Annotated in this window: 57 protein-coding genes and 1 riboswitch (2 of these 58 only partly in view); of the genes, 36 read left to right on the top strand and 21 right to left on the bottom strand. The window is 61.7% G+C overall.

Translation table 11 applies throughout. The annotated features are described in order from the left end of the window. The 9 genes from AC6I99_RS15310 to AC6I99_RS15270 form a co-directional block, all read left to right on the top strand. A protein-coding gene (locus tag AC6I99_RS15310) for a glycoside hydrolase family 35 protein (protein ID WP_497961219.1) crosses the window boundary here: on the top strand, nt 1-644 show its end. The gene continues 1153 nt to the left of window position 1, outside the view; the window shows 644 of its 1797 coding nt (coding positions 1154-1797); the start codon falls outside the window, past its left edge; its stop codon occupies nt 642-644. Between the two features lie 41 nt (nt 645-685). Next, nucleotides 686-1138, top strand: a complete 453-nt coding sequence (locus tag AC6I99_RS15305; protein WP_497961218.1) for an NUDIX hydrolase — start codon at nt 686-688, stop codon at nt 1136-1138. A 224-nt stretch (nt 1139-1362) separates the two neighbouring features. Then, nucleotides 1363-2550, top strand: a complete 1188-nt coding sequence (rsgA, locus tag AC6I99_RS15300; RefSeq protein WP_497961217.1) for a ribosome small subunit-dependent GTPase A — start codon at nt 1363-1365, stop codon at nt 2548-2550. Between the two features lie 97 nt (nt 2551-2647). Next, entirely contained in the window at nt 2648-3742 is a 1095-nt protein-coding gene (locus tag AC6I99_RS15295; RefSeq protein WP_497961982.1) for an ABC transporter ATP-binding protein, read from the top strand. Continuing rightward, nucleotides 3742-4485, top strand: a complete 744-nt coding sequence (locus AC6I99_RS15290; RefSeq protein ID WP_497961216.1) for an ABC transporter permease — start codon at nt 3742-3744, stop codon at nt 4483-4485. Before AC6I99_RS15295 ends, AC6I99_RS15290 begins: the two co-directional genes overlap by 1 nt. Next, nucleotides 4482-5228 (top strand): ABC transporter permease, encoded by a 747-nt coding sequence (locus AC6I99_RS15285; RefSeq protein WP_224088222.1) that lies wholly within the window; start codon nt 4482-4484, stop codon nt 5226-5228. Before AC6I99_RS15290 ends, AC6I99_RS15285 begins: the two co-directional genes overlap by 4 nt. Then, nucleotides 5225-6184, top strand: a complete 960-nt coding sequence (locus AC6I99_RS15280) for an ABC transporter substrate-binding protein (RefSeq protein WP_309925948.1) — start codon at nt 5225-5227, stop codon at nt 6182-6184. Before AC6I99_RS15285 ends, AC6I99_RS15280 begins: the two co-directional genes overlap by 4 nt. Before the next feature lie 120 nt (nt 6185-6304). Next, nucleotides 6305-7525: a pyridoxal phosphate-dependent aminotransferase gene (locus tag AC6I99_RS15275; RefSeq protein WP_224088221.1), complete on the top strand. Its 1221-nt coding sequence runs from the start codon at nt 6305-6307 to the stop codon at nt 7523-7525. Between the two features lie 51 nt (nt 7526-7576). Continuing rightward, entirely contained in the window at nt 7577-8431 is an 855-nt protein-coding gene (locus AC6I99_RS15270; RefSeq protein ID WP_224164899.1) for a polyphosphate kinase 2 family protein, read from the top strand. A 14-nt stretch (nt 8432-8445) separates the two neighbouring features. Here AC6I99_RS15270 and AC6I99_RS15265 read toward each other — a convergent pair whose 3' ends face one another. After that, a complete protein-coding gene (locus tag AC6I99_RS15265; RefSeq protein ID WP_497944739.1) occupies nt 8446-8712 on the bottom strand; it encodes an exodeoxyribonuclease VII small subunit in 267 nt (88 codons plus the stop codon). Between the two features lie 53 nt (nt 8713-8765). After that, the gene (xseA, locus tag AC6I99_RS15260; protein WP_497944740.1) at nt 8766-10043 is read right to left on the bottom strand and encodes an exodeoxyribonuclease VII large subunit; all 1278 of its coding nucleotides are present in this window, start codon (nt 10041-10043) and stop codon (nt 8766-8768) included. Between the two features lie 202 nt (nt 10044-10245). Between xseA and AC6I99_RS15255 the strand changes: the two genes are divergently transcribed. Further along, on the top strand, nt 10246-11118 hold the full coding sequence (locus AC6I99_RS15255; protein WP_497961215.1) for a hypothetical protein: 873 nt from the start codon (nt 10246-10248) through the stop codon (nt 11116-11118). Between the two features lie 9 nt (nt 11119-11127). Continuing rightward, a complete protein-coding gene (locus AC6I99_RS15250) occupies nt 11128-12213 on the top strand; it encodes a 4-hydroxy-3-methylbut-2-enyl diphosphate reductase (RefSeq protein WP_497944742.1) in 1086 nt (361 codons plus the stop codon). 94 nt (nt 12214-12307) lie between these two features. Here the strand turns inward: AC6I99_RS15250 and AC6I99_RS15245 are convergent, their stop codons facing one another. Further along, nucleotides 12308-13555: a DNA recombination protein RmuC gene (locus tag AC6I99_RS15245; protein ID WP_497944743.1), complete on the bottom strand. Its 1248-nt coding sequence runs from the start codon at nt 13553-13555 to the stop codon at nt 12308-12310. A 110-nt stretch (nt 13556-13665) separates the two neighbouring features. Here AC6I99_RS15245 and ychF point away from each other — a divergent pair, with 110 nt between their 5' ends. The 5 genes from ychF (at nt 13666) to AC6I99_RS15220 (ending at nt 20552) form a co-directional block, all read left to right on the top strand. Then, the gene (gene ychF / locus AC6I99_RS15240) at nt 13666-14751 is read left to right on the top strand and encodes a redox-regulated ATPase YchF (protein ID WP_497944744.1); all 1086 of its coding nucleotides are present in this window, start codon (nt 13666-13668) and stop codon (nt 14749-14751) included. A 326-nt stretch (nt 14752-15077) separates the two neighbouring features. Next, nucleotides 15078-16712 (top strand): peptide ABC transporter substrate-binding protein, encoded by a 1635-nt coding sequence (locus tag AC6I99_RS15235; RefSeq protein WP_497961214.1) that lies wholly within the window; start codon nt 15078-15080, stop codon nt 16710-16712. Nucleotides 16713-16922: 210 nt separating this feature from the next. After that, a complete protein-coding gene (locus tag AC6I99_RS15230) occupies nt 16923-17852 on the top strand; it encodes an ABC transporter permease (protein WP_497944746.1) in 930 nt (309 codons plus the stop codon). Then, nucleotides 17842-18825 (top strand): ABC transporter permease, encoded by a 984-nt coding sequence (locus tag AC6I99_RS15225; RefSeq protein WP_497944747.1) that lies wholly within the window; start codon nt 17842-17844, stop codon nt 18823-18825. The genes AC6I99_RS15230 and AC6I99_RS15225 overlap by 11 nt, the downstream gene beginning before the upstream one ends. A gap of 11 nt (nt 18826-18836) precedes the next feature. Then, nucleotides 18837-20552, top strand: coding sequence for an ABC transporter ATP-binding protein (locus AC6I99_RS15220; RefSeq protein ID WP_497944748.1), 1716 nt, complete (start codon nt 18837-18839; stop codon nt 20550-20552). Between the two features lie 105 nt (nt 20553-20657). Here AC6I99_RS15220 and AC6I99_RS15215 read toward each other — a convergent pair whose 3' ends face one another. Further along, the gene (locus tag AC6I99_RS15215) at nt 20658-21509 is read right to left on the bottom strand and encodes an SGNH/GDSL hydrolase family protein (protein ID WP_497944749.1); all 852 of its coding nucleotides are present in this window, start codon (nt 21507-21509) and stop codon (nt 20658-20660) included. Between the two features lie 281 nt (nt 21510-21790). Here AC6I99_RS15215 and typA point away from each other — a divergent pair, with 281 nt between their 5' ends. Beyond that, a complete protein-coding gene (gene typA, locus AC6I99_RS15210) occupies nt 21791-23707 on the top strand; it encodes a translational GTPase TypA (protein WP_223933779.1) in 1917 nt (638 codons plus the stop codon). A 30-nt stretch (nt 23708-23737) separates the two neighbouring features. Next, complete coding sequence (locus tag AC6I99_RS15205) at nt 23738-24151, top strand: hypothetical protein (protein ID WP_497944750.1); 414 nt, start codon at nt 23738-23740, stop codon at nt 24149-24151. Here the strand turns inward: AC6I99_RS15205 and AC6I99_RS15200 are convergent. Continuing rightward, nucleotides 24148-24384 carry a putative acetyltransferase gene (locus AC6I99_RS15200; protein WP_224088207.1) on the bottom strand — a complete coding sequence of 79 codons (237 nt, stop codon included), beginning with the start codon at nt 24382-24384 and terminating at the stop codon, nt 24148-24150. The genes AC6I99_RS15205 and AC6I99_RS15200 overlap by 4 nt on opposite strands. A gap of 135 nt (nt 24385-24519) precedes the next feature. On the opposite strand from AC6I99_RS15200, the gene fdxA reads away from it, so the two are divergent. The 3 genes from fdxA to AC6I99_RS15185 all read left to right on the top strand — a co-directional run bounded on the left by fdxA (nt 24520) and on the right by AC6I99_RS15185 (nt 27525). After that, on the top strand, nt 24520-24846 hold the full coding sequence (fdxA, locus tag AC6I99_RS15195) for a ferredoxin (RefSeq protein ID WP_018776555.1): 327 nt from the start codon (nt 24520-24522) through the stop codon (nt 24844-24846). Nucleotides 24847-24860: 14 nt separating this feature from the next. Then, nucleotides 24861-26009, top strand: coding sequence for a succinyldiaminopimelate transaminase (dapC, locus tag AC6I99_RS15190; protein WP_497944751.1), 1149 nt, complete (start codon nt 24861-24863; stop codon nt 26007-26009). 232 nt (nt 26010-26241) lie between these two features. Then, a complete protein-coding gene (locus AC6I99_RS15185) occupies nt 26242-27525 on the top strand; it encodes a citrate synthase (RefSeq protein WP_224088206.1) in 1284 nt (427 codons plus the stop codon). Nucleotides 27526-27676: 151 nt separating this feature from the next. Here the strand turns inward: AC6I99_RS15185 and galE are convergent, their stop codons facing one another. Beyond that, a complete protein-coding gene (gene galE / locus AC6I99_RS15180) occupies nt 27677-28693 on the bottom strand; it encodes a UDP-glucose 4-epimerase GalE (RefSeq protein ID WP_224164864.1) in 1017 nt (338 codons plus the stop codon). Nucleotides 28694-28773: 80 nt separating this feature from the next. Between galE and AC6I99_RS15175 the strand changes: the two genes are divergently transcribed. Both AC6I99_RS15175 and AC6I99_RS15170 read left to right on the top strand, forming a co-directional pair. Then, the gene (locus AC6I99_RS15175) at nt 28774-29400 is read left to right on the top strand and encodes a TetR/AcrR family transcriptional regulator (protein ID WP_497944752.1); all 627 of its coding nucleotides are present in this window, start codon (nt 28774-28776) and stop codon (nt 29398-29400) included. A 178-nt stretch (nt 29401-29578) separates the two neighbouring features. Next, nucleotides 29579-30190: a hypothetical protein gene (locus AC6I99_RS15170; RefSeq protein WP_224088204.1), complete on the top strand. Its 612-nt coding sequence runs from the start codon at nt 29579-29581 to the stop codon at nt 30188-30190. Nucleotides 30191-30219: 29 nt separating this feature from the next. On the opposite strand, the gene AC6I99_RS15165 is transcribed toward AC6I99_RS15170, so the two are convergent. Beyond that, on the bottom strand, nt 30220-31062 hold the full coding sequence (locus AC6I99_RS15165) for a transglycosylase SLT domain-containing protein (protein WP_497944753.1): 843 nt from the start codon (nt 31060-31062) through the stop codon (nt 30220-30222). A 13-nt stretch (nt 31063-31075) separates the two neighbouring features. Beyond that, nucleotides 31076-32089 carry a 2,3,4,5-tetrahydropyridine-2,6-dicarboxylate N-succinyltransferase gene (gene dapD, locus AC6I99_RS15160; RefSeq protein WP_224088202.1) on the bottom strand — a complete coding sequence of 338 codons (1014 nt, stop codon included), beginning with the start codon at nt 32087-32089 and terminating at the stop codon, nt 31076-31078. Nucleotides 32090-32196: 107 nt separating this feature from the next. Here dapD and dapE point away from each other — a divergent pair, with 107 nt between their 5' ends. After that, complete coding sequence (gene dapE, locus AC6I99_RS15155) at nt 32197-33321, top strand: succinyl-diaminopimelate desuccinylase (RefSeq protein WP_497944754.1); 1125 nt, start codon at nt 32197-32199, stop codon at nt 33319-33321. Nucleotides 33322-33418: 97 nt separating this feature from the next. Here the strand turns inward: dapE and AC6I99_RS15150 are convergent, their stop codons facing one another. From AC6I99_RS15150 to AC6I99_RS15135, 4 genes are all read right to left on the bottom strand, one after another. Further along, on the bottom strand, nt 33419-34282 hold the full coding sequence (locus AC6I99_RS15150; protein WP_497944755.1) for an amino acid ABC transporter permease: 864 nt from the start codon (nt 34280-34282) through the stop codon (nt 33419-33421). Beyond that, nucleotides 34279-34929, bottom strand: coding sequence for an amino acid ABC transporter permease (locus tag AC6I99_RS15145; protein WP_497944756.1), 651 nt, complete (start codon nt 34927-34929; stop codon nt 34279-34281). The genes AC6I99_RS15150 and AC6I99_RS15145 overlap by 4 nt, the downstream gene beginning before the upstream one ends. Before the next feature lie 97 nt (nt 34930-35026). Further along, nucleotides 35027-35908 carry a glutamate ABC transporter substrate-binding protein gene (locus AC6I99_RS15140; protein WP_497944757.1) on the bottom strand — a complete coding sequence of 294 codons (882 nt, stop codon included), beginning with the start codon at nt 35906-35908 and terminating at the stop codon, nt 35027-35029. 76 nt (nt 35909-35984) lie between these two features. Then, a complete protein-coding gene (locus tag AC6I99_RS15135) occupies nt 35985-36740 on the bottom strand; it encodes an amino acid ABC transporter ATP-binding protein (RefSeq protein WP_216924118.1) in 756 nt (251 codons plus the stop codon). A 163-nt stretch (nt 36741-36903) separates the two neighbouring features. On the opposite strand from AC6I99_RS15135, the gene AC6I99_RS15130 reads away from it, so the two are divergent. The 4 genes from AC6I99_RS15130 to AC6I99_RS15115 all read left to right on the top strand — a co-directional run bounded on the left by AC6I99_RS15130 (nt 36904) and on the right by AC6I99_RS15115 (nt 39771). Continuing rightward, nucleotides 36904-37743: an LOG family protein gene (locus AC6I99_RS15130; protein WP_309928682.1), complete on the top strand. Its 840-nt coding sequence runs from the start codon at nt 36904-36906 to the stop codon at nt 37741-37743. Nucleotides 37744-37761: 18 nt separating this feature from the next. Next, entirely contained in the window at nt 37762-38103 is a 342-nt protein-coding gene (locus tag AC6I99_RS15125; RefSeq protein WP_224088198.1) for a DivIVA domain-containing protein, read from the top strand. 80 nt (nt 38104-38183) lie between these two features. Continuing rightward, the gene (locus AC6I99_RS15120) at nt 38184-39374 is read left to right on the top strand and encodes a putative hexosyltransferase (protein WP_497947008.1); all 1191 of its coding nucleotides are present in this window, start codon (nt 38184-38186) and stop codon (nt 39372-39374) included. A 229-nt stretch (nt 39375-39603) separates the two neighbouring features. Continuing rightward, nucleotides 39604-39771 (top strand): DUF3117 domain-containing protein, encoded by a 168-nt coding sequence (locus AC6I99_RS15115; RefSeq protein WP_064721643.1) that lies wholly within the window; start codon nt 39604-39606, stop codon nt 39769-39771. A gap of 123 nt (nt 39772-39894) precedes the next feature. Here AC6I99_RS15115 and AC6I99_RS15110 read toward each other — a convergent pair whose 3' ends face one another. Next, entirely contained in the window at nt 39895-40527 is a 633-nt protein-coding gene (locus AC6I99_RS15110; RefSeq protein WP_224088197.1) for an O-methyltransferase, read from the bottom strand. A 236-nt stretch (nt 40528-40763) separates the two neighbouring features. Here AC6I99_RS15110 and sigE point away from each other — a divergent pair, with 236 nt between their 5' ends. The 3 genes from sigE to AC6I99_RS15095 are packed head-to-tail and all read left to right on the top strand — an operon-like array spanning nt 40764 to nt 42781. Further along, nucleotides 40764-41387 (top strand): RNA polymerase sigma factor SigE, encoded by a 624-nt coding sequence (sigE, locus tag AC6I99_RS15105; RefSeq protein WP_309928685.1) that lies wholly within the window; start codon nt 40764-40766, stop codon nt 41385-41387. A gap of 7 nt (nt 41388-41394) precedes the next feature. Further along, the gene (locus tag AC6I99_RS15100) at nt 41395-42351 is read left to right on the top strand and encodes a hypothetical protein (RefSeq protein ID WP_497944759.1); all 957 of its coding nucleotides are present in this window, start codon (nt 41395-41397) and stop codon (nt 42349-42351) included. A gap of 31 nt (nt 42352-42382) precedes the next feature. Beyond that, nucleotides 42383-42781, top strand: coding sequence for a twin-arginine translocase TatA/TatE family subunit (locus AC6I99_RS15095; protein ID WP_224088194.1), 399 nt, complete (start codon nt 42383-42385; stop codon nt 42779-42781). A gap of 32 nt (nt 42782-42813) precedes the next feature. Here AC6I99_RS15095 and AC6I99_RS15090 read toward each other — a convergent pair whose 3' ends face one another. From AC6I99_RS15090 to AC6I99_RS15080, 3 genes are read right to left on the bottom strand one after another with little or no spacing between them, the layout of a single operon-like run. Continuing rightward, nucleotides 42814-43941: an Mrp/NBP35 family ATP-binding protein gene (locus tag AC6I99_RS15090; protein WP_497944760.1), complete on the bottom strand. Its 1128-nt coding sequence runs from the start codon at nt 43939-43941 to the stop codon at nt 42814-42816. 3 nt (nt 43942-43944) lie between these two features. Next, a complete protein-coding gene (locus AC6I99_RS15085) occupies nt 43945-44670 on the bottom strand; it encodes a DUF1003 domain-containing protein (RefSeq protein ID WP_224088193.1) in 726 nt (241 codons plus the stop codon). Continuing rightward, nucleotides 44663-45943: a magnesium transporter MgtE N-terminal domain-containing protein gene (locus tag AC6I99_RS15080; RefSeq protein WP_224164857.1), complete on the bottom strand. Its 1281-nt coding sequence runs from the start codon at nt 45941-45943 to the stop codon at nt 44663-44665. The genes AC6I99_RS15085 and AC6I99_RS15080 overlap by 8 nt, the downstream gene beginning before the upstream one ends. Before the next feature lie 76 nt (nt 45944-46019). On the opposite strand from AC6I99_RS15080, the gene AC6I99_RS15075 reads away from it, so the two are divergent. After that, on the top strand, nt 46020-46856 hold the full coding sequence (locus AC6I99_RS15075) for a YflT domain-containing protein (protein WP_497944761.1): 837 nt from the start codon (nt 46020-46022) through the stop codon (nt 46854-46856). A 112-nt stretch (nt 46857-46968) separates the two neighbouring features. Here the strand turns inward: AC6I99_RS15075 and AC6I99_RS15070 are convergent, their stop codons facing one another. Then, the gene (locus AC6I99_RS15070; protein WP_497944762.1) at nt 46969-48552 is read right to left on the bottom strand and encodes an aminopeptidase P family protein; all 1584 of its coding nucleotides are present in this window, start codon (nt 48550-48552) and stop codon (nt 46969-46971) included. An 81-nt stretch (nt 48553-48633) separates the two neighbouring features. Between AC6I99_RS15070 and AC6I99_RS15065 the strand changes: the two genes are divergently transcribed. Continuing rightward, complete coding sequence (locus tag AC6I99_RS15065) at nt 48634-49482, top strand: PHP domain-containing protein (protein ID WP_224088190.1); 849 nt, start codon at nt 48634-48636, stop codon at nt 49480-49482. Between the two features lie 153 nt (nt 49483-49635). Continuing rightward, complete coding sequence (locus AC6I99_RS15060) at nt 49636-49998, top strand: hypothetical protein (RefSeq protein WP_224088188.1); 363 nt, start codon at nt 49636-49638, stop codon at nt 49996-49998. A gap of 13 nt (nt 49999-50011) precedes the next feature. Here AC6I99_RS15060 and AC6I99_RS15055 read toward each other — a convergent pair whose 3' ends face one another. From AC6I99_RS15055 to AC6I99_RS15045, 3 genes are all read right to left on the bottom strand, one after another. Continuing rightward, nucleotides 50012-50875 (bottom strand): DNA-methyltransferase, encoded by an 864-nt coding sequence (locus AC6I99_RS15055; protein WP_224088186.1) that lies wholly within the window; start codon nt 50873-50875, stop codon nt 50012-50014. 8 nt (nt 50876-50883) lie between these two features. Beyond that, entirely contained in the window at nt 50884-52593 is a 1710-nt protein-coding gene (locus AC6I99_RS15050; RefSeq protein WP_224088184.1) for a DEAD/DEAH box helicase, read from the bottom strand. A 286-nt stretch (nt 52594-52879) separates the two neighbouring features. Then, nucleotides 52880-54364, bottom strand: coding sequence for an RNB domain-containing ribonuclease (locus AC6I99_RS15045; protein ID WP_497961213.1), 1485 nt, complete (start codon nt 54362-54364; stop codon nt 52880-52882). 41 nt (nt 54365-54405) lie between these two features. Here AC6I99_RS15045 and AC6I99_RS15040 point away from each other — a divergent pair, with 41 nt between their 5' ends. Continuing rightward, entirely contained in the window at nt 54406-55074 is a 669-nt protein-coding gene (locus AC6I99_RS15040) for a ferritin-like fold-containing protein (RefSeq protein WP_224164847.1), read from the top strand. Between the two features lie 41 nt (nt 55075-55115). On the opposite strand, the gene thiE is transcribed toward AC6I99_RS15040, so the two are convergent. Then, nucleotides 55116-55799, bottom strand: a complete 684-nt coding sequence (thiE, locus tag AC6I99_RS15035) for a thiamine phosphate synthase (RefSeq protein ID WP_224088180.1) — start codon at nt 55797-55799, stop codon at nt 55116-55118. A 27-nt stretch (nt 55800-55826) separates the two neighbouring features. Continuing rightward, a riboswitch (TPP riboswitch) is annotated at nt 55827-55944 on the top strand. Between thiE and thiO the strand changes: the two genes are divergently transcribed. After that, nucleotides 55937-56195, top strand: the 5' end (the start) of a protein-coding gene (gene thiO / locus AC6I99_RS15030; RefSeq protein WP_497961212.1) for a glycine oxidase ThiO. The gene runs 998 nt beyond the window's last position; 259 of the gene's 1257 nt are visible here — the first part of the coding sequence; its start codon is at nt 55937-55939; the stop codon falls past the right edge of the window. (Overlaps the previous riboswitch by 8 nt.)

Below are 56195 nucleotides of genomic sequence, written 5' to 3'. Positions count from 1 at the left end.
GACTCGACGCCGGCATGGTCCTTTATGCGGCCGAGGCGACACTCCCGGGACGCCCCGGGGCCCCAGTGGAGAGCCGCCTCAAAATCACAGGGTTGAATGACCGTGCCTACATCTGGGTGGATGGTCAGTTTGCCGGGGTCCTGGACGATGTGAACGGGGCCCAAGGGTTGGCTGTCACCGGAACCGGCGTCCCGGCCAAGCTGGAGATCCTCGTGGAGAACCTGGGCCGCATCAACTATGGTCCCCTGACCGGGCATGGCAAAGGAATCCAGGGCGGTGTCCTGATCAACCAGCGCTACACCTTCCACTGGACGCAAACGCCAGTCGCGTTGGCTGAATGGGCGGCAGAGGACCTCGAGGGACTATCCGGAGCGGAGTTCGAGGTTGCGGAACCGGCGGATACATATATTGCGCTCCCTGGTTCCGGGAAGGGCTTCGTCTGGCTCAACAGCTTCCTGTTGGGCCGGTACTGGGACAAAGGGCCGCAGGGAACCCTATATGCCCCGGCGCCTCTGGTGAAGCGTGGCCTCAACAGCATCAAGGTGCTGGAGCTCGCCGAAGCGGGGACCGTCGTCGAGCTCCGCGAAGGACCGGACCTCGGCCCGGAAGAGTCGGGGCCGATCATGGCGGCCGAATTGCCTTAGTGCAGACCGGCTAGGAAGTGGCTGCCTACTAAGCTGGCACCATGACCCTGGAGTTCGACACCCGCCCCGCCGCTTACGCCATCATCATTCAGGAGGACCGGATTCTTCTCGCCTACTGGAAGCAGGACGGCAAAGAAGGCTGGACGCTGCCGGGTGGCGGACTGGACCTTGCGGAGCATCCCGTGGACGGATGCCGCCGTGAGGTCTATGAAGAAACCGGTTATGAGGCCCGCATCGATCGCATGCTCGGCATCGACGTCGGACACTGGCCCGCGGAAGCCGGGCAGGACGGTACGCCACGGGACTTCCAGGCGCTCCGGCTGGTCTACGAAGCCACGATCGTCGGTGGCGAGCTGACGCACGAGGTGGATGGCAGCACTACCCATGCGGCGTGGATTCCCCTGGACGATATCGGCAAACTCAACCGGGTCTCCCTGGTGGACGTGGCACTACGTCTGCACAATGAGCGGCCAGCCGACGGGAAGCTCGACTAAAGGCCTCCCAAAAGACCTAGCCAAAGGCCCAGTGGCTTGGCTACGCTGTAGAACGTTGCCGGCCCTCCAGCTGCCGGCCCGGATGCTGAGGAGGTGGAACTGATGATTGCCATAATCCTGCGCGCCCCGCACTCACGCGCGGCGCACCGTCATCACACCGCCATTCCTGTCCCGGCATCAGCCAGCCAAGGCTAGGCGGCCGGGCCTCAGCAGAGGTACCAAACGTGAATACTTACGCTTCTTCAAGCGACCCAAAAAACAGTTTCAGCGACGCAGTCGACGGCCACCGTCTCCAAGGCCCAACAGACTACGGCTATACCGAAAGCACCGCTGAACTCTTCCGCGCCAACCCGGCTAGGGACGGCCACACCAGCCACAACACTCCGGCACGGGTAGTCCGCCTCGACAGGAACCGTGTGCTCGTAGCCTCGAGCAGCGGCCTGCTCCATCTTCCCTATCCCGGGCATGGTTTGGTTCCCGCCACTGGTGACTGGGTATGGCTGGGGCATAACGGCGCCGGTGAGCCATCCGTCGTCGAGGTTCTTCCCCGGCATTCGGCCCTGAGCCGAAAGCGCGCTTTCGAGGCATCCTCCGAAGAACAAATCCTGGGCAGCAACATCGACATCGTGGCGGTAGTGGTTCCCGTGGACCGGCCTCTTACCCATAACCGGCTGGAGCGGACGCTCGTGGCCGCATGGGATTCCGGCGCAACTCCGCTGGTCGTCATTACCAAAGCCGACCTGGCGGACCTGGCAGACGACGTCGTAGGTGAAGTCATCCTCCAGGCTGCCGGCGTGGAGGTGGTCACCACGTCAGCAGAGCAGGGCGACGGCATCGAGGACCTCAGGCTGCACATCCCGGATGGGGCCACGCTGGTGCTGCTCGGCCCTTCGGGTGCCGGCAAATCCACGCTCATCAATGCCCTCGCCGGACGCGATCTCCAGGCAACGGGTGAGGTGCGTGCCGGTGACGGCAAGGGGCGGCATACCACTACCTCCCGGGAACTGGTCCCCTTGGCAGGCGGTGCCGTGCTCATGGACACTCCAGGTGTCCGTGGCTTTGGGCTGTTCGACGCCGAAGACGGAATGGAGGAGATGTTCGGCGACCTTGAGGGGCTGTTCGCCGGATGCCGCTTCGCCGATTGCTCCCACCAAGCCGAGCCGGGGTGCGCCGTGTTGGAGGCGCTCGCCGACGGAACCCTGGACGAGCGCCGGTGGGGCAGCTACCTCAAACTGCAACGCGAACTGGCGGCCTTGAACCGGAAACACGATGCCGCAGCCAGGCGGGCCTATCAGCGCGAATGGCATCAAAAGGTGATGTCGGCGGACAGGGGACAGCGTGCCGCGGAAAGACACCGGCACGATCAAGCCCAGGAACGCGCAGCAAAGGGCGGCAAACGTCGCAAACGCTGAACATTGCCGATTCATTACGGAATACGTGGCGTCGCTGACATCGTCGGTGGTGCTGGCTACGCTGGGTGAAGATCGTCCGCCGAAGATAGGCCCGGGTATGGCAGAAGCCATGATTGAGTTCCAGAGCGTGACCAAGCAATACCAAGGCGGCCAGCCGGCCGTCGACAACCTGACCATGTCCATCGACAAGGGGGCCATCACCGTCCTCGTCGGTCCGTCGGGCTGTGGCAAAACGACGTCCCTGCGCATGATCAACCGCATGGTGGAGCCAAGTTCGGGCACCATCACGGTGGCCGGCAAGGATGTCTCCACAGTGCCCGCAGCACAGCTTCGCCGCTCCATGGGCTATGTCATGCAGTCCTCCGGGCTGCTTCCGCACCGGTCCGTTTTGGATAACATCGCTACGGTTCCGCGGCTCAACGGCGTATCCAAAGCGGATGCGCGCAAACGTGCTGCAGAACTTCTCGACGTCGTTGGGCTGGCTTCGGTGCTTGGCAAGCGGTATCCCTCGCAACTGTCGGGCGGTCAGCAGCAGCGCGTGGGAGTGGCACGCGCGCTCGCAGCCGACCCGCCGGTGCTTCTGATGGACGAGCCCTTCAGCGCCGTTGACCCGGTGGTCCGCGATGAACTCCAGCAGGAACTCCTGCGCCTGCAGCGCGAGCTGGCTAAAACCATCGTGTTTGTCACGCATGATATTGACGAGGCCACGGTGTTGGGCGACAAAGTGGCAGTCTTTGCTGTTGGCGGCAAGCTTGCCCAGTATGCCGCCCCGGAAGAAATCCTGCGGGCACCGGCCAACGATTTCGTGGCCTCCTTCGTGGGCAGGGACCGTGGTTTCCGCCACCTTGCCTTCGACGTCGCCGACTCCGTGAGACTCCACCCCGTCACCATGGTGGGACAAACCGAGGGCCAAAACGCCGGACGCCGTTCGGGGGAGTGGGCGCTGGTGGTGGACGACGAATCACGTCCCCTCGGGTGGTCTTCACCCCGGGACGGTGCCGGGCTGGTCCCCGGAGGTTCCCTCTTCCATAAGGGAGACACTTTGCGCCGGGCGCTGGATTCGGCGTTGTCCTCGCCATCGGGATTGGGCGTTGCCGTGGACGACGACGGCAGGGTGGCCGGGGTCTTGAAGGCGCCGGAAGTCCTTGCCCTGATCGAGGAAGTCCGCCGCCACAGGGAGGACGCCTCCTGATGGAGTGGTTCCTGGCGAACATTGGCCTGGTTCTCGGCTTGGCCGGCCAGCACCTTGTGCTCGCACTCATTCCGATGCTGCTTGGGCTGCTGATCTCAATTCCCCTGGCGCAGCTCGCCCGGCGGAACAATACCCTGAGGTCCGTGGTGGCCACGGCTACGTCCTTGCTCTACACCATCCCGTCCCTGGCGCTTTTCATCATCCTGCCAACCATCCTGGGAACACGGATCCTGGATCCCCTCAACGTGGTCGTCGCCCTGACGATCTATGCGGTGGCCTTGCTGGTCCGTGCCGCCATGGATGCGTTCGACTCCGTTGACGACGATCTCCGCAACGCTGCCGTGGCCATGGGCTTCAAGCCCTCGGCCCGTTTCTTCCAGGTGGACCTCCCGCTGTCACTGCCGGTTCTTTTCGCCGGGCTCCGCGTAGTGTCAGTCAGCAACATCTCGCTGGTCAGCGTTGCTGCCCTGCTGGGAGTCGGCAATCTCGGAATCCTTTTCACTGATGGCTTGCAGAGGACCTTCGTTACCGAAGTAGTGGTTGGCATCATCGCCATCCTTATCCTGGCCTTGCTGATGGATGCAGTCCTTGTTGTGCTGGAGCGTCTCCTGACTCCGTGGACACGGGCGGCAGGCGGCGGCAGGGGCGAACGCAAGAACGGCACCGCATTGCTTACTGAACCGAAAACCGGGCCACACCTGCCCCACACCCCAGTACGGCCGGATCCGGGTGCATCGGCATGAGCAACGTTTTTACGGACACCATTGCGTGGTTGACGGATCCTATTCATTGGACGGGAAGCGGAGGCATCCCCACGCGGTTGTCCGAGCATCTGCAGTACAGCGGGCTGGTGCTCCTCATCGCTGCGGCCATTGCAGTACCTGTGGGTCTTTACATTGGCCACACGGGACGCGGCAGGGTGGTTGCCGTGGCCATTGCGGGTGCCCTGCGGGCCCTGCCCACTCTGGGTCTGCTGGTCCTCTTTGCCTTGTTGGCCGGCAGCGGTTTGATGCCGCCGGTGTGGGCCCTGGTTATCCTCACGGTTCCACCATTGCTTGCGGGGACGTATGCGGGTATCTCCAGCGTGGATGCCACGGTGGTGGACGGAGCCCGGGCCATGGGCATGACGGAGCTTCAGATCCTGTTCCGTGTTGAGCTCCCCAATGGGCTCCTGGTGATGTTCGGTGGCATCCGGACAGCTGTTTTGCAAGTGATTGCAACCGTTTCGGTAGTTGCGTACTTGCCGCTGGGTGGCCTGGGACGGTATTTATTCGATGGGCTTGTCCTGCAGGACTTTCCGCGGATGCTTGGTGGATCGCTGCTGATCGCTGCCCTTGCCATTGCGGTGGACCTCGTTCTGGCCGCCTTGCAGAGGCTGGTCCTCCCGCCCGGCCTCACCCTCGACTCAAGCGGACGCCACACGGCGGCCGACGATCTCACAGCCGCAGCTCCCGCCGCGGCTGCCGTTCAAGGAGGTACACCATGAAAAATCCCGTTCCCATGACCCTTACGCGCCGTGGACTCGGCGGCCTCGCGGCCGGCGTCGGTGTGGCCCTCGCCTTGAGCGCGTGCGGCGGCAGCCCTTTGGCCACCCCGTCCACTTCTGCTCCCGGTGGATCCAGCGGATCCAGTGGGCCCCTTGTGGTTGGATCGGCCGACTTTCCAGAGAGCCAGGTGATTGGCGAGGTCTATGCGGGCGCCCTGAACGCGGCCGGTGTTACGGCCACTACCAAGCCGAACATCGGTTCGCGCGAAATCTACTTCAAGGCTGTCCAGGACGGGTCCGTGGACCTCGTCCCGGACTACTCCGGCAACCTGCTCTCCTACGTTGATCCAGAGGCCACGGAGGTCTCGGCTGAGGACGTGTACAAGGCGCTTCCTGGCAAGCTTCCGGAGGGACTGGCGGTGCTTGATCCGGCAAAGGCGGAGTCCAAGGACGCCATGGTGGTCACCAAGGCCACTGCCGAAAAGTACCAGCTCAAGTCCATCGAGGACCTCGCCAAGGTCTGCAAGGACTTCACGATGGCGGCCCCGGCAACGTTCGAGACCCGTGCTTACGGCTTCCCCGGGCTGAAGAAGAACTACAACTGCGAGCTCAAGGGCCTGCAGCCGTTCAACGACGGCGGCGGGAACCTGACGCTCCAGGCACTGTTGGAGGACAAGGTCCAGGTGGCCGACATCTACACCACCACACCGTCAATCGCTGACAACGACCTCGTGGTCCTGGAAGACCCCAAGAACAACTTCAAGGCCCAGCAGGTATTGCCGCTCTACAACAAGGCCAAAATGACGGACAAGGCCAAGGACGCGCTCAACAATGTGTCCAGGATCCTGACAACCGATGACCTTGTGGACCTGAACCGGGCAGTCAGCGGGGACCAGAAGCAAAGCCCCAAGGATGCCGCGGCCGCATGGCTGAAAGACAAGGGCATCGTTAAGTAGCGCCTGACGTAAACCGCGTACGACGGCGGTGGCGGACCCGTGCGGGTCTGTCACCGCCGTCGTCGTATCTGTGAGTTAAGTCTCAACTGAAGTCCATCACCGGTGTGGCATATTTGATGAATGGCGAATTTCAAGCAGTCCACCAAGCTTCATAATGTCCTTTACGACATCCGTGGACCGATTCTTCAGGCCGCCCAGCAGATGGAGGCAGAGGGTCACCGGATCCTCAAACTGAACATCGGAAACCCGGCTCCCTTCGGCTTTGAAGCGCCTGACGCCATTTTGGTGGACATGATCCGCCACCTGCCCAATGCCCAGGGCTACAGCGACTCACGCGGCATATTCTCGGCCCGGACGGCCGTCTCGCAGTACTACCAGACCCGCGGAATCCAGAACATCCACGTTGATGACATCTACCTCGGCAATGGGGTCAGCGAACTCATCACCATGTCCCTCATGGCCCTTCTCGAAGATGGCGATGAAGTGCTGATTCCCACGCCGGACTACCCCCTGTGGACGGCTTCCGTTGCCCTGGCCGGCGGCCGGCCCGTCCACTACCTCTGTGACGAGGAGTCGGGATGGCAACCTGATCTGGAGGACCTGGAGTCCAAGATCACGCCGCGGACCAAGGGCATCGTGGTCATCAATCCGAACAACCCCACGGGCGCCGTCTACCCCGAGGACACGCTCAAGCAGATCGTTGCTTTGGCCGAGAAGCATGGCCTGGTCCTGTTTGCCGATGAAATCTACGAGAAAATCCTCTACGAAGACGCTGTCCACGTGAACCTTGCCGGACTGACCGGCGACGACGTCCTGTGCCTGACGTTCAGTGGCTTGTCCAAGGCCTACCGCGTTTGTGGCTACCGCGCCGGATGGATGGCCATTTCCGGTCCCAAGAAGGATGCTGCCGATTACCTTGAAGGCATCAACCTGCTGGCCAATATGCGGTTGTGCGCCAACGTCCCGGCACAGCACGCCATACAAACAGCGCTTGGCGGCTACCAGAGCATCAACGATCTCATCCTTCCCGGTGGCAGGCTCCTGGAGCAGCGCAACAAAGCGTATGACCTCCTGAACGCGATCCCGGGTGTCAGCACGCAGCAGGCCAGGGGTGCCCTCTACCTGTTCCCCAGGCTGGATCCAGAGGTTTACCACATCCGGGATGACGAGAAGTTCGTCCTGGACCTGCTGAAGGAGCAGAAGATCCTGGTTTCCCACGGACGTGCCTTCAACTGGGTGCGGCCGGACCACTTCCGGATGGTGACATTGCCCAACGTCAAGGACATTGAAGAGGCAATTGGCCGCATGGCGGACTTCCTGTCGAGGTACCCCGGGAACTAGCCTGTGGTGCATGGCCGCGTCACGAGGTCGCGTCAGGCAGAAAGGCAAGCCATGCCCGTGGCAGTGGAGTTCGCCGAGAGTCCAGCCAAGGTGCTGAAGGTTGGGCCGGGTTTTTCGTTGGCCGGCGTGGATCCCCAGGCCACGCCTGGCTACGCCGGAACAAAGGCCGACGGCAAGTCCTTGTTGGCTGCACAGGACGCCAGGCTTGCAGAACTTCAGGAAAAGCTCTTCGCAGAGGGGAAGTTCGGGAGCAACAAGCGGCTCCTGCTGATACTTCAGGCCATGGACACTGCCGGCAAGGGAGGCATCGTCAGCCACGTCGTGGGCGCAATGGATCCCCAGGGTGTCCAGCTGAAGGCATTCAAGGCACCCACTGATGAGGAAAAGTCGCACGACTTTCTGTGGCGGATCGAGAAAGAGTCACCCGCTGCTGGGATGGTGGGAGTCTTTGACCGCTCACATTATGAGGACGTCCTGATCCACCGCGTCCACGCATGGGCGGACTCCGCGGAATTGGAACGGCGCTACGCCGCTATCAACGATTTCGAGTCCAGGCTGGCCCAACAGGGAACCACCATCGTTAAGGTCATGCTCAACATCAGCGAGGATGAGCAGAAGAAGCGCCTGCTGGCGCGGCTCGATGATCCCGGCAAGCACTGGAAATACAGCCGGGGCGATCTCGCGGAGCGGGCGTTCTGGGATGACTACATGGATGCCTACAACATGGCCTTTGCGAAGACGTCCACTGACGTCGCCCCATGGCACGTTGTTCCGGCGAACAAGAAGTGGTACGCCCGGATCGCCGTCCAGCAGTTGCTTTTGGACGCCTTGGAGGGCTTGTCCCTGGAATGGCCAAAGGCGGACTTCGACGTCGCGACGGAACGTGCCCTTGTTGAGGAATCCTGAGCTTCAGGGAACCGTCATCGCGGCTGGTCTGTGCCGGCGGCAGCCCCGGCGTCGTTGGTAGCGTCCCTGGCTGTTGCCAGCCGTTTGCGGGCGCCCTCAAGCCAGTCCTCGCAACGCTTTGCCAACGCCTCGCCCCGCTCCCAGAGCGCCAGCGATTCCTCAAGGCTGGCTCCGCCTGCTTCCAACCGGCTGACCACTGCCATAAGTTGTTCGCGGGCTTCCTCGTAGCTGAGGGAATCCAGGGAATCCGTTGAAGGTGCTGTGGGATTGTTCTCTGTCATGGTGGTCCTTCGCATTCGATGGTGAGTGTTTGTGCCGTGCAGCTGCCGCGAAATCAGCGCTCGGCGAGTTGTGCTTGGCCGCTGGAGACAGCCCTGAACCGGCCTTCTGCCACTCTGATGGCCAGGGGCGTGCCTTCGGGAGTCTGTGCCGGGCTGCTGACCACTGTGTGTCCGGCTTGGTCTTCACCGACGATCTGGACAACGGCGTAGCCGCGGTCCAGGGTCTTCTGCGGAGATAATGCCCGCACCTGGGCACGCAGGTGGTGGACCTGGTCAAGCGCCCGGACCACCGCTGTGCTGACGGCTGCATGCGACCTTCGCTGAAGCCGGGTGATCTCCTCTGATCTTGCTGCGACCATGGTGTCCGGCGTTGCCAGGACGGGCCGCGACCTCAAGGCGTGAAGCCGGTCCGTCTCCCTGTCCACCATTCTGCCAATGCTCCGGCGAAGATGGTCCCGGGCCTGGCGGACCATGGCGAGTTCCTCACTGACATCAGGAACGATGCGTTTCGCGGCGTCGGTGGGTGTCGATGCCCTCAGATCAGCCACGTCGTCCAGGATGGGACGATCCGCTTCGTGGCCAATGGCGCTGACCACCGGCGTTGTTGCCGCTGCCACTGCCCTGATCAGGTCCTCATTGCTGAACGGCAGAAGATCTTCCAAGGCGCCCCCACCTCTGGCGAGGACGATGACGTCGATGTGTGGATCGGCATCCAACGAACGGAGCGCGGCAAGGATCTGTGCAACGGCCGTATTGCCTTGGACAGCTACCTCGCGAACGTCGAATTCAACGGCCGGCCAGCGGAGTGCCGCATTACGGAGGACGTCCTTCTTGGCATCCGAATCCCGCCCTGTAATGAGCCCGATGCGGTGGGGGAGGAGGGGCAACTTCCGTTTGCGGGAGTCGGCGAACAGGCCTTCTGCGGCAAGGGCCTGGCGCAGCCGCTCGATCCTGGCAAGGAGATCACCCAGGCCCACGGGCCGGATGTCCTTGACGGACATGTTCAGGCGCCCGGTCTTGACCCAGAAGTCGGCCTTGACCAGGGCGACCACCCGGGAACCACGTTCAAGGGGTATCTTCTGGCGATCCAGGACCGTGGACCATACGGATGCCGGCAGTGAAATCTCAGCATCGACGTCACGGAGTGTCAGGAAGGCGTTCCCGCCACGCCGGTTGAGTTCGATGACCTGGCCTTCGATCCACGCCGCGGGCGCACGCTCGATGTGGGCCTTTAGCTTCCTGGATAGCAACTGCAGGGGCCAGGGGTTGTCGGGGCTGGTCTCCGCAGCGGTACCGGGCAGCGTTGATTCCGGGCTCGCGTCAGCTGCCATGGGTGATCCGTGCGTTTACCTGCATGTGTATATCCTCGCTAGCTGTGCGGCCGTGGTCGCGGCCAATCGGTCCCGCACGCAATCAGTACCGGGCCGGCCTTCCAACTCTATCCATAGCTTTAGCAGTGGACCCCGACATTTTTCCTATCCTGTGGACAGACCTAGGATGGTGGCACTGGCCCCTTACCCCCGAGGATGACTTTTGCGCAGTTTCATTTCCGCGGTGGCAGTGGTCCTCGCCTTGTTGCTCACGGCCGTCGCAGTTCCGGCCGCTTGGGCGGACGTCAACGTGGTCCAGGAGGACGGCTTCGTCCACCTGGCCAGCGCGCTGGGCAGGGATCCCGAGTTCCAAAGCCGGCTTGCTACAGCCGCAGCGGGGAACTTCGAATCCTCCGTAAATCTTCCGGAACCACTGAAATCGGTGGCGGCGGATGCCCTCGGGGAAGCTGCATCCGGAATGCAGTCATGGCCTGAGTACCCCAAAGCATGGGAAGAAACGGCCAGGAACAGTCATCGGTTGAACTTCGGAGGAGGGAAGCAGCCGGAGGAGACGGTGTCCCATACAGCACTGCTCCTGGACATTGGCCCACTCATCAGGCTTATCCGCGACCGTCTATCCTCCGCCAGCGGACTACAGATTGAGGTCCCGGCGGAAAGTTTGGTGACCATGGGTGAACCATCCCAAAAGCAATTGGTTGATCGGGTGGCGGCCTTTGCCCCGCTCTGGTGGCTTGCCGCCGTCGGTGCTGTTGTTTCGGTCCTGTTGGCCCTCGCTGCTGCGCGTCGCCGCTCCCTGGTGATGGTCTCCCTCGGACTTGGCGGGTTGGTGCTTGCTGCGCTGTGGTCGGCGACGGTGGATCTGGCTGGCGGACTGATGGGAAGCCTCTCCAGTGGCAACGGTGTTGCAGAACTGTTCGAGCAGGAGTTCTTTTCGGCCGTGCGGACGGGCTTCGGTGAATGGATTGTCATCGCTGCTGTGGTGTCAGGTGCATTCCTGGCACTGGGCGTCATCGCCTGGATTCTGTCCGCGAGACGGAGATCACCTTCTGCGAGCGGCCAGGGGCCGGGCCGGTAGCATGGAGGGATGACCAGCACAGCAGTTTCCATTCCGATGCCCACGGTGCCCCGCAGACGGCGATCACCGGAAGAGATTCAGGCGGCGGCCCCGGTTACTGGACCCAAGAAGGTTCTACTGGCGGCTCCGCGTGGCTATTGTGCCGGCGTGGACAGGGCTGTCATTGCTGTTGAGAAAGCCCTGGAACACTACGGACCACCCGTATATGTCCGCAAGCAGATTGTCCACAATGTGCATGTAGTGAGCTCCCTCGAAGAGCAAGGCGCCATTTTCGTCGAAGAAACGGATGAGGTTCCTGAAGGCGCCTTGGTGATTTTCTCGGCACATGGCGTTTCCCCTGCTGTAGTCCAGTCCGCCGAAGACCGCGGTCTTCGCACCATCGACGCGACGTGCCCGCTGGTCACCAAGGTTCACCGTGAAGCCGTGCGCTTCGCCAAGGAGGACTACGACATCCTGCTGATTGGCCACGAAGGCCACGAGGAAGTCGAAGGAACAGCCGGCGAGGCCCCCGAGCACATCCAGATCATCAACGGCCCCCACGAGGTAGACAGAGTCACCGTGCGGAATCCGGAGAAGACCATCTGGCTCTCGCAGACCACCCTGAGTGTGGACGAGACCATGGAGACCGTCCGCCTGCTCAAGGACCGGTTCCCCACGTTGCAGGATCCGCCCAGCGACGATATCTGCTATGCCACCACCAACCGCCAGGTGGCCATCAAGAAGATCGCTCCCCAGGCTGACCTGGTCATTGTGGTGGGTTCGGCCAACTCGTCCAACTCGGTGCGCCTCGTTGAAGTGGCACTTGAGTATGGGGCACGGACCTCCTACCGCGTGGACTTCGCGAACGAGGTGGATGAAAGCTGGTTCGAGGGCGTCGCCACGGTAGGTGTTACCTCCGGGGCTTCCGTCCCGGAAGTGCTCGTTCAGGACGTCCTCCGGCTTTTGGCGGACTACGGCTATGGCGAAGTCCAGGAAGTCGTCACGGCCGAGGAGGACCTTCTCTTCTCTTTGCCGAAGGAATTGCGGGCTACCCTCAAGGAGGCTGGCGACGTGACCCGGGCCCTCGGTGGCCGCGGGAACCGCCCTACGTCCTGAACGTACTTATCCTGAATGTACGTATCCTGAATGTACTTAGCAGGCCCGTTGTGGCAGCCACCCTTTCGGAAGCTGCCACAGCGGGCCTGTCCCTTTAAGCTGCAGACTCCTCTTGGGCTGCAGCATCCAGGGAGTCCACCGCGAGCAGTTCGGGCGCAGCCAAGGCCCGGGGCACTGCTTCGACGGACAGGGGAGTGGCCAGTCCGGCGTCGTCCATAGTGTTGAGTTTGCGGGCAGTAGGGAGTACACGTGCCTCCAGTGTGCCGACCATCGCGTTATAGCGGTCCACCGATGTCTTCAAGGAACTTCCGAGTTTCCCGACATTCTCGCCCAGCGTGCCCATGCGTTCGTAGAGCTGTTTGGCCAGTTCCAAGAGTTCGTGGGCGCTGTCCGTCAAGACATCCTGCCGCCATGTGAATGCCACCGACTTGAGAACCGCCAGCAGTGTCCCCGGCGAGGCCAGGACGACGTTCCGGGAAAGGGCATGCTCCAACAACGCCGGATCAGCCTCAAGGGCTGAAGCCAAAATCGACTCCGCGGGGAGGAAACAGATGACGAGCTCCGGGGAGTTGCCCGGAATGTCCCAGTACTTCTTGGCTGCGAGGGCATCGATGTGGGCTTTGAGTGCCTTGGCGTGCTGTGCCAGGAGCGTCTTGGAATCATGATTGGCCGCTGGCCCGACTGACTCACCCATGGAGCCTTCGCCGTGCACTTGTTCCTGCGCCGCCAGGTAGGAAGCCAGCGGGACCTTGGCATCCACCACGAGTTGCTTGCCGCCTGGCAACTGCACCACCAGGTCCGGGCGCAGCGTGTTCTCGCTCCGGCCGGAGTGCACTTGCTCGTGGAAGTCCACGTGACGGAGCATTCCAGAGGCTTCGACAACCCTGCGCAACTGAACCTCGCCCCATTGTCCGCGGGCACTGTTGGACCGGAGTGCGGACGCAAGGGCATGCGTGGACCGTAAAAGCTGTTCGTCGGAGAGCCTGGCGTCTTGGAGTTGCTGTGCGAGTTGGCCATATTGCTCCACTCGGTCGCGTTCCAGGAGCGAGACCTGCTGCTGTACGGCAGTGAGCTTTTCGGCCACGGGCCCCAGGGCGCGCAACACGCTGCCGTCTGAGGTCCTTGATTCGCTCAGCTCCCGGTTCTGTGCGAACAGAAGCCGGCGTTCGGCGTCGGCGGCTGCAAGCTGGGCCGTCACGTCCGAAAGGCGCGATGAAACGGCGTCGAAGTCCTCCTCCAAGCCGGCCGTCCGGCGTCGAAAGACTACATACGCACTGCTGAGTCCCACTGCGGCCCCGATGAGCAGCATGAGCAATGCCAAAACAAATCCAAATCCATCCATGAGGCAACCCTGTCATAGGGGTCCGACAGTTTTAGCGAAGGTCAGTTGACGGTGTTGTCTTCAGGAGCGAACAAGCATGGTTATCGCGGCAACGGGTAGAATAAATGCTCGTGGCTCTTACTATTGGCATCGTCGGACTGCCCAACGTCGGCAAATCAACTCTTTTCAACGCACTGACCCGCAACCAGGTGCTTGCTGCGAACTATCCGTTCGCAACGATCGAACCGAACGTCGGTGTGGTTAACCTGCCGGATCCCCGTCTGGCCAAGCTGGCGGAGATCTTTGGTTCCCAGAAGTTGCTTCCCGCTCCTGTGTCCTTTGTGGACATCGCCGGCATCGTGAAGGGCGCATCCGAGGGCGAGGGCCTGGGCAACAAGTTCCTCGCCAATATCCGCGAAGCCCAGGCAATCGCGCAGGTTGTGCGTGTCTTCGACGACCCCGATGTCATCCACGTAGACGGCAAGGTTGATCCGCGCTCCGACATGGAGACCATCAACACCGAGCTGATCCTGGCAGACCTTCAGACCATCGAAAACGCGATCCCGCGTATCGAAAAAGAAGTCAAGATCAAGAAGCGCGAAGCAGCCGAACTGGCCGTCATCAAGGCTGCCCAGGCAGTTCTGGAGCGCGGCGACACAATTTTTAGCTCAATCAAGAGCGACAAGCTGGAGATGGGGCACCTCAAGGAGCTCGGACTTCTCACTGCAAAGCCCTTCATCTACGTCTTCAATGCCGATGAAGGCATCCTTGGTGACCAGGAAAAGCAGGATGAATTGCGTGCCCTGGTTGCTCCCGCAGATGCTGTATTCCTCGATGCCAAGCTCGAATCCGACCTCGTTGAACTGGACGAGGAAGAAGCCCGCGAAATGCTGGAAATGAACGGCCAGAGCGAATCCGGCCTGGACCAGCTGGCACGCGTTGGTTTCCACACCCTTGGCCTGCAGACCTACCTCACGGCCGGCCCCAAGGAAACCCGTGCATGGACCATTCGCCAAGGTGACACCGCGCCCCAGGCCGCGGGCGTGATCCACTCTGACTTCCAGCGTGGCTTCATCAAAGCCGAGGTTGTCTCCTTCGACGACCTCATTGACGCCGGCTCCATGGCCGAGGCAAAGTCCCGCGGCAAGGTCCGCATCGAAGGCAAAGAGTACGTTATGGCCGACGGCGACGTGGTGGAGTTCCGCTTCAACGTCTAAACCAGGATGCTGCCCTGGGCAGCGATGTTGTAAAGGGTCTCGGTTCAGAACATGAACCGAGGCCCTTTTTTGTGCCGAAAAACAGCTTGTCCTGCTGTCAGACAGCGAATATTACCACCCAGTAGCTTTTGACTTGAAATCCCTGTCGATTTAGGCATGTAGAGGTTGCGGAACGGTTACAGTTTGGCCAGCGAGTCCCAACATCCGGACACAATGTGGGTAGGCTTACACACACATGTAGGCAACGTCACAGTAGGAAACTGTGTCTGCGCCTGGGGGTCATCACGAATTTCCCCTGATCAACTCCACGACTCATAGGAGGCGGAATGCGTTTCTCGCGCACTTCCAAAGCTCTAGGCGTAGCGGCGGTAATCGCCCTCGCAATGACCGGTTGCGGCGGCGGCGGCAACAATGACTCCGGTGCATCCGGAAACCCCAACAAGGTCATCATCGCTGACGGTTCAGAGCCGCAGCGGCCGCTGATGCCTGCGGACATCAACGAGGTTGGCGGCGGAAAGGTCGCCACGCTGATCTTCTCCGGCCTTGTCAGCTACGACCCCTCCGGCAAGCCGGTCAACGAATTGGCTGAGTCAATCGAGGCGCCTGACGCCAAGAACTTCACCATCAAGATCAAGAAGGACCAGAAGTTCACCAACGGGGAAGCCATCACGGCCAAGACCTTTGTTGACTCCTGGAACTACGGTGCAGCAGCAAAGAACGCTCAGTTGAGCGCAACATTCTTTGAGAGCATCAAGGGCTACGACGAGACCAGCGCCAAGGGTTCGACGGTCGACACCATGTCCGGCCTGAAGGTTGTGGACGACACCACGTTCACCGTTGAGCTCAAGCAGCCCGAGTCCGACTGGCCGCTGCGACTTGGCTACACCGCCTTCATGCCGGTCCCTGCCGCAGCACTTGCAGACCCGAAGACCTACGGCGAAAAGCCGGTAGGCAACGGCCCGTACAAGATGGCAGAGAATGGCTGGCAGCACAACGTACAGATCCAGCTTGTTCCGAACGCGGACTACAACGGTCCGCGCAAGGCCAAGAACGGTGGTGTGACGTTCAAGATCTTCCAGAACGATGATGCCGCTTACCAGGACCTCCTGGGCAACAACCTGGACATCCTCCAGACGATCCCAACCAGTGCCCTCGCGAACTTCAAGACGGACCTCGGCGATCGCTTCATCGAAAAGCCGTACGCCGGCAACCAGACCATCGCCATCCCGGAGTACCTCCCGGAGTGGAGTGGTGAAGCGGGCAAGCTGCGCCGTCAGGCCATCTCCATGGCCATGAACCGTGAAGAGATCACCAAGGTGATCTTCAGCGGTGGCCGTCAGCCGGCGAAGGACTTCACGGCTCCCGTCCTGGATGGTTACAGCGACAGCATCCCGGGTTCGGACAACCTCAAGTTCGACGCCGCCAAGGCCAAGGACCTCTGGGCCAAGGCTGACGCCATCCAGAAGTGGGATCCCAACACTGTCTTCACCATCGCGTACAACGCTGACAAGGGTGGTCACAAGGCATGGGTGGAGGCCGTTACCAACCAGCTGAAGAACAACCTCGGCATCAAGACAGAGGGACTTCCGTTCGCTACCTTCAAGGAAGCCCGCGACCTCGCCACTTCCGGTAAGTTGACCGGCGCGATCCGTGCAGGTTGGCAGGCAGACTACCCGTCGCTGTACAACTTCCTGGGCCCGATCTACAAGACCGGTGCTGGCTCGAACGATGCCCGTTATGAGAACCCGACCTTCGACAAGGCAATCTCTGACGGTCTCTCCGCTCCTTCGGTTGCTGAGGGTAACAAGGCCATGAACAAGGCGCAGGAAATCCTCCTCCAGGACCTGCCGGCCATCCCGCTGTGGTACCAGGTGTCGCAGGGCGGCTGGAGCACAGGCGTCACGAATGTTGACTACGGCTGGGACGGCGTCCCGCTTTACTACAACATCACTGGCAAGTAAATGACGATCGGCGGCGGGGGCGCTCATTGAGCGCTGCCGCCGCCTCATCGCGTTTCACATCAACGACGCCCAACTCCGGTTGGGCGTCCTTGTGCAGACATTCTCGGACCTTGACCGGGAAAGCCTGCACATCGATCGAAAAGGTTCTTCGATGAACAACTCCGCTGCACCCCTGGATCGGGTGCCCGCTGTTAGGGAGGTATCGCGCTAATGGCCACATACATCCTGAAACGATTCCTCCAGCTGATTCCCGTGTTCCTTGGAGCAACCCTCCTTGTGTACTTCCTGGTGTTCAGCCTCCCGGGTGACCCTATTGCTGCGCTCTTTGGGGACAAACCCGTCAATGAAGCAGTAGCGGCAAAACTCCGGGCCCAATACAACCTGGACCAGCCGTTTATTGTGCAATACCTGCTATACCTCAAGAGCATCTTTACTTTTGATCTCGGCCAGGACTTCTCCGGCCGGCCCATTGCCGCGGTCCTTGGCGAGGTGTTCCCCGTAACGGCCCGCCTGGCCATCATGGCGCTCATCTTTGAAGGCGTCTTCGGTATCGCTTTCGGTCTAGTTGCCGGACTCCGCAAGGGCAAGCTTTTTGACGGAACTGTACTGATCGCGTCCCTGATCGTCATCGGTATCCCGATCTTCGTTCTCGGCTTCCTTCTTCAGTTCTTCATCGGCGTCCAGTTGGGGTGGGCCAAACCCACCGTCAGTTCAGCTGCGACCGTTCAAGACCTCATTCTTCCGGCGATCGTCCTCGGCCTGGCGTCCTTCGCCTACGTCCTCCGGCTAACCAGGACCAGCGTCATCGAGAACATGAACGCCGATTACGTTCGGACGGCCACGGCCAAGGGGCTCACACGCTTCCGGGTCGTCAATGTCCACATCCTGCGGAATTCCTTGATCCCGGTGGTCACGTTCCTTGGGGCCGACCTTGGCGCCCTCATGGGTGGCGCTATCGTTACTGAGGGCATCTTCAACGTCCCCGGTGTCGGCAACAGGTTGTACCGGGCAGTTCTCTCCGGGGAAGGACCTACCGTGGTATCAATCGTCACAGTTCTGGTCCTTGTCTACTGTGTCTCGAACCTGATTGTTGACCTTCTGTATGCCTGGCTTGACCCGAGGATCCGCTATGACTCCTGATAACAACCTGACGGGGCAGGACACAGCCCCGCGTCACATCGAGCACTTCGTTGCTGACCTCGAAGAGACGCCACTGCAAGCCACCGATAAGGTGAAAGAGGACCAGGCGCCCTCCAGCCTTTGGGGAGAGGCCTGGAAGAACCTTCGCAAGCAGCCGCTCTTCATCATTTCGGCCATCATGATCCTGGCTGTTGTTGTGGTCTCCCTGTTCCCCGGGCTGTTCTCACCGATCGATCCCTCCGGCGAAGCCTGCCAGCTTGCCAACTCGAACGGCGGACCGGTCAATGGACATCCCTTGGGCTTCAACAAACAGGGTTGCGATGTTTATGCCCGTGTCATTTTCGGAACACGATCTTCTGTCACCGTTGGCCTGTTCACTACTCTCGGAGTTGTCATTTTCGGTGGAACCATCGGTGCCCTTGCCGGCTACTACGGTGGCTGGGCTGATGCCCTTTTGGCGCGACTGACAGACATCTTCTTTGCTCTGCCGCTGATCCTTGGCGCAATTGTCATGATGCAGCTCCCCGTGTTCCGGGCCAACCGGACTGTGTGGACGCTGATCCTCATTTTGATCACTTTCGGGTGGCCGCAAATAGCCCGCATCACCAGGGGCGCTGTGATCGAGGTACGAAACGCAGACTTCGTGATGGCTGCCAGGTCCCTGGGTGTTTCGCGCTTCCGGTCGTTGCTCCGCCACGTTCTGCCCAACTCCTTGGCTCCGATCATTGTGGTGGCCACCATCTCGCTGGGTACATTCATTGTGGCCGAATCCACCCTGTCATTCCTGGGAATCGGTCTGCCCCCGAGCGTTATGTCGTGGGGTAACGACATCCAGACAGCACAGGCATCGTTGAGGTCCAACCCCATGCCGTTGCTGTACCCGGCTATTGCACTTTCGACCACAGTCCTGAGTTTCATCATGCTGGGCGACGCCCTTCGTGATGCCCTGGATCCGAAGGCGCGCAAACGATGAAAGGCCAAGCAATGAACTCTTCAGTTCACATCAAGGAAGAACCAGCCGGCTCTGACCGTCCGTTGCTGGAGATCAGGAATCTGGCCATTAACTTCGCCACGAGCAACGGTGAGGTGAACGCCGTCAGAAACGCGCATTTCACCGTCATGCCAGGGGAGACCGTGGCGATCGTGGGGGAGTCCGGTTCAGGTAAATCCACCTCCGCCCTCGCCGCTATTGGGTTGCTTCCGGGCAATGGTCGCGTAGCCGCCGGAGAGATCCTCTTCGACGGCGAAGATATCGCCCACGCCAGCGAAAAGCGCATGATCGAGCTTCGCGGCAATTCCATCGGCATGGTGCCCCAGGATCCGATGTCCAACCTCAACCCAGTGTGGAAGATCGGGTTTCAGGTCAAGGAGACACTGAAGGCCAACGGTCTTCCCTCCGGGCCGGACGACATCGCCAAAGTGCTGTCTGAGGCTGGCTTGCCTGACGCGGCGGGTCGGGCCAAGCAGTACCCGCACGAGTTTTCAGGCGGTATGCGCCAGCGCGCCCTCATCGCCATTGGCCTGTCCTGCCAGCCGCGCCTGCTGATCGCGGATGAGCCGACGTCGGCCCTCGACGTCACGGTCCAGCGCCAAATTCTGGATCACTTGGACAAGATGACGTCCGAGTTGGGGACCGCAGTACTGCTTATTACCCACGATCTCGGTCTGGCGGCCGAGCGGGCTGACAAAGTCGTGGTGATGTACAAGGGCCAGGTCGTTGAGTCCGGGCCTTCGCTGGAACTGCTGCGCAATCCGAGGCACCCTTACACCAAGCGTTTGGTAGCTTCAGCGCCTTCCCTCGCATCACGTCGCATCCAGGTTGCCAAGGAGCAGGGTGTTGAATCCGACGACCTGTTGGCACCCACCGAGCCGGTGATCGTGGAATCAGCGCTCCCGGAGGAAGTGCTGAAGGTTGAGGACCTGACCAAGGTCTTCAAGCTTCGTGGCGGTATTGGCAAGACGACGGACTTCAAGGCCGTGGACTCGGTATCGTTTTCCGTGCGCCGTGGGACAACCACGGCAATCGTGGGCGAGTCGGGATCCGGAAAGTCGACCGTGGCCCAGATGGTGCTAAATCTGTTGGAACCCACCTCGGGCAAGATCATTTTCGACGGTGTGGACACGTCAACGTTGAACAGTAAAGACCTGTTCAAATTCCGTCGCCGGGTGCAGCCGATTTTCCAAGATCCCTACGGCTCATTGGATCCGATGTACAACATCTTCCGGACTATTGAAGAGCCGCTGCGGACCCATAAGATCGGTACCAAGGCCAGTCGCGAAAAGAAGGTCCGCGAACTGCTGGACCAGGTGGCTTTGCCCCAGTCCATGATGCAGAGGTATCCGAACGAGCTTTCCGGTGGGCAGCGGCAACGCATTGCCATTGCCCGGGCCTTGGCCTTGGATCCCGAAGTGATCATCTGCGATGAGGCCGTTTCGGCACTGGACGTCCTGGTCCAGGCCCAGGTGCTGAACCTCCTGGCAGACCTCCAGGACAACCTGGGCCTGACCTACCTTTTCATCACTCACGACCTCGCCGTGGTCCGCCAGATCGCGGACCACGTCTGCGTGATGGAAAAGGGCAAGCTTGTTGAGACGGGCAGCACGGACGATGTCTTCGACAACCCGCGCGAGGCTTACACGCAGGCCTTGCTGGATGCCATTCCTGGCGGTTCGCTGCTGCTGCCGCCCGCGGTGGCCTGACCGCCGTCGTACTCTCCGCCGACGAGAGAACAGCAAGAGCCGGTGGTACCCACATGTGGGAACCACCGGCTCTTGCCGTTAAGGAGTCGGCCCCACAACGGTGCCCTATCCGGCTGACACCGACGCGGCGGTGTCCGGGCGGGCTGTGAGGCCGAGCGCGGTCAATTCCCGCGCCAGAACACTGCCCAACTTCGCGTGGCCGGACGGCTTCATGTGGACGCCGTCCTGGAGGTCTGCAACGGCATCGTAGCGGGTCAGCCAGTCGCCCGCGCTGACAAACGGGATCGCTTGCTTGGCGGCGATCCGGCCAAGGAGTGCGTCCACCTCGGACCGGCGGCCGCCACCATTCTCGGCTCCCCGGGCCAACGTCCCGATCATCGCCAGACGTGCCCCCGGATAGCGCTTCCTGAGCGCAGCGAGGAGCCGTTCGGCGTTACTGGTGATCTGGGCATCGGTGGCCCTTTGTGAGGCGTCGTTGCCGCCACCCTGGACCACGATCAGTGGCGGATCTCCATAGGGCAACAACCAGTCCCCGCGCTGGAGGGCGTCGATGTAATTGCCCGTTTTGCCGTTGGAGGCAACGAATCCCGTGCCGCCCATGCCCACCACGTGCAATTTGTATCCAAGCGCGGAAATTCCCCTTTGCGGCCATGAGTCCTTGGGCATGGCTTGTGAATCGCCAATCAACACGGCCGTGTGGCGTACGTCGGCCAGGACCACTTCGTCGCGGTTGTTCGACGGATTCCTGTAGAGCGAACCCACTGGCAGGTCCAGGGCACCCGGGGTGGGCGCTATCGTACGGGGTTTGTCCGCGGCGGACGTCTCGGCAGGAACGGGCGCGGCTGAGCGCGAGGGGGTGGATGGTGGGGTTGCTTGGTTTGGTCCGCAGCCGACCACCAGAACGCCAACGGCGATCAAGGGTGCGAGCAGGCGGAACGCGGCCGAGGCTTTGCGCATCGTTGGTCTCCGTATGGCACTGGTTCTGCAGCAATCATGGGGCAAAGGAAACAGAAAATCCAGCATCTTGACTGCCGGTTACTAAAGCGTGATGTGCTGTGATGGACGCCACAATTTGGGCCTAAATGGCTTGCTTTTTAGGCTGATAAATGCAACTGCGTTTAGACTTGCTGTAGGTGCCCTGTGTCCCGGGGTCTTTTCGTTGTGTGTTCCGATCAGGTGATCAGGTATGCGCGCGGATACAAACAACTGACTTCACCACTGAAACGAGTCATCAACGCATGTCTGAAACCATCACCAACACTGCGTCGCGGAGCGATCTGCGCAACGTCGCGATCGTCGCACACGTTGACCACGGCAAGACCACCCTGGTCGACGCCATGCTCAAGCAGACCAACTCCTTCGCTTCCCACGGTGAGGTTGAGGACCGCGTCATGGACTCCGGTGACCTTGAGCGCGAAAAGGGCATCACGATCCTCGCCAAGAACACCACGGTTGCTTACAACGGCCCGTCGTCCAACGGCGAAACCATCACCATCAACGTCATCGACACCCCCGGCCACGCCGACTTCGGTGGCGAGGTAGAGCGCGGCCTTTCCATGGTCGACGGCGTCGTCCTTCTGGTCGACTCCTCCGAGGGTCCGCTGCCCCAGACCCGCTTCGTGCTCCGCAAGGCCCTTGCCGCGCACCTTCCGGTGATCCTCCTGGTCAACAAGACGGACCGTCCCGACGCTCGCATCGATGAGGTTGTCCACGAGTCCATGGACCTGCTCCTGGGCCTGGCTTCGGACCTTGCCGATGAAGTTCCGGACCTGGACCTGGACAAGGTCCTTGAGGTTCCGGTTGTCTACGCTGCCGCCAAGGTTGGCCGCGCCTCCCTGGACCAGCCGGACAACGGCTCCGCCCCGGAGAATGAGGACCTTGAGCCGCTCTTCAAGACCATCATCGAGCACATCCCTGCTCCCACCTACAACCCGGATGGAGTGCTCCAGGCGCACGTGACCAACCTGGACGCTTCGCCGTTCCTTGGCCGCCTCGCCTTGCTCCGCATCTACAACGGCACGCTCCGCAAGGGCCAGACCGTTGCCTGGGCCCGCGCCAACGGTGAACTCAAGAACGTCAAGATCACCGAACTCCTGGCCACCAAGGCACTGACCCGCGTTCCTACCGAGTCGGCCGGTCCGGGTGAGATTGTTGCTGTCGCAGGCATCGAGGAAATCACCATCGGTGAAACGCTTACGGACGCCGAGAACCCGCAGCCGCTGCCGCTGATCACGGTGGACGACCCGGCGATCTCCATGACCATCGGTATCAACACCTCGCCGCTGGCCGGCAAGGTCAAGGGCGCCAAGGTCACCGCCCGCCAGGTGAAGGACCGCCTGGACAAGGAACTGATCGGTAACGTCTCCATCAAGGTTCTCCCCACCGAGCGTCCCGACGCCTGGGAAGTACAGGGCCGTGGCGAACTCGCCCTGGCAATCCTCGTTGAGCAGATGCGTCGCGAAGGCTTCGAGCTGACAGTTGGCAAGCCGCAGGTAGTCACCAAGACCATCGACGGCAAGATCCACGAGCCGATGGAACACATGACCATCGACGTCCCCGAAGAATACCTCGGTGCCGTGACCCAGCTCATGGCAGCCCGCAAGGGCCGTATGACCAACATGGCCAACCACGGCACCGGCTGGTGCCGCATGGAATTCATCGTCCCGGCCCGTGGCCTCATCGGCTTCCGCACCAAGTTCCTCACCGACACCCGCGGTGCGGGCATCGCGGCGTCCATCTCCGAAGGCTACGAGCCGTGGGCCGGTCCCATCGAATACCGCACCAACGGTTCGATGGTTGCCGACCGCGCCGGTGTCGTCACCCCGTTTGCCATGATCAACCTGCAGGAGCGCGGTTCCTTCTTCGTGAAGCCCACCTCTGAGGTTTACGAAGGCATGATCGTGGGCGAGAACTCACGCGCCGACGACATGGACGTCAATATCACCAAGGAAAAGAAGCTCACCAACATGCGTGCTGCTTCCTCGGACACCTTCGAGAACCTGACGCCGCCGCGCGATCTGACCCTTGAGGAATCCCTCGAATTCGCCCGTGAGGACGAGTGTGTCGAGGTGACGCCGGAGGACATCCGTATCCGTAAGGTCATCCTGGATTCGAACGAGCGCGCCAAGGCCAACCGCGCCCGCGCCAAGGCATAGTCCAGCCCGGACGAATCCGGCTGTACCAGAATGAACAAAGGAGTCGCCAGTGCGGCCCGTGGCATCGCCACGGCCGTGCCGGCGGCTCTTTTTGTTGCTGCGGCAGGCACGGCACTGCACCGGCAAACCGTGGTGCTCTCCGGCGTCGACGTCCCCTGGGGCGTCGGCGCAGCGCTGTTGCTGCTTGCGTCCGTCCAGTTGTGGTTGGCGGCATGGTCGGTTTCAGTTATTCCGACGGCGGTAGCTGGCGTAGTGGCCTATGCTGCCGTCGGTGCGTTGTCGTCCGGAGGACCCAGCAAACAGTTGTTGCTGGGCGACGCCATGGGCAACATCTGGGTGTTTGGCATTGCCGCGGTCACGTTGATCATGCTTGTGGTGGCCAGCCGGCTACGGATACGCTGGCGCGGCGCTGCTAATACGCAGCGTCTGGCACTCAGCCGCTAACGCTGCCCGCGCCGCGGTGGAGGAGGAGGAACTTCCTTCGCCGCGATGACCAACCCCAGCGGAATTTCGACGTCGGAGGTCCGCGTTCGTACGGTGCAGCTGCTTTCCGTGGTGGTCACCAGGTACCCCAGTGCATCCGTCAGCCCGTCTTCGATCCTGTAGCGCACCACCACCCGGATGCCCGGCTGGGCCTTGAGCAGAAATTGTCTGGGTGGCAAATGCGGGGGAGTCACCGTTTCATACTAAGACGCGGGCTAGGTTGGCGTCATAGCACTGTTGGATAATAGGCTCAGAAGTTGAGTGTCCGGCATGCTGCCGGCCGTATTACCCCGGCTGTGGCCGGGACAAACCGTGGAGAGGTCTGGGACGTGACGTACGTAATCGCGCAGCCGTGTGTAGATGTCAAGGACAAGGCATGTATCGAAGAATGCCCTGTCGACTGCATTTACGAAGGTGAGCGTTCCCTCTACATCCACCCCGATGAATGCGTCGACTGTGGTGCCTGCGAACCCGTATGCCCCGTGGAAGCCATCTACTACGAGGATGACACCCCGGAAGAGTGGGCCGACTACTACAAGGCCAACGTCGAATTCTTTGACGACCTCGGTTCCCCGGGCGGCGCTGCGAAGATCGGCAACACTGGCAAGGACCACCCGTTCATTGCCGCCCTGCCCCCGCAGAACCAAGACCACTAAGGGCGGTTGCTTCCTTGATTTCCGCGGCACCGGCCTTTGGCCTTAACCTGCCCGACTACCCGTGGGAGGCCATGGCACCGTATGTCGCCACGGCCGCCAAGCATCCCGGGGGAGCAGTCAACCTGTCCATCGGAACACCGGTCGACCCCACTCCCGGCCTGATCCGGGATGCGCTGGCAGCGGCGTCGGATGCGCACGGTTACCCAACGGTGCATGGCACGGAAGCCTTGAGGCAGGCTGTCGTGGACTGGTTTGCCGCCCGCCGCGGAGTGGTCAACCTGGATCCGAAGGACGTTATGCCCACGGTGGGTTCCAAGGAACTCGTCGCCTGGTTGCCTTTCCTGCTGGGCCTTGGCAACGGGGACGTCGTAGTCAGGCCTACCGTTGCCTACCCCACATATGACATCGGTGCGATGCTGGCAGGAGCCACTGCCGTGGCGGCTGACAGCCTGGACGAACTGGATGCCGCCACGCGCGCAAGGGTTCGCCTGGTGTGGATCAATTCGCCGGGCAATCCCACGGGCAGCGTCCGGAGTGTCGAATCGCTCCGGGAGATCGTGGGCCAGGCACGCGAAGTCGGCGCCGTTGTAGCCTCCGACGAATGCTACGCCGAGCTTGGCTGGGGCGAATGGGATGTTCAGCGTGGGGGAGAAGCTGTCCCGAGCATCCTGGACCCACGGGTTTCCGGTGGTTCCACGGATGGCCTGCTGTGCGTCTATTCGTTGAGCAAACAGTCCAACTTGGCCGGCTACCGGGCTGCTTTCGTGGCTGGCGACTCCGCGATTATGGCCAACCTTGTTAACAGCCGGAAGCACGCAGGAATGATCGTGCCCTATCCGGTGCAGGAAGCGATGCGCGTCGCTTTGGGCGATTCGAACCACGTCCTTGCACAGAAGGATCTCTACCGCGGACGTCGGGAGAGGATCGTTCCGGCTCTTGAGAAGTTCGGATTGCAGATCCATGAGTCCAATGCCGGCCTCTATCTATGGTCTACGGCCGGGGAAGCTACGTGGGATACGGTGGCCCGTTTTGCTGAGCTGGGAATCGTCGTAGGTCCCGGTGTCTTCTACGGTGACGCCGGTAACGGCTTCATCCGGGTGGCACTAACCGGCAGCGATGAACGCATTGACGCAGCCGCGGAGAGGTTAAGCGCAAGCTCATAACAATGCTGTGACTTGTGCCACAAGCCGCGTCATTCCGCCGGTAACCGGACGGAACGGATTAGTTCCGGGGGGTTACTGGCGGTAGCTTTTTAACTGACTATCAATGGTGGCCTTCAATAAGAAAGCACTGCGGTCGTTGGAGCCCTGCAACAGTGGGGCCGAAAACGGCGTCACCAGAAGTTGGTTGGACAAGCGTTCTATAGAGGCCCAGAGGCCTCATGAAGGGGACTCCATGACTGAGACCACCAGCGCGACACTGCGCCATGCCGGCGGCGAACTTGAACTGCCGCGCATCCAGGTTGTAGAAGGAAACGAAGGTTATGACGTTTCCAAGCTGCTGAAGCAGACGGGCGCCGTTGCCTATGACCCCGGCTTCATGAACACAGCGGCCACCACCTCGGCCATCACGTACATCGATGGCGACGCGGGCATCCTGCGCTACCGCGGGTACCCGATCGAGCAGCTCGCCCAGCACTCGAGCTTCCTGGAAGTTTCCTACTTGCTGATCTACGGCAACCTTCCCACTCCCACGGAGCTGGAAGCCTTCGATCAGCGCATCCGCCACCACACGCTCCTGCATGAGGAACTGAAGGGCTTCTTCGGCGGATTCCCGCGCGACGCCCACCCCATGCCGGTGCTTTCCTCGGCTGTTTCGGCGTTGTCCACGTTCTATCAGGACTCGCTGGATCCCTTCAACGCGGAGCATGTGGAAGTTTCCACCATCCGCCTCATGGCCAAGCTGCCAGTTATTGCCGCTTACGCCCACAAGAAGTCCATTGGCCAGCCGATGCTCTACCCGGATAACTCCATGAACCTCGTGGAAAACTTCCTGCGCCTGAGCTTCGGCCTCCCGGCCGAGCAGTACGAGCTGGACCCTGTTGTGGTCAAGGCCCTTGACCTGCTGCTCATCCTGCACGCTGACCACGAGCAGAACTGTTCCACCTCCACCGTCCGCTTGGTAGGTTCCTCCAACGCGAACCTCTTCGCCTCGGTATCCGCTGGCATCAACGCCCTCTTCGGTCCCGCCCACGGCGGCGCCAATGAAGCCGTGCTGAAGATGCTGCGCCAGATCCAGGCCGAGGGCATCAAGCCCGAGGACTACATGGAAAAGGTCAAGAACAAAGAAGACGGCGTCCGCCTCATGGGCTTCGGTCACCGTGTCTACAAGAACTACGATCCCCGTGCCAAGATCATCAAGGCAACGGCCCACGAGGTCCTGGGCAAGCTCGGCGGCAACGACGAACTGCTGGACATCGCCATGCGCCTTGAAGAGAAGGCCCTGGCTGATGACTACTTCATCCAGCGCAAGCTGTACCCGAACGTGGACTTCTACACTGGCCTGATCTACAAGGCGATGGGTTTCCCGGAGAAGATGTTCACTGTCCTCTTCGCCATCGGCCGCCTCCCGGGCTGGATTGCCCAGTGGCGCGAAATGATCAACGATCCCCAGACCAAGATCGGCCGCCCGCGGCAGCTCTACACAGGGGAGCCGGAGCGCAACTACCCGGCCAACTGATACGGCAACAGCGTCAATCACGACGGCGGCCGCCCACCTCGCGCGAGGTGGGCGGCCGCCGTCGTTGGTTCCGCCTGTGATAAAGCAACGCGGGGTCACTTAGGGCCCATAAAGCAGGCCGAAATGGGCCCTAAGTGACCCCGCGTTGCTATTAGGAAGCGTTGTACCCGTAGGGGTTGTTCTTCTGCCAGCGCCAGTGGTCCTCGCACATCTGGTCCACAGTCTTCGTGGTGGACCATCCGAGGTCTGCGAGGGCGGAAGAAGCATCAGCCCAGAAGGCGGGGAGGTCACCGGCCCGGCGGTCGGTGATCTCGTATGGAATCGGCCGGCCTACGGCCTTCTCGAATGAACGCAGGACCTCCAGAACGGACGAACCGCGGCCCGAGCCAAGGTTCCAGCGGCGGACTCCCGCCCGGTCAGCGATGAAGTTCAGTGCCGCTACGTGACCTTCGGCGAGATCCACGACGTGGATGTAGTCGCGCTGGGCTGTTCCATCGGGGGTGTCATAGTCGCCGCCGAAAACCATCAGCTTCTCGCGGCGTCCCACGGCAACCTGGGCGATGAAGGGGACAAGGTTGTTGGGGATGCCCTGGGGGTCCTCGCCGATGCGTCCGGACGGGTGCGCGCCAACCGGGTTGAAGTAGCGCAGCAGTGCGATATGCCAGCGGTCGTCCGCATTGCCCAGGTCCGAGAGGATGTCCTCGATCTGTTCCTTGGTGCGGCCGTACGGGTTGTTGGCCCCGATTTCCATCTTCTCGATGTAGGGGATGGGATTGTGCTCGCCATAGACGGTTGCGGAGGAGCTGAACACGATGGAACGGACGTTGTGCTTGTCCATGGCCCGGAGCAGGTTCAGCGTGCCCACGATGTTGTTGTAGTAGTACGCCAATGGCTCCTGAACGGATTCGCCCACGGCTTTGAGTCCTGCGAAATGGATCACGGCGTCGATCTGGTGCTGGTCGAAGACGGCCTCGACGGCGGGCTCGTCCACCAGGTCGACCTTGTGGAAGGCCGCTGTCTTTCCAGTGAGCTCGGAAACCCGACGCAGGGACTCTTCGCTGGAGTTCACGAGGTTATCGAGCACGACGACGTCATGGCCGGCTTCCTGAAGGGACAGAACGGTGTGTGAACCGATGTAGCCGGTGCCACCCGTGACAAGAATTTTCATGGTGTCTACGCTATCGGAAATCGGAGCCACGCCGCTCAGTGTTGAGCGTTGTTGAAGCACGTTCGTGCTAAAAAATACTGGTGCCCAAAATTGTTGATGCCGAAGTCCGGCGCCAGGAAGTTGTCCAAGCTGTCTTCAGGATCATCGCAAGCGACGGTTTGGAGCGGGCATCCCTTCGTGAAGTAGCTGACGAAGCCGGTCTGGCCGTCGGCTCAGTGCGGCACTATTTTGCCAGCAGCGACGATCTTCTCGCGTTCTCCTTTGCCTCCGTCATCGACCGCATCAGCGCCCGGCTGGAGTCAGCTTTTCTTGCCGTTGAAAGCGAAAGCCCGGGCAGCGCCGGGCAGCACGCCGCGGTGTTGAACCTCTTGGGTCAGTTCCTTCCCTTGGACGAAGAGCTCGCTATGGACGCCTGCGTTTGGATGGCCTTCCGCCACGCTGCGCGAATCAAACCCGCCCTGGCTGCCGAGGCCGAACGTAGCCACCGCGCAGTCGCTGCCATTGTGGGACGCCTCATCATGCTGCTGAGCCCCGGCGAGGCCGCAGCCCGGCAAAGCCTCGTCACAGAGGCTGAGCGGCTCCTGGCCACCATGGACGGCCTTTGCATGCACGCCCTGCTCCAGCCGGAATGGATGACGGCCGAGATGTGCAGTGACGTCCTCACGGCTCATCTCGCGGCTTTCGCTCCGGCGCCGGCCACGCCATAGACTGACCGGCCACGCCATAGGCAGTCCAGCCACGCCATTGACTGTCTCGGCCTCCCCGCGAATGTCCGCAGGAAGACCAATGTGCCGCCCGACAAGCAGTGCGTCCCGCACCGTTACCGTAGCAAGCCAACGGGAATAGACTGGGACATGTCGGGAACCTGCCAAGGGAGGAATTCGGATGCATGAGTCAGGCGGCCCGGGATGGCGCATCACCATGGACACGTCCGGGCCGATGCTCATCGCCCTGTACTTGCGCGATGTAGCTGGACTCGACGGTGCCGGAAAGCCGTTGCTGTCGCACGCTGCTCCCAAGGTCCGCCATGCCGACCATAGTCACCTCACCTCGGATGTGGGCGGAATCAACGCCCTGAAAACCGAGTGGGAGGCCTGGTGGGAAAAGCTCGTGAAGACCTATCCCGACCCCGCACTTGAGCTCGCGCCACCCAGTTTCAAGGCCTTCGGCAATTCGCCTGCCCTCCAGCGTGTCCTGCAGGCACACTTTGGCTCAGCTTTGGGATGGGCAACGGACAGGATCGATGAATACGCCAAGATCGAGGCGGAGCGTGAAGCCAACGGGGTCACGGGAGTCCTGAACGAGATGGTGGAGGACCGGCTTTTGGAAGTCGGGCGTAGTTCGCGGGACTTTGATCTCACCATCATCGAGTTGCCGCTCAACGAACCCCGTGCCTGGTATTTGGAGCCCAGCACCATGATCATGAGCCACAAGCTGCTGTCCGAGCCCGATGTCTTCCGCAGTTATGTCCAGCCTGTGGTGGAGATTCTGGCTTAAGTAGCGGCTTTGCACCCCCTATGTACCAATTAGGTAGTGGGTGCCGAGACCGTGATGGTCACTGACTCAGACGGTGCCGCCGATGCAATCCATCCGCTGCGTTTTTCCCTGTTCCACGTCTGGCCGCCAACATCCACTTGCGTGATGGAGAGGGACTTGGCATTGGCCACTGCCCAATGGGCAACTGCCCACGCTTGCGTGCCGGTGATATCCAGTTGCACCGAGCGGCCCTGGACTGTGGCGCGCTGGGGGCCGAACGCCGTCGTCAGTTCTTGTACGACGGCGGCAGGGTCACCAGCTGCTTCAGGCATCCGGAGTTCACAGGTCAGCGCGGATTCGGAATGACCGGTGAGGGCGGAAGCGAAGGCGCGCCCCATGTTCTCGTGCTGGGCGTATGCCCGGGGGAACGCGGAGCGCTGGACCTGCTGGGCTGCCTGGGTAATTTCCATGGTCTCGTAACCGGGAATTTTGATGAGGCCGTTATAGAAGGCGTTTGTCGCATAGGCGGGGTCCATGACCTGTGCCTCGGTTCCCCAGCCTTGCGATGGCCTCTGTTGGAACAACCCGCGGGAATCAGGTCCTGCATCGTCACCATAATTGATGTTCCGTAGCTTGGATTCCTGCATCGCGGTGGCGAGGGCGATGCTTGCAGCCCTTGGTGGAAGTCCGCGCTGTACGGAGATAGCCGTGATGAGCGAGGCGTTGGCCGCCTGGTCGGTAGCCAACTCGTAGCTTTCGGAACCCATGACGGCGAGGCAGCGCTCCGAGACCAGGGTCTCGGAGCGCTGCAGTATGGCAACTATCGCGTAGATGGCACCGGCCACGAGGGCCAGCGCAAGCACCGCAACAATGGCGCGGCGGAACCGGCGCATTGCTTGTCTTCTGCTAGTTGGCGTGGAGTGCCTCGTTCAACTCCACGGTCTGGCCCTTGCGGGGCAGGACTTCCACGCCACCGGTTGTGGAGTTGCGGCGGAACAGCAGGTTGGGAACACCGGAAAGCTCGACGGCTTTGATGATCTTGCTGGTATCTTCGCCGTTCTCATCCTTGGGACCAGGCACACGGACGCGGGTGCCGGCGGTGACGTAGAGGCCGGCTTCCACCACGGAATCGTCGCCGATGCTGATGCCGACGCCGGAGTTTGCACCAAGCAGAACGCGCTCGCCCAAGGCAATCTTTTCTTTGCCTCCGCCGGAGAGCGTACCCATGATGGAGGCGCCGCCGCCGACGTCCGTGCCGTCACCGGCCACCACTCCAGCGGAGATGCGGCCTTCCACCATGGACGTGCCGAGGGTTCCGGCGTTGAAGTTCACGAAGCCTTCATGCATCACAGTGGTGCCCTCAGCGAGGTGCGCACCCAAACGGACGCGGTCAGCGTCGGCGATCCGCACGCCTGTGGGGACCACGTAGTCAACCATGCGCGGGAACTTGTCAACCCCGTAAACCACGACGTTGCCGCGCTTACGCAGGCGCGCACGCGTCATTTCAAAACCTTCGACGGCGGCTGGACCGAAGTTGGTCCATACGACGTTGGGGAGCTTGCCGAAGACGCCATCCAGATTGATGCTGTTGGGCTTGACCAAGCGGTGCGAAAGGAGGTGAAGACGCAGGTAAGCATCGGCGGTGTCGGCCGGCGCGGCGTCGAGGTCGATCTGGGCGAAGACCACTTTTTGCTCGGTACCGCGATCGGCGTCTTTGCCATCGTCGGCCAGGGCGGTGAGTGCGGGATCGGCATTCTCGACGTCGCGAAGGGTTTCAGCGGCTACGCCCAGGGCAGGCGCCGGGTACCAGACATCCAGCACGGTTGCTTCCCCTGAAGGCGAGGTTGCGATGGTGGCGAGGCCGAATCCGTAGGCTGATCGGTGGTTTGCGGGCACAGCAGAGGAAGCAGTTTCAGTCATGGCCCCAGTGTATCGACCGCCCATGGCACGGCTGAAACCCGTCTCACCCCGGGGTAGGTCGCATTTGTTGCCCGAAACACAGCGGCCTGGAGCGTTAAGGTGGAGTGGTGACCCTTAACCCTGCCCCCGCCCTCCTGGACCTGCGCCAGGACGTCGCCTTGCTGACCGCCGCGCTCATAGATATCAACAGTGTCTCCGGCAACGAGACTAAGCTCGCCGATCTCGTCGAGGCCGGTCTGCGCGCCATCCCCGAATACACCGTGGTGCGCGACGGCGACGCCATCATTGCCCGAACCGAACTTGGCCGCTCCGAGCGCGTCATCCTCGCTGGACATTTGGACACTGTGCCGCTGCCCACGGTGGAAGGCTCGTTGGGCACCGTTCCGGCGACGTGGGAGTCGGGCATCCCCGGGGAGGGTGTGCTTTATGGCCGCGGGACTACCGACATGAAGGGCGGCGTTGCCGTGCAGCTCGCACTCGCGGCGACCCTGTTCGACGACGGCAAGGAGCCGGACAAGGATGTCACCTTTGTCTTCTACGACCACGAGGAAGTGGAGGCAGTCAAGAGTGGCCTGGGCAGGCTGGTCCGCAACCATGGCGACCTGCTCCTGGGGGACTTCGCCATTCTCCTCGAGCCCACGCACGGCACTGTTGAAGGGGGCTGCAACGGAACCAGCCGGTTCGAAGCGACCACCATCGGCGAAGCCGCACACTCCGCCCGCGCATGGATGGGAAGCAACGCCATCCACGCTGCTGCACCAATCCTCGCCCGCCTCGCAGCCTACGAGCCCCGGACCATCAACGTCGACGGCCTCGACTACCGGGAGAGCCTCAATGCGGTCAGGATCAATGGCGGCACGGCAGGCAACGTCATCCCGGACCGCTGCGTCGTAGAGATCAACTACCGCTTCGCTCCGGACAAGACGCCGGACCAGGCTGAGGCCCACGTGCGGGAGCTCCTTGAGGGATTCGACGTCGTCCGCACGGACGCTGCTGCCGGCGCCCGGCCCGGACTGAACCACCCCGCAGCTGCGTCTTTCGTGGCCGCAGTAGGCGCGGAACCAAAGCCCAAATACGGTTGGACCGACGTCGCGCGTTTCAGTGAGCTGGGCATCCCGGCCGTGAACTTCGGACCCGGGGATCCGTTGCTGGCACATAAGGACAATGAACACGTCGACGCCGGTGCCGTCCGGGAATGCCTTCGTGTACTCCGGACGTGGCTGGTTCGCTAAGGTCCAAATGCACTCTGCAAGCACATGAAAAAGAAGGTCCGCAGCCGAATGAACGGCTGCGGACCTTCTTTTCATGACTAAAGGAATGTTTCCGGTTCTACTTCGCTTCAGATCCCGGGACGTTTACCTCAAGGTCAACGGTCTTGATGGCCGAAGCCATACCTCCTGCGGCCTTCTTGGAACCGCGCCTTTCGATCCAGATCGCAAGTCGGGAAACTGACAGGTTGATCAGGATGTAGATCGCGGCGCCAACGAAGAAGGCGGAGAACAACAGGCTGGGTTCCAGGTCCGAGATCAGCTTCACCTTACGCAGCAGTTCCTCGTAGGCCACGATGTAGCCAAGCGAGGTGTCCTTGAGGAGGACGACCAACTGTGCAATGAGTGAGGGGAGCATGCGGCGGATTGCCTGGGGGAACTCGATGCTCATCCTGGACTGGAAGCTGCGCAGGCCAATGGCCAAACCTGCTTCGCGTTGTCCCTTCGGAAGTGACTGTATGCCTGCCCTCAGAATTTCGGCGAAGATCGCCGCGTTGTAGAGGACCAGGCCGCTGACAACTGCTACGAAGGGGCTGGTGGCGAACACCAGCAGCACGAAGAGGATCATGAGCACCACTGGCATGCCGCGGAGGAACTCAAGGACCACTTGCGTGGGCACCCGGATCCACGAGATCAGCGAAATACGGAGCAAACACAGTGCGACTCCGAGGGGGAAGGCAATGACGGCTGCAACGCCGGCTGCCTGCAGGGTGGCAAGGACGCCGTAGCCGAGCTGCGTCCAAACATCCTTGGCAGATTCGTTAACAAAGACTTCCCAACGGGAGGCGTTGAAGATGCCCTGCGAAGACAGGATGACGATGGCTCCCACCACGCCACCGGCGATGATGATGGAACCGACAACCGAACCAATGAGGGAAACGCGGCGGGCCTTGGGGCCTGGTACGTCATAGAGAACCGAAGTCATCGGGCAATCGCCACCTTTTTCTCGACGAAGTGGGCCAACAAGCCCAGGGGCACTGTGATCAGCAGGTAGAAGAACGCCACACCGATCAAGATCCACATGACTGCGTCACCATGGCTGTTTGACAACTGCAGGCCGTAGCCGAAGAGCTCCAGGACGAAGAATGCACCCGCGACGGATGAGTTCTTTACCAGGGCAATCATGATATTGATCAGCGGGGGTACTACGGTGCGAACGGCCTGTGGCAGGACCACCAGGCCCAAAACCTGCGTGAACGTCATGCCGATGCTGCGGGCTGCTTCGGCTTGTCCCACCGGGACGCTGTTGACGCCGGATCGTACAGCTTCAGCAACAAACGCTGCCGTGTAGCTGCTCAAAGCGATGATGGCGGCGACTTCAAACTGTTCGAACTTAACGCCAAGCCGCGGAAGCACGATTGCTGAGAAAAAGAAAATAATTGTGAGTGGGGTGTTTCTGGCGACTTCCACGTAGAACGTGCTGAAGCCCCGTAAGGCTGCCACGGGCGAGACACGCATCGCGGCGAGGAGGGTGCCTGCAACCAGTGCGATCACGCCGGACACGACGGCTAGAAACAGGGTTCGGAGAAATCCGTCCCAATATTGGGGGAGGCTTTCGAAGATGGCGTCCATTGGCTTCCTTCGGCTGCGGCGGAAAGGGATTGAATCCTAAAGGTCGGTGGCTGCCGCCCTCCCCGCCAGGGGGACGACGGCAGCCACCGGCTTCCGACTAGTAACGGTCGATCTTGGGCAGCTCAGGAGCGGTCTTGATGACCTTTCCTGCTGTTGCTTCCCAGGCCTTCTTGTAGGTGCCGTCCTTGGCGAATTCCTCCAACTGGTCATTGATCCAGTTGCGGAAGACCGTGTCGTCCTTCTTCAGGCCGATGCCGTAAGGCTCTTTCGTGAAGGTTTCGTCCGATGCGAGCTTGAAGGCGTCCGGTTCCTTGTCAACGTAACCGGCGAGGATCACGTTGTCCGTGGTGACGGCGACAACCTGCTTGTTGCGCAACGGCTCCAGGCAAGCGGTGTAGTTTGCGGCCGGAACCAGTTCGGCGCCGTACTTTTCAACGATGGTCTTGGCTGGCGTGGAACCCGTAACGGAGCAGACCTTCTTGCCCTTGACGTCTTCGGGCTTGGTGATGGAGTTGTCGTCCTTGTTCACCAACAAAGCCTGGCCGGCTTCGTAGTACGGACCCGCGAAGGCGACCTTCTGCTTGCGAGCATCGTTGATCGTGTAGGTGGCAATGACGATGTCAACGCGGCCCTGCTCGATGAACGGTTCACGGTTGGCGGAAACAGTTTCAACCCATTCGATCTTGTCAGGTTCAATGCCGAGCTTGGCGGCGATGGCCTTACCGATTTCGACGTCGAAGCCGACAGGCTTGCCGTCAAGGCCCTTCTGGCCGAACAGCGGCTGGTCAAACTTGGTACCAATGGTGATCTTCTTGGCCTGGTTCAACTTCGCCATCGTGGTACCGGCCTCGAAGCTCGCCGAGGCAACGGGCGGAGTGGTGGTGCCACTGCCTCCACCACAGGCGCTCAGCGAGAGGGCCAGTGCAGCCGAAGCGGCCACCAGGAGAGATTTCCTCCGGGTAATAAAAGCCTTCTTCATGACATTCCTTTCATTGGTTGGCCGTCGTACGGCCTGGGTGCGGTCCGTGCGGGCCTGGATGCGGGTCGGCAGGGAGCTAGTGGGTCAGAAGCTTGGACAGGAAGTCCTTGGCGCGGTTGCTCTGCGGATTGGTGAAGAATTCCTCGGGTGTTGAATCTTCCACGATCTGGCCATCGGCCATGAACACGACGCGGTCGGCTGCCTTGCGGGCAAAGCCCATCTCGTGGGTAACCACGATCATGGTCATGCCTTCCTTTGCCAACTGGATCATGACGTCCAGGACCTCATTGATCATTTCGGGGTCCAGAGCCGAGGTTGGCTCGTCGAACAACATCACCTTGGGCTTCATGGCAAGTGCGCGGGCAATGGCCACACGCTGTTGCTGGCCACCGGAGAGCTGCGCGGGGAGCTTGGGAGCCTGGTGGCCGACGCCGACACGTTCCAGGAGGGCCATGGCCTCCCTTTCCGCCGTGCCCTTGGCGACGCCCTTCACCTTGATCGGTCCCAGCGTGACGTTCTCAAGGATCGTCTTGTGGGCGAACAGGTTGAAGGACTGGAAGACCATTCCCACGTCTGCACGCAGGTGGGCGAGTTCTTTGCCTTCTTCCGGGAGCTTCTTCCCGTCGATCGCGATGTCGCCGTCGTCGATCGTTTCCAAACGGTTGATGGCACGGCACAACGTGGACTTTCCGGAGCCGGACGGCCCGATGACCACGACGACTTCACCCTTCCTAACCTGGAGGTTGATGTCTTTGAGAACGTGCAATTGACCGTAGTGTTTGTTGACGCTGTTCAGGGAGACGAGCGCATCGCCGGACACTTGAGTAGTCATAGGACGAATCTAGCGAACAAAGACACAATTATGACCACGGTCACGGCAAGTTCCTCCAGATCGTGACTGAACAGAAACCTGCCCTCCAGCGATATACCAGACTGCAATGCAAGAACCGCGTCGTAGCGTCTTCGCTTGCATTCATCCGCGCTAGCCTTGGGCAATGAGCATTAGCCAGCACCCGATTCCCGGCCCCGACGCGAATGGCCACGTCGCGGGCGTCCATGTGCCCCTGCCTTCGGAGATTCCACCGGCCAAGCACAAGGGTCCTTTGGAACTGCGACGCAAACAGGCAGACACGGGAATGTCCGATCAGCATTTGCTGGACACGAGCGGTGCCGGGCAATTCATCCACACCGATCCCTGGCGCGTCCTGAGGATTCAGAGCGAATTCGTTGAGGGCTTTGGCGCATTGGCCGATATTGGCCCGGCGGTCAGTGTTTTCGGTTCTGCCCGCACCAAACCGGGAACCGAGTACTACGAGATGGCAGTGGATGTAGGACGCAAGCTCGCCGAAGCCGGGGTCGCAGTGATCACCGGCGGCGGTCCGGGCTCCATGGAAGCCGCCAACAAGGGTGCTGTTGAGGGCAACGGCGTATCCGTCGGGCTGGGCATTGAGTTGCCGTTCGAGCAGGGCTTGAACCAGTGGGTGGACCTGGGCATCAACTTCCGGTACTTCTTCGCCCGCAAGACCATGTTCGTGAAATACGCCCAGGGCTTCGTCGTCTTGCCCGGCGGACTTGGAACCTTGGACGAGCTGTTCGAGGCAATGGTCCTGGTACAGACACGAAAGGTGACATCGTTCCCGATCGTGCTGCTGGGTGTCCGCTTCTGGGGTCCAATGATTGAGTGGATCCGGGACACTTTGGTTGCTGAAGGGATGGTGTCTGAAAAGGACCTGGACCTGATCCAACTGGTGGATGACCCTGCCGATGCCGTCCACCGCGTCTTGCACGGTGCTCCGCTTCCGGCCACCACCAATGGAAACCAGCGCCCGGAGTAGGCGGCTGTTTCTGGCACGATGGTGGCTGTGAGCTTTTTCCTGGTGTTTGTCGCGATTGTCCTCATTGGTGCCGCATTGTATTTTGGGGCCGCCATCATCCGTGGCGGCTCCGTCGGAGCGGGCCTGGATGACCCGGTGCCCAACTTGCCTCCGGTGCTGCTCCCGGAGAAGGCCGCAGCCACAGACATCGACGCCGTGCGCTTTGCGCTGGGGCTGCGTGGTTACCGCATGGACCAGGTGGACCAGGTCCTTGATGAGTTACGGGACCAACTGGTGGCCAAGGACCGTGAGATCGAGAGACTCAGCGCGTTGGTCCAATCAAAGCTTGAGAATGGCGGCGCCCAGCGGACCACGCCGTGAGTACAACTCCACGTATCCGTTTTGGCGGGGAGGGACCTACTGCCCGCCTGTCGCGCGGTATCTCCGCCGCGGGAGCCCGGATGGCACAGTGGCCGTGGTGGCTGCAGGTTTCGTTGGTTTTTGTCGTGGCCCGGGTGGTCAGTGCCTGCATCTTTATGGCGGCTGCCGTTCATCAGGGAGTGAATCCTTGGTTCCCGCCCGCCCCCGACTACTGGAACTTCATCACTATCTGGGATGCGCGCTGGTATTCCCAGGCAGCGGACAACGGCTACCCCTCCGTGCTCCCGGTGGATGCAAACGGGGTAGTCAAGGAGAACGCCTGGGCCTTTTATGCCCTGTTCCCGTTTCTTGGACGGGGACTCTCCGCCATTACGGGACTCGGGACTCTGCAGGCCCTCACTGCCATAGCCATGGTTGCGGGCCTCGGTGCTGCCTTGGTGATCTTCAAACTATTCAGGGAAGCAGCCAGCCGGCGCACTGCGATGTGGGGCGTCATCTTCGTGTCCGCATTCCCGGTCTCCCCAATTCTCCAGGTGCCCTACGCAGAATCCCTGAACCTCCTGCTGCTGTCCGGCTCATTGCTTCTGGTGGTCCGGCGACGCTACGTGACAGCCATACCTGTAGTGCTGTTGATGTGTTTGTCCAGGCCCACGGGAGTCCCCTTCGCTGCCATGCTGGGCCTCCTCCTGGTCTGGCGGCTCTGGCAGCACTTCAGGCCATCAGAAAATGATGACCAGCCCCGGGCAATGGCTTCGTCCGCGCCGGAACTCCTGTCCCTGGGCGCCCTGGTGCTGGCAACCGGACTCGGAGCCCTGGCCTGGCCAGCCATAGCCTGGGCAGTCACGGGGGATCCCAGCGCCTACACGCGGACGGAAACTGCCTGGCGAGGACACGATCTGGTGCCCTTCAAGCCGTGGTTCGATACCGGACGGATGCTGTTCGGTCCGGTTCTTGGCGTGTTGGCGCCCTTCGTTTTCGTCGGCTTGTTCGTGCTGCTGATGATTTCAAAGCCTGTTCGCGCACTGGGAACGGAAATGCGACTTTGGTGCGCCTGCTACATGGGTTATTTGCTGGTATTCCTGCATCCCCAGACCAGTACTTTCCGGATGTTGCTTCCTCTTTTCCCGCTTGCCCTCGGTGCGGCGCTGCTGTCCAGGTCCAAGGCATACAGGGGAACCGTCGTCGTCATGTTTGTCCTCCTCCAGATCGTCTGGGTGGTTTGGCTTTGGGCCTGGGCGCCATTGCCCGGAGGCGGGGACTATCCGCCATAACCGGACCGGCCGCCGTCGGGAAGTGTGTTTGTTCCGTGTGGGGGTAATTAGTCCATTGATTCGCTACGGAGCAGTAAGTACGGGATAATGGAATACGAGCAAGGACAAAAGCACCTAAAAGTGCCCGGCCAAGGCGGCCTCCCAAGCGGTGCCGCCGGCTGCAATTGCGAAGCGGATCCAGCCCGGCCGGGTTGGGCGTGACTTGGGACAAATGGAGGGGATTTTCCTAATGGCGGCTATGAAACCACGTACTGGCGACGGCCCTATGGAAGTAACCAAAGAGGGACGCAGCCTGATCATGCGTGTGCCGCTCGAAGGCGGAGGACGGCTTGTAGTCGAGCTCAATGCCGCGGAGGCGGAGAACCTCAAGGAATGCCTCGTAGGCGTTACCGAATAGATTCATAGGCAGGCTGGATTCAAAAGACCAGGGCCCGGCGGGAGCCGGAGCCCTGCTTTTGTTTAAGCAGCAGCGTGTTTCTTGGGGGCCGTTCTTTAAGAATGTCCGCTAAATGGCAATTGCCTATTTTTTGACAGCAACCAGAAGTCCGTCGCCGGTGGGAAGCATCGCAGAGGCCAGGCGGTCGTCGTCGCGAATGGATTTGCCAACTTGCCGAAGAACCACAGTGGTGGCGTCGCGGGCTGCCGGATTTGAGACGCGGTCCTTATCCAAGGCGTCGTTGATCACCAGGGTGCCACCGGTCTTGAGCAACCGGACAGCCTGTTCAACGTAGCGGGGAAAGTTCGGCTTGTCGGCGTCGATGAAAACAAGGTCATAGGCGGAGTCCGTGAGGCGTGGGAGGACGTCGGCGGCCCTTCCTGAGATGGTCCGGGTACGGTTGGCGGGGCTGCCCGACTCCAGGAAGGCTTCGCGGGCGGCCTTGAGGTGTTCGACATCGACGTCGATGGTGGTCAGGACGGCTTGTGGACCCAGGCCCCGCAACAGACAAACACCTGAGACCCCCGCGCCCGAGCCAACCTCAACTACTGTCTGTGCCTTTGAAGCCGCGGCAAGGACTGTCAACACCGCGCCAACGCCGGGGCTGATGGGCTTGACTCCCAGCTCGAAGGACCTCTCCCGGGCGCGCAACAACACGTCATCTTCAGCAGGCAGATCTTCTGCATAGGACCAGCTGGTTGACTTGTCGGCACTCATGAAGGGTTCGCTTTCCGCGCGTAGGGGTGTCTGTACCAGCCTACTGTGTCCGGTGATCCAAACCCCCTGTTCGCACCCGTCCCGGGATTGTGTCTGCGGCAGGATTTCGCCTTGCGTGGAAAATGTGCCTTAGTCAGGAAATTCCCAGACAAACTTGGGATGATATTGATCCGGTCATCCACGTGGTGGGCGGCACCGGAGGAGTCCGGTGAACCACAGTTTGAGGGGAGTGGGCGATGCCGGCATCGCATGCTGCGCCAGTCCAGACATCGGAGAGCCTTGAGGCCGTTACGGACTGGGTTGCGCCCAGCTGGGAGGACGTGGTCGCCAACCACTCCGCCAAGGTGTACCGCCTTGCCTACCGCCTGACCGGAAATAAGTTCGACGCCGAGGACCTCACCCAGGAGGTGTTTGTCAGGGTTTTCCGTTCGCTGGAAAACTTCAAGCCGGGCACCCTGGACGGGTGGCTGCACCGGATCACCACCAACCTTTTCCTGGACCAGGCACGTCGTAAGAGCCGGATCCGCTTTGACGCCCTCGCCGAGGACGCCGAGTCACGCCTGCCGGGCCGTGAGCCAGGCCCCGAGCAGAGCTTCGAGCACAACAACCTGGACCTTGATGTCCAGCGTGCGTTGGAAGAACTGCCACCGGATTTCAGGGCTGCCGTTGTTCTGTGCGATCTTGAAGGATTGTCCTATGACGAAGTGGCGGAGGCGCTGGGCGTGAAGCTGGGCACCGTCAGGTCCCGTATCCATCGTGGCCGCACCATGCTGCGGGAGAAGCTCGCCCACCGTGACCCACGTCCGGCTGAAGCCCGCAAGCCCCGCCTGAAGATGCCTCGCATCGCCAGCATTCTTTAGGTAGTCGATGTCTCGACGCCACATCCGTCCGGGTGCCCTGTCACGTCGCAAACTGGCTGCACGTTACAAACTGGCTGCCCTGCGCCACACCCGGAACCCGGAGCACCTTCGGCATTGCCCGGAGTGCCGTGCTGCCCTGAACAGGGAGCGGCAGTATCTTGAACGGCTTCGCGGAGCAGCGGTGCCCGAAGCCAGCCAGGACCTGACCGCGCGTTTGCTCCAGCACACACAACGACTCGCGGATGAGCAGGCCGCGCCGGTCGCAAATCCACGGACCAGGCGTGGTGCATGGCGGGCCCTTCGAATCGCCGGCGTGGCCGCGGGCACTCTCACGGCAAGTGCAGGTGCGCTGGGCCTTGCCGCATATGCGGTGGCAGGAGATACCGCGCCGCAAGCAGCCATCGGTGCAGGCAACGGCGCTTCATCCCTTTCCAGTGCATTTACCGGCGGCCCCGCGGAACTGATGATGACGTCGGAATCCGTCGCGACGCCGGACTTCCGCCCCACCGGGCCCGTGAATTTGAGTTCCGAACAGTTGGATGCCCTGCGGGACCAGGGATGGGCATGTCCTGAACTTGGCGGTATGGGCTTCCACGTCGTAGCCGCCAAGGCCACCATGCATTACGGTCACCCGGCAGTGGAACTCCGGCTTGAAAGCAACGGCCATTACGCCACTGTCGTGGAAGAGCACCTGCAGGGTTCGGACATCGCCGTTACTGGACGCCCGGCATCGGCGCAACTCTCACTCACGCAGGGGACGCCGTGGGAGGCTGTATACCGGACCTCCGCAGCAGTCCTCAGCTACTCGTCGGACCTCCCGGCTGATGTAGCCGACGACGCCGTTCCCGAGTTGGTTCGTGCAGGGGACTCCATGCTCAGCAACAAAGCTCCGCAAGCCTCCGAGACGTGGTCCGAACGGATGATCCGCGGCCTCCGGACACTGCTCCGTCCCGCTGGTTTATGACCGGCACCACAGACAAGGTAATCTTCGTAGCGTGCTTGGAATCAACGGCCCGGAGTTCATACTCCTTCTGATTATCGGCGTACTCGTCATCGGTCCCAGCCGCTTGCCCGAATACACTCAAAAGCTCGCAAACCTGGTGAAGGAAGTCCGCCGGATGGCCTCCGGGGCACGCGAGCAGATCAAGGAAGAAGTCGGCATCGACATCGATGAGGTCGACTGGAAGAAGTACGATCCCCGCCAATACGATCCGCGACGCATCATCAAGGATGCGTTGCTTGACGATGATTCCAAGCCCGTCAACGCAGGCGCGCCGGCTGCTGCGGCGACAGTTGCAGCCGCAGCAGTGGACACGAAGCCCAAGGCTCCGGCCCGCATCATTGAGCGGCTCGCCGAAGGCGAGGCCGCGCCTTTCGATACCGAAGCTACGTAAACTTTCCGGGTCTCTTTCGAAACGCGGTGGCTTCAGCGCGGCTGGATTCCCAGCGGCATGCCGGACAATCCGCGCGGACGCGTTGCCAACATCCCTGCAATGCCTTCCAACGCCTTCGCAGCAGCAGTTTCGCCCGCGGCAAGGACTACAGGCTTTCCGGCGTCACCGCCCTCACGCAAGCGGATGTCCAAGGGAATCTGGCCGAGCAGGGGCACGTCGCTGCCCACAGCAGCACTCAGACGCTCAGCGAGGACGGCACCGCCGCCGCTTCCGAACAATTCCATGCGACCGCCGTCGGGCATTTCCAGGAAGGACATGTTCTCGATGACGCCGGCAACCTTCTGGCCGGTTTGGGTTGCGATGGTTCCGGCTCGTTCGGCGACGTCCGCAGCGGCAGCCTGCGGGGTGGTTACCACGAGGATTTCGGCGTTCGGGAGGAGCTGGGCCACGGATATCGCGATATCGCCTGTTCCGGGAGGCAGGTCCAGGAACAGGGCGTCGAGGTCACCAAAGTAGACGTCCGTGAGGAACTGCTCCAAAGCGCGGTGCAGCATGGGACCACGCCACGCCACGGGCTGGTTTCCCGCAACGAACATGCCAATTGATATGACTTTCACCCCGTAGGCCACAGGGGGCAGGATCATGTCATCCACCTGCGTCGGTTTCTGCGTGATGCCCATGAGCCCCGGGACGGAGAAGCCGTGCACGTCGGCGTCCACGATACCCACCCGCAGGCCCTGGGCGGCCAGGGCGCAGGCGAGGTTGACGGTGACGGAAGACTTACCTACGCCGCCTTTTCCGCTGGCCACTGCGTAGACCTTCGTCAAGGAGCCAGGCTTGGCGAAAGGGATGCCCCGCTGGCCACCCGGACCGCGCAGTTGTTCCTTCAGGGCCTCGCGCTGGGCGCGGGTCATGACCTTCAGCTCCACGTCAACACCGGTGACGCCTGCGATGCCTGACAACGCAGTGGTCGCATCCGCCGTAATGGTGTCGCGGAGCGGGCAACCGGCGATCGTGAGCAGTACTGCTACATGGACGTTGCCGTCGTCGGTGGCTGACACCGACTCCACCATGCCAAGTTCGGTGATTGGACGCCGCAACTCGGGGTCGATGACGGTTGCCAGGGCAGCGTGAAGTGCCTCGGCCGATGGGGTGGTCATGGGTTACGCTCGGCTTTCAGGATTTTCGGTAGGGGCCGGCTTCGCGCTGGAGTGCTGGGGCCCCGGACGTTGCGGGCGTACTTTGGGGATCTGTTGCGTGCGTGGTCCACGCGACTTGTCCCGTTTCTCCTTGAGCTTCTCTTTGACCTTGTCGGCCGAAGACTCGTTTCCCTCTGCTGCCGCTTCGCTCTCCCGCAGTTCCTCCTGGGCATCGATGATGTCTTCCAGCAGGCTGCGGAGTTCGGCGCGGACGTAGTCGCGGGTGGCTACTTCACGGAGTGCGATTCGCAGGGAAGCCAGTTCACGGGTCAAGTATTCAGTGTCTGACAGGTTCCGCTCGGCCCGCTGGCGGTCCTGCTGCAGCGACACCCGGTCCCGGTCGTCCTGACGGTTCTGGGCCAGCAGCAGGAGCGGTGCCGCGTACGAAGCCTGCAGCGACAGCATGAGCGTCAAGAGCGTGAAGCCGAGTTCCACGCGGTCGAACTGCCACTCCGTGGGCGCAAACGTATTCCATGCCAGCCAGAAGAGACAGAAGACCGTCATGTACACGAGGAACTGCGGCGTACCCATGAAGCGCGCAAAGCCCTCCGTGGCATTGCCGAATGCGTCAGGGTTGGGGGAGAACTTGGGCAGTATGCGTTGACGCCCGCTCAGCGGCGTGTCCAGGCTGCCGGGACTGTTCGTACGTCCAGTGGACCTGGGGGATCGGGGGGCGTTGTTATCAGCCAATGCGGCCTCCGAGTTTCCTTATAGGGGCGTCGTCCTCGTGAGCGCGCCAGTCATCGGGCAACAGGTGATCCAACACGTCATCAACAGTCACCGCCCCCACAAGGCGGCCGTCGTCGTCGACGACGGGCAGGGAGTTCAGGTTGTACGTGGCCAGGGTCCGGGCTACTTCGCTGATGTGCGCCTGGTCCGACAACGGCTCCAGGTTCTTGTCAACAAGGTTTCCCAGCGGCTCCGGCGGAGGGAAGCGCAGGAGTTGTTGTATATGTACAACGCCCAGGAAGCGCCCGGTGGGCGTTTCCAGCGGAGGCCGTGTGATGAAGATGGAGGACGCCAAGGCGGGGGAGAGTTCCTCGCGGCGGACGTGGGCAAGTGCTTCGGCGACCGTGGCTTCGGGAGGAAGGATGACGGGCACAGGTGTCATGAGGCCACCTGCAGTGTCTTCGTCGTACTCCAGGAGACGCCGGACATCTTCGGCTTCCTGAGGCTCCATGAGCTGCAACAGTTCTTCCGCTTGGGCGGAGGGGAGTTCGGCGAGGAGGTCGGCGGCGTCGTCGGGATCCATTTCTTCCAGGACATCGGCGGCCCGTTCCACGTCCAGGGCGGACAGGATCTCCACCTGGTCGTCCTCGGGAAGCTCCTGGAGGACGTCTGCCAACCGTTCGTCCTGAAGTTCGCTTGCCACTTCAAAGCGGCGCTTGTCGCTCATCTCCTGCAGGGCCTCGGCGAAGTCGGCAGGTTTGAGGTCCTCGTGCGTGGCAACGAACTGTGTTGCGGCCTGGGGTTCGTTATGCCCGCCGGTCTGCGCGTCCGCCCAGTCAATGATCAGGGTCTCGTTGCGGCGGAGCCTGCTCAGGGGGGACAAGGAATGCCCGCGACGGACGAAGAGTTTGCTGACGAACCAGTCCTTGGACCGGTGCTGGTCCATCGCGATGTCCTCGATCGTTGCATCGCTGCCATCGGCAAGGGTGACGCGGCGATCAAACATTTCCGCGACCACGAGCGTTTCCGCGCCCCGTTGTTCGAAACGACGCAGGTTCACCAAGCCAGTGCAGATGATCTGGGTCTGGTCGATGGAGGTGATCCGGGTCATCGGTACGAAGACGCGCTTCTTGCCGGGCACTTCCACCACGATGCCTACGACATGCGGGGCGCCGCGGGTCCCCCGGGAGAGCACGACGACGTCGCGCAACCGGCCTAAACGATCGCCCAGGGGGTCGAAAACGTCCAAGCCGAGCAGACGCGCGACAAAGACGCGTGAGGGATGTGTGCTCATGTTTACAGGCTACCGAGTCTGCTCTCTTTTAGCTGAATTCCAGCCGCTTCACATCTACATGCGACACAATGGGGCTATGTCAAACATTTTTGGTGCTCCTAAAGCCGTTGAGGAGTCCCGCAGCGTACCCCAAGGCGACACTGTTGGCTCGTACACCTCATATTTGGATGCCCAAAAGGCGGTGGACTACCTCGCAGACCAGCAGTTCCCCGTGCACCTGGTGTCGATCGTGGGCAACGACCTCAAGATGGTGGAGCGGGTCACCGGGCGGCTGAGCTACCCACGCGTTGCCTTGTCCGGTGCTTTGAGCGGCATGTGGTTCGGCCTCTTCGTCGGCGTCATGCTCTCCTTCTTCACGCCCGCTGGCGGCACCTTCTCCATCATCACATCCGTGCTTATGGGTGCAGCTTTCTTCATGCTGTTCGGCATCGCCACGTACGCCACCCAGCGCGGCAAGCGCGACTTCACGTCCACAAGCCAGGTGGTCGCCACCAATTACGATGTCATTGTTGCCATCGAGGCAGCCCACGAAGCCCGCAGGTTGCTCCACCAACTGCCCATGAATTCCGCACAGGCTGCCACCGGGCAAGCACAAAATTACGGTCAGCCAAACGCGCCCTTCCAGCAGCCCGGCCAGGCACCTGACCGTCCTGCCACCTGGAACGATCCCTATGGCCAGCGCGGACCGGAGCCCACCGAATCCGCTGCTTCCGGCGCGCAGGCTCCTGCTGCACAGCCAGTACAGAACCCGACGCCGTCACCCGTGCGCTATCCGGACCTGCCCGATGGCCGCCCCCAGTACGGTGTCCGGGTCACGGAGGGCCAGAATGCCCCCCGGCCCGAGGAACACCGGCCCGAGGAACACCGGCAAGAGGAACAGCGGCCCGGGAACGGCGATTCCCACAAGCAATAGCTGTATAAGAAGTACAAAGGGAAGGCCACCGGATGCATACATCCGGTGGCCTTCCCTTTGTTCTGATGTCGGCTGTGCTGTTGTCTGCCGGACCGGGTCCCCTTGCTGGAGGCTAGCCCGCAGCTTCCTGGTAGATGCCGGCCATCCAGGACTCGACGTCGTCGGCTTTGCGTGGCAATGCCGCGCTCAGGTTCACGGGGCCATCCGCGGTCATGAGGATGTCGTCCTCGATGCGGACACCGATGCCACGGTATTCGGCGGGAATGGCGAGGTCTTCGTTCTTGAAGTACAGGCCGGGCTCGATCGTGAAGACCATGCCCTCAGTGAGGATTCCATCCAGGTAAAGCTCACGCTTGGCCTGGGCACAGTCGTGGACGTCCAGGCCGAGGTGATGGCTGGTTCCGTGTGGCATCCAGCGGCGGTGCTGCTGGCCTTCGGGGCTGATGGCTTCCTCGACAGAGACAGGCAGCAGACCCCATTCAGCAAGGCGCTCAGCAAGCACCGTGGTGGCTGCAGTGTGGATGTCCCGGAATTTCACGCCGGGCTGTGCGGCGGCAAACCCCGCATCGGCGGCGTCCAGGACAGCTTCGTAGACCTTGCGCTGCACCTCGGTGAAAGCGCCGTTTGCCGGCAGGGTCCGGGTGACATCCGCTGTGTACAGCGAATCAGCCTCGACTCCTGCGTCAAGCAGCAGGAGTTCACCAGCGTTGACGGGGCCCGAGTTGCGGGTCCAGTGCAGCACCGTGGCGTTGTTGCCTGAAGCCGCAATGGTGTCGTAGCCGAGTTCGTTGCCTTCCTCGCGGGCACGGGCGAAGAAAGCGCCTTCAACCACGCGTTCGCCGCGCTTGTGCGTCAAAGCACGCGGGAGAGCGCGCACGACGTCGGCGAAGCCTTCCACGGTGGCGGCAACGGCGATCTTCATCTGCTCGATCTCCCACTCGTCCTTGATCAGGCGGAGTTCGGAGAGTGCTTCACTGAGCTTTTCGTCCAAAGCATCGAGTTCGCCCAGATCAAGGTTCTCAGGATCCTTGGCCGTGTTGTAACGGGCGGTGTCCACCAAAGCATCGATGTTCTCATCTACCTTGCGGACCAGACGGATGGAGATGCCGCCGATTTCCTGCGCGCCCACGTTCTTCGTGATGGCCAGCTCAAGTTCGGAAATGTGCGCCGTGGGCAGACCCAGGCGGGCTTTGAATTCTGCCAGTGTGGGCCGTGCGCCAATCCAGAATTCACCGGCCCGGGAGTCGGCGTAGAACTGTTCGGTATCGCGGCCCGCCAGGGGACGGAAGTACAGGGTGGCAGTGTGGTGGCCGCCGTCGTCGCCCTTTCCTTCACCGGCCGGTTCCAGGATCAAAACGGCATCCGGCTCGTGGTCCAGGCCCAACCCGGTGAGGTGGGCGAATCCGGAGTGGGGGCGGAAGCGGTAGTCGCAGTCGTTTGAGCGGACCTTGAGCGGACCGGCCGGGATAACGAGCCGTTCACCCTTGAACAGTTCGGAAATTGCGCGACGGCGGCGGGCGGCGTGGTCTGCCACGGCGTCACGAGCGGGGTTTACCTGCGGTGCGGGCGCCCAGTTGCTGGCCATGAATGCCTTGAAGGCATCGGATGTGGGCCGCTGCGAACGGTTGTTGACGCGTTCTTGCAGGGGCTGGGAATCTGTGGATTCCGCGTACGGGGTGTTTTCGGCATCATTCACCGTTACATCGTCCCACCAGTTTCGTGAGGAGGCCAACGGCGCAACACCCCCAAGCCGGTCCGCATCCCATAGGCTGGGAAAGTGAGGATAGACCTGCATACGCACTCGAATGTTTCCGACGGAACCGAGACTCCGGCCGGGGTGATCATTTCGGCCGCAGCTGCAGGCCTGGACGTCATTGCGTTGACGGACCACGATTCCACTGATGGCTGGGAGCTTGCTGCTGCCGCGGCCAAGGAACATGGAGTCACTTTTGTTCCGGGAATGGAGATCTCGTGCCGGACGGAGCAGGGAATCAGCGTCCACCTGTTGAGCTACCTGCATGATCCTTCCCACCCCGGGCTTCTTGAAGAGATCACCAAGTCAAAGGACGCCCGGCTCACGCGTGCTGAGCGCATGGTCACCCTGCTGTCCGAGGATTACCCCTTGACGTGGGACGACGTCATCCACCATGTGGCTCCTGGTGCCACAGTAGGGCGCCCGCATATCGCGGATGCCTTGGTCGCTGCCGGCGTGGTCGCGGACCGCTCCGAGGCCTTCACGTCCATACTCACCTCGCATTCGCGATACTTTGTGCAGCACTACGCACCCGACCCCGCTACCGCCGTCGAACTTGTCCGTGCCGCCGGCGGCGTGCCGGTCTTCGCGCACCCGGTCGCTTCGGCGAGGGGACGGATCGTGGGGGAGCGGACGTACCGGGAGATGATAGACGCCGGACTGCTGGGCCTGGAAATCGATCACCGCGACAACCCTGAAGAAGGACGTGCCTTCCTTCGCACCATGGCGTCCGAGCATGGGCTGCTCATCACCGGATCATCCGACTACCACGGAGCCGGCAAACCGAATCTGCTGGGAGAGAACCTGACATCCCCGGACGTCCTGGCAAGGATCGAGGAACTGGCAACCGGCAGCACGGTTGTGCGGCCATAAACGAGGACCACCGCTGCCCGGTACCACGGGTTCGGAAAATAGGTTGACGTGCTGCGGGGGAAGAGTAGTCTGGCGCTCGTGGGGGAGGCGGGCTGGGCCGCACCACTGAAGGTCTCATCGCAACCAATGACTCACCCCGTCGATGGAGCAATCATGTTCAAGAAATCCTTGGCTGCAACAGCCCTTGCAGCAGCCTTAATGTTCATCCCTGCCACAGCAAATGCCCTGGACTGCAATAACGTGAGCCGCCCGGCCTACACAGGCACCGAGTGGGTATTTGTGCCGGATATCAGCAGCAACGTCCACTTCAGCGGAAACTGGGGCTATGTGGAAGCCTGGGGCGCCTGGGTGTTCCTTCCTCCAGGCACGGTGCCTGATGTGCCCGGCGGTGAAGGGAATTATCAGAACGGCCAAGGCTTCGCACTGCTGGTCAACGCATTGTGTGATTCCTATGGGGCAGCCCTGGACAATAGGCAGGGCGAGCACGGAATCCAATTGATGCACGGGTGCGGCTGACCAGAAGACGCCTCTAGTTGCAGTGGAACGACGCCTTGGCGCCCAGCCGCTTCCGCATGACCTCAATGGCTTGCTCGTTCTGGTCCACGCAGACAAAGTTGCGCCCGAGCTTGGCGGCAACAGCGCCCAGGGTTCCTGATCCGGCAAAGAAGTCCAGGCACCAGTCGCCCTCGCGGCTCGAAGCAGAGACGATCCTGCGCACCAGGCCTTCGGGTTTCTGGGTGGGGTAACCGGTCTTTTCCCTGCCGGTGGGCGAAACAATGGTGTGCCACCAGACGTCCGTGGGGAGCTTTCCCCGCTCGCGTTTGGCAGGTGTGACCAGGCCGGGGGCCATGTAGGGTTCGCGGTCCACTTCGGCGTTGTCGAAGTGATACTTCGCAGGGTTTTTTACGTACACCAGGATGTTGTCGTGCTTGGTGGGCCAGCGGTTTTTGGCCCGGGCGCCGTAGTCGTAGGCCCAGATGATTTCGTTGAGGAAACACTCCCGGCCGAAGATGGCGTCCAACATCACCTTGGCGTAGTGCACCTCGCGGTAGTCCAGGTGCAGGTATAGCGTGCCGTCGTCGGCAAGGAGCCGCCAGGCCTCTACGAGCTTGGGTTCCAGGAAGGACCAGTAGTCGCTGAAGGCGTCATCGTAGCTGTGAAGGGCACCCTTGATGGTGTCGTAGGAGCGGCCCTTGAACCCGACGCGGTCGCCGTCGCCGTCCGCGTTGCGGACCATGCGCGTTTCCTGGCGGCGTTGGACCCGTCCCGTGTTGAAGGGCGGGTCCACGTAAATGAGTGTGAAGGCGCCGTCCGGCAGCGTCGGGAGGAATTCCGCGTTGTCCGCGTGCACCACCAGATTGCCGCCGTCCGGCGCCCAAACAGTTTCAGTCATTGAGGACTTTAGGCCTCGGAGGTACCGGACTGGGCGCCAGCGGTCCCGCCGGAAACCACTTCGCCGTTACGGCGGCGCGTGCGCGTACGGCGCGTGCGGGCCGGCTTCTCGGCATTTTCGCCGGTAGCGGTACGGGTTTCGGAGGAACCGGCAGCAGGGGCCGCATCGGCTTCGGATGTACGACGGCGGCGCGTACGGTTGCGTCCGCCCTCGCCCTTGGATTCCGAGTTGGCTTCGGTGGACTTGGCTGCGTTTCCACGGCCACGGCCGCCGTCCCTGCCGCGGCCGCCATCGCGTCCGCCTTCACGGGATGAACCGCCGGAACGGGAGTTCTTCTTGCCTGTTTCGCCCAGGTCCTCAAGGACCTCGGCATCGACGCCGGCAAGGGTGCGCTTGTTGCGCGGGAGGCGGCCCTTGGTGCCCTCGGGAATGTCGAGGTCACTGTAGAGGTGGGGGGAAGAAGAGTAGGTTTCAACCGGCTCCGGAACGCTGAGCCCCAGTGCTTTGTTGATCAGGCCCCAGCGGGGCATGTCGTCCCAGTCGACAAAGGTTACGGCTGTTCCCTTGTTGCCGGCGCGGCCGGTACGGCCCACGCGGTGCAGGTAGATCTTTTCGTCTTCCACGCACTGGTAGTTGATGACGTGCGTAACGTCATCAACGTCGATGCCCCGGGCGGCAACGTCCGTGGCAACCAGTACGTCCACCTTGTTGTTGCGGAACGCGCGGAGAGCCTGCTCGCGCGCGCCCTGGCCGAGGTCGCCGTGGATTGCAGCAGCGGCAAATCCGCGGTCCACCAGTTCCTCCGCGACCTTGGCCGCGGTGCGCTTGGTTTTGGTGAAGATAATGGTGCGTCCACGTCCGCGGGCCTGCAGGATGCGGGCCACTACCTCGGTCTTGTCCATGCTGTGGGCACGGTAGATGAGCTGGCGGATGTCGCGCTTGGTGAGGCCTTCGTCGTTCGGGTCGGCCGCGCGGATGTGGGTGGGCTGCGTCATGTATCGGCGGGCCATCGCGATGACCGGGCCGGGCATTGTGGCGGAGAAGAGCAAGGTCTGGCGAACGGCCGGCGTGCCGGCGATCAGTGTTTCCACGTCCGGCAGGAAGCCGAGGTCCAGCATTTCGTCGGCCTCGTCCAGAATCACCATTTTGACGTTCTTCAGGCTGAGGTGCTTCTGCTTGTAGAGGTCGATCAAACGGCCCGGGGTGCCAACCACTACCTCGACGCCCTTCTGAAGGGCGTCAATCTGCGGCTCATACGCACGGCCACCGTAGATCGTGGCGATGCGTGCGTTGCGCTTGCGGGATGCCGTCTGGAGATCGTTGGCTACCTGGACCGCAAGCTCACGGGTAGGAACGATGACCAGGGCCTGCGGGGCACCGGGGACGGCCAGCTTGGCGTAGCCGGGGTCATCGCGGCCTTCCACGCGCTGCAGTGCCGGAATACCGAAACCGAGGGTCTTGCCTGTACCGGTCTTGGCCTGGCCGATGATGTCGTGGCCGCTAAGGGCTACGGGCAGCGTCATGGCCTGGATGGGGAAGGGATGGGTGATACCGGCATCGGCGAGGGATTCGACGATGTCGGCGCGGACGTTGTAGTCAGCGAACGATTTCTCTTCGATCTCGTGGGGCGTCTCATCAGAGATGATCGTTTCCTCGGGCTCGATGGATTCGGTGCCGGTGGCGTCCGTCAGGACTTCATGGGTGTGCAATTCACTCACAGGGAGTTTCCTTATTCATTTGGGCATTGGCGCTGCATGCTCAACGGGTGGCGGAGCCGTACCGGAGCACGAACGGGCGCGCAAGCTAATCCAGTGGAAGCCGATCGCGGGCTATCTAAGTACTGGCACTGGTGACCAGCGGGCACATCTCAAGATCGCGTAGGGGCGGGCTTGTTGAGTTCAAAAATTAACTGAATCAACGACCGGGCATCCATTACTACAGGGTCAGTCTATCCTCTGGGAGCGCTAAAGCCCGGATCGGCGGCAGTTCGGGTCCTGCGGGGACTTAGGGGAGCAGCGTAAAGCGGATCTCGCGGCTGGCGATATCGGCCTTCAGGAGTTGCACCCGGACCTTGGTGCCTGATTCCATTTCGCCGTCACATCGGGCTGTCACCGCGGGTTCGGCTATCTGGATGATGCCGAACGGCCCATTGCCGTTTCCGTTTGCCCTTCCATTGCCATTGGTCGTGCCGTTGGACGGCTTGGAACCGGAGATGACGACCGCGTCGAACTCCTCGCCGATGTGGTTGGCCACGAGTGCAGCTTCCACTGTGTCCATGGCCAGACGCTCAAGCCGGCCGGCCAGTTGGTCGGATGAGGCCATGATCTCAGGCAGGGATGGAAGTGCTTCCCGCGCCCAGGCGGGGATCTGGTGGCCGTTGCTGAGGGCCTCGCAGATCACCAGGACAAAGCGGTCGATGAGGCGACGCAAAGGGGCAGTGGTGTGGGCATAGGGTGCGCCGATGGCTGACTGGATGATGTTGGGGGGAAGTTCGCCATCGAAAGGCGTGTATCCAGCGCCGCGGAAGAGTGTGCCTGCCGAGTGCAGGATCGCAAGTTGTTTGGGATCCGAAGCGTCAAGTGTCCGAAGGTACTCACCGTAGGTGATCTCGCCGTCCCAGGGTTTCCCGAGGGCCTTCGTCTGGCGTTTGAAATGGAGCAGTGACCGCTCATCCGGTGCCGGCATGGTGCGCAGGATGCCCACTTTTCCGTCAAGCATCAGTTGGGCGGCCGCCATCCCGGTCATGAGGGATATCTGCGCATTCCAGTCCTCCACAGGCAAGGACGGCGCGGCCACAATCCTGTAGCCTCCGCCACCTGTCGCCTGGACGATTTCCTGCTCCGGCATGTTCAGGTTGGCGCCACCGCGGAGTCGTTCCAGCTCCACCCGCTTCAGGCCAACCTCCTTGAGGAGCTCAAGGACCTCCGGGGCTGTGCCGGCATCGATCTGCTCCTGGGCACCTTTGTAACTGAGCTTCGTGCGGCTACGGACAGTGCCACGGGCCACGGACGTGGCGGTTACCTCCGCATTGCGGTCCAGTTCGAAGTCCCACACGAAGGCGCTGCAGTCCTGACCGGCCAGCAGGCTGCCGGCGTTTTCGCTGATGACCTCCGGGTGCAGCGGGATCCTCCCGTCAGGAGCGTAAAACGTTTGTCCCCGTTGCCGGGTTTCGGCATCGAGCGCCCCGCCGGGAGCAACGAAGGATGGCACGTCCGCGATTGCGTAGAGGACTTTGTAACCGTCGCCGGCACGTTCAATGAACACCGCTTGGTCCAGGTCGGTGGACGTGGCGGGATCAATGGTCACAAATGGAATGTCCCTGAGGTCACGGTCCGGCAGCGTATGGTTTTCTACCGCTTTGCGGGCTTCCGCCACGGCTTCGGCCGGATACTCGCCCGGGAGCTCCAGTTCGGTCCGGAGGGCTGCAAATGCCGCCGCGAGCTGGTCCGACGAGTCGTCGACGTTGGGCGAAATCCGATGATGTGACACGAAAATCAGGTTAGCCCGAAATCGCTGGATAGTCTTGGACCATGAGCACTTCCTTGGACGATAATGCTCGCATCCAGCGACTCTCTTCGGAGCTGCTGGGGGCCATGGCGTACGGCGAGCTCTCCGCGTTTGGCCGGCTGTCTTTCGACTCCCGGTACGCTCCCAACCTCCATGACAGGGCAGTGCTGGCAAAGATCGCCGTCGGCGCTTACGGAAACTTCGCCTTGATCAGCAGCCGGCTCTCGGAGATGGGACTCGATGCCGAAGAAGCCATGCTTCCGTTCCAGCGCTCGTTTGACCACTTCCACGAGCGAACAAAGCCAGCGGACTGGTTTGAATCCGTCATGAAGGCCTATGTGATCGACACCGTGTCATCGGACTTCTACCGCATGGTCGCGTCATTCCTTGACGGCGGGACGCAACTCTTTGTCCAGAAGGTGGCCTCCGCCGACCAAGCCACGGAAGTTTTACGCATCCTCCTGCGAAGGGCCCTGTCTGATGACCCCCGCCTGGCGTCGCGCCTGGCTTTGTGGGGCCGCCGCCTGGTCGGTGAAGCCCTGACGCAAGCACAACGCGTAGGCATGGAACATCCCCAGCTGGGACCGCTGCTCAAGGGCGGCGGGGATGCGCGCAATGCAGTCAAGGCCCTCACCGCTGAGCTGGCGGAGCGGCATGGGCGACGCATGTCCGGGCTGGGGCTCACGGCTTAGGACACTTTCGAATATCCTCCGCAGCCAGGGCGCCGGGGTGGTTATCCGGCGTCGAGCGCTTCCAGCAAAGTCTTGGCCGCCGCCGTCGGGTCCTCCGCCTCAGTGATCGCACGTACCACCACGATCCGGCTGGCTCCGGCTGCAACTACCTGTTCAACATTAGTGAGGTCTATGCCGCCGATGGCGAACCAGGGGAGGAGGACGCCGCCTACGGTCTCCTCATCCGCGCGCTTTACGGCTTCGGCGGCATATGTGACCAGGTCCAGCCCAACTGCTTCACGGCCTGGCTTTGTGGGCGTTGCCCACACCGGGCCAACACAGAAATAATCCAGTCCGCTCCTGCCGGGGGAGGCAGCTATCGCGGCGTCAACCTGGTCCGGTGTATGGGTGGACAGACCGATGACCGTGCGGTCGTGGAGGAGGTGCCGTGCAGCGCGTAACGGGATGTCTTTTTGGCCGATATGGAACACCGGAGCCCCGGAAATACTGGCAACATCGGCGCGGTCGTTGACGGCCCACAGCCTTCCGTGCCGCTGGGCAACGTTGTGCAGGACCTCCAGGACCTCAAGCTCCTCGGCGGCCTCGAGCGTCTTGTCGCGAAGCTGGATGATGTCGACGCCGCCCTCAAACGCGGCGTCGACGAAGTCTTCGAAATCGCCCTGGCGTTTGCGGGCATCAGTGCACAAGTAAAGGCGGGCAGTGGTGTGGACATCATGCTGGGTCATGGAAACCAGAGTAGTTCCTCTAAACTGGGCACGTACTGCGGGAGCCGTGACAGCGTCATATGACCGTCCGGCTGAGAGGGCTTCAGCGCCGACCGCTTGACCTGATCCGGCTAATACCGGCGTAGGGAAGGAAACATATGGCAGAATCCCGCCAAATCCCCTTGCAGGCAGACGTGGCAGTCATTGGTGGCGGCGTCATCGGCCTTGGCATCGCCCACGAAGTCCGCCGCCAGGGCCGCTCTGTGGTCCTCATTGATCCCACTCCCGCAGCGGGTGCGACGTTCGCTGCCGCCGGAATGCTGGCTCCGGTCAGTGAACTCCACTACCAGGAGGAAGACCTCCTGGAACTCATGCTGGAATCCTCCCAACTGTGGCCGGCTTTCATCCGGAGCGTCC

The sequence above is a fragment of the Arthrobacter sp. TmtSoilC77 genome (assembly GCF_059739415.1).
The sequence above is the reverse complement of the archived record's forward strand: the minus strand, read 5'-3'. Positions and strand labels throughout refer to the sequence as shown.

What these genes read in the sequence shown, in the direction of transcription:
- AC6I99_RS15305 (WP_497961218.1), top strand. Translation starts at nt 686, where the DNA reads ATGACCCTGGAGTTCGACACCCGCCCCGCCGCTTACGCCATCATCATT.
- AC6I99_RS15295 (WP_497961982.1), top strand. Translation starts at nt 2,648, where the DNA reads ATGGCAGAAGCCATGATTGAGTTCCAGAGCGTGACCAAGCAATACCAA.
- AC6I99_RS15290 (WP_497961216.1), top strand. Translation starts at nt 3,742, where the DNA reads ATGGAGTGGTTCCTGGCGAACATTGGCCTGGTTCTCGGCTTGGCCGGC.
- AC6I99_RS15285 (WP_224088222.1), top strand. Translation starts at nt 4,482, where the DNA reads ATGAGCAACGTTTTTACGGACACCATTGCGTGGTTGACGGATCCTATT.
- AC6I99_RS15280 (WP_309925948.1), top strand. Translation starts at nt 5,225, where the DNA reads ATGAAAAATCCCGTTCCCATGACCCTTACGCGCCGTGGACTCGGCGGC.
- AC6I99_RS15275 (WP_224088221.1), top strand. Translation starts at nt 6,305, where the DNA reads ATGGCGAATTTCAAGCAGTCCACCAAGCTTCATAATGTCCTTTACGAC.
- AC6I99_RS15270 (WP_224164899.1), top strand. Translation starts at nt 7,577, where the DNA reads ATGCCCGTGGCAGTGGAGTTCGCCGAGAGTCCAGCCAAGGTGCTGAAG.
- AC6I99_RS15265 (WP_497944739.1), bottom strand. Translation starts at nt 8,712, where the DNA reads ATGACAGAGAACAATCCCACAGCACCTTCAACGGATTCCCTGGATTCC.
- xseA (WP_497944740.1), bottom strand. Translation starts at nt 10,043, where the DNA reads ATGGCAGCTGACGCGAGCCCGGAATCAACGCTGCCCGGTACCGCTGCG.
- AC6I99_RS15250 (WP_497944742.1), top strand. Translation starts at nt 11,128, where the DNA reads ATGACCAGCACAGCAGTTTCCATTCCGATGCCCACGGTGCCCCGCAGA.
- AC6I99_RS15245 (WP_497944743.1), bottom strand. Translation starts at nt 13,555, where the DNA reads ATGGATGGATTTGGATTTGTTTTGGCATTGCTCATGCTGCTCATCGGG.
- AC6I99_RS15235 (WP_497961214.1), top strand. Translation starts at nt 15,078, where the DNA reads ATGCGTTTCTCGCGCACTTCCAAAGCTCTAGGCGTAGCGGCGGTAATC.
- AC6I99_RS15230 (WP_497944746.1), top strand. Translation starts at nt 16,923, where the DNA reads ATGGCCACATACATCCTGAAACGATTCCTCCAGCTGATTCCCGTGTTC.
- AC6I99_RS15225 (WP_497944747.1), top strand. Translation starts at nt 17,842, where the DNA reads ATGACTCCTGATAACAACCTGACGGGGCAGGACACAGCCCCGCGTCAC.
- AC6I99_RS15220 (WP_497944748.1), top strand. Translation starts at nt 18,837, where the DNA reads ATGAACTCTTCAGTTCACATCAAGGAAGAACCAGCCGGCTCTGACCGT.
- AC6I99_RS15215 (WP_497944749.1), bottom strand. Translation starts at nt 21,509, where the DNA reads ATGCGCAAAGCCTCGGCCGCGTTCCGCCTGCTCGCACCCTTGATCGCC.
- typA (WP_223933779.1), top strand. Translation starts at nt 21,791, where the DNA reads ATGTCTGAAACCATCACCAACACTGCGTCGCGGAGCGATCTGCGCAAC.
- AC6I99_RS15205 (WP_497944750.1), top strand. Translation starts at nt 23,738, where the DNA reads ATGAACAAAGGAGTCGCCAGTGCGGCCCGTGGCATCGCCACGGCCGTG.
- AC6I99_RS15185 (WP_224088206.1), top strand. Translation starts at nt 26,242, where the DNA reads ATGACTGAGACCACCAGCGCGACACTGCGCCATGCCGGCGGCGAACTT.
- galE (WP_224164864.1), bottom strand. Translation starts at nt 28,693, where the DNA reads ATGAAAATTCTTGTCACGGGTGGCACCGGCTACATCGGTTCACACACC.
- AC6I99_RS15170 (WP_224088204.1), top strand. Translation starts at nt 29,579, where the DNA reads ATGCATGAGTCAGGCGGCCCGGGATGGCGCATCACCATGGACACGTCC.
- AC6I99_RS15165 (WP_497944753.1), bottom strand. Translation starts at nt 31,062, where the DNA reads ATGCGCCGGTTCCGCCGCGCCATTGTTGCGGTGCTTGCGCTGGCCCTC.
- dapD (WP_224088202.1), bottom strand. Translation starts at nt 32,089, where the DNA reads ATGACTGAAACTGCTTCCTCTGCTGTGCCCGCAAACCACCGATCAGCC.
- AC6I99_RS15150 (WP_497944755.1), bottom strand. Translation starts at nt 34,282, where the DNA reads ATGACTTCGGTTCTCTATGACGTACCAGGCCCCAAGGCCCGCCGCGTT.
- AC6I99_RS15145 (WP_497944756.1), bottom strand. Translation starts at nt 34,929, where the DNA reads ATGGACGCCATCTTCGAAAGCCTCCCCCAATATTGGGACGGATTTCTC.
- AC6I99_RS15140 (WP_497944757.1), bottom strand. Translation starts at nt 35,908, where the DNA reads ATGAAGAAGGCTTTTATTACCCGGAGGAAATCTCTCCTGGTGGCCGCT.
- AC6I99_RS15135 (WP_216924118.1), bottom strand. Translation starts at nt 36,740, where the DNA reads ATGACTACTCAAGTGTCCGGCGATGCGCTCGTCTCCCTGAACAGCGTC.
- AC6I99_RS15130 (WP_309928682.1), top strand. Translation starts at nt 36,904, where the DNA reads ATGAGCATTAGCCAGCACCCGATTCCCGGCCCCGACGCGAATGGCCAC.
- AC6I99_RS15125 (WP_224088198.1), top strand. Translation starts at nt 37,762, where the DNA reads ATGGTGGCTGTGAGCTTTTTCCTGGTGTTTGTCGCGATTGTCCTCATT.
- AC6I99_RS15120 (WP_497947008.1), top strand. Translation starts at nt 38,184, where the DNA reads ATGGCACAGTGGCCGTGGTGGCTGCAGGTTTCGTTGGTTTTTGTCGTG.
- AC6I99_RS15115 (WP_064721643.1), top strand. Translation starts at nt 39,604, where the DNA reads ATGGCGGCTATGAAACCACGTACTGGCGACGGCCCTATGGAAGTAACC.
- AC6I99_RS15110 (WP_224088197.1), bottom strand. Translation starts at nt 40,527, where the DNA reads ATGAGTGCCGACAAGTCAACCAGCTGGTCCTATGCAGAAGATCTGCCT.
- sigE (WP_309928685.1), top strand. Translation starts at nt 40,764, where the DNA reads ATGCCGGCATCGCATGCTGCGCCAGTCCAGACATCGGAGAGCCTTGAG.
- AC6I99_RS15100 (WP_497944759.1), top strand. Translation starts at nt 41,395, where the DNA reads ATGTCTCGACGCCACATCCGTCCGGGTGCCCTGTCACGTCGCAAACTG.
- AC6I99_RS15090 (WP_497944760.1), bottom strand. Translation starts at nt 43,941, where the DNA reads ATGACCACCCCATCGGCCGAGGCACTTCACGCTGCCCTGGCAACCGTC.
- AC6I99_RS15080 (WP_224164857.1), bottom strand. Translation starts at nt 45,943, where the DNA reads ATGAGCACACATCCCTCACGCGTCTTTGTCGCGCGTCTGCTCGGCTTG.
- AC6I99_RS15075 (WP_497944761.1), top strand. Translation starts at nt 46,020, where the DNA reads ATGTCAAACATTTTTGGTGCTCCTAAAGCCGTTGAGGAGTCCCGCAGC.
- AC6I99_RS15060 (WP_224088188.1), top strand. Translation starts at nt 49,636, where the DNA reads ATGTTCAAGAAATCCTTGGCTGCAACAGCCCTTGCAGCAGCCTTAATG.
- AC6I99_RS15055 (WP_224088186.1), bottom strand. Translation starts at nt 50,875, where the DNA reads ATGACTGAAACTGTTTGGGCGCCGGACGGCGGCAATCTGGTGGTGCAC.
- AC6I99_RS15040 (WP_224164847.1), top strand. Translation starts at nt 54,406, where the DNA reads ATGAGCACTTCCTTGGACGATAATGCTCGCATCCAGCGACTCTCTTCG.
- thiE (WP_224088180.1), bottom strand. Translation starts at nt 55,799, where the DNA reads ATGACCCAGCATGATGTCCACACCACTGCCCGCCTTTACTTGTGCACT.